Origin of the sequence: Petrotoga sp. 8T1HF07.NaAc.6.1 (assembly GCF_016772115.1) — a bacterium.
Classification (GTDB): Bacteria; Thermotogota; Thermotogae; order Petrotogales; family Petrotogaceae; genus Petrotoga; species Petrotoga mobilis.
In genome coordinates, this window is record NZ_AUPG01000013.1 from 1 (window position 1) to 41,284 (window position 41,284).

Genomic DNA, 41,284 nt, shown 5'->3' on the forward strand with positions numbered 1-41,284 from the left:
TAATATCAATATTATATACGCTGTTAAAAAAAGAATATGAGAAACCTAAGTCTCCATACCAATAGTCGCTTGAAAGCAATATTGTTAACGAAAAAACTAAATCTCAACCAAAGGAAACATATGAAAGTTTAAACATGGTAAAATTGAAAGAAGAAACACCCCAGAGGGGTTCAAGGAAATAAACATCCTTCAGAGGAGGAAGCCTGTCCTCGTGGATAAATTATACAACATTCAACTAACAAAAAGCAAATCAATTTCAAAGACATAAATACTATCTAACCATTACACTATTTCAATGACAATTAATTATGATCTAACACGACTTTACCTATGAACTTAGTACCGGTCCTGTGGAAACAATGAAGATTGAATGTTTGTATATGGGAATAAATCTCACCTCCAAAACTCTTAGTACTATCTAAACCATTACCTCTTGAAAATTACAGCCCTATCATTTTCAATATAGTTCTCATTTCTGGTTCTACTGGATTGACCTTTGGTATCACACTGATTGCAGTATCGGGATCTTTTAAACCATGTCCCGTGAGTACCGCAACAATTTTACTTCCTTTTTTTATCTTATCCAATTTGATCATCTTTTTAACACCAGCTACCGAAGCTGCAGAAGCTGGTTCTGCAAACACACCTTCAAGTGATGCCAATTCTTTATACGTGTTCAATATCTCCTCGTCGGTAACAAAATTTATAAACCCTCCGGATTCTTTTGCCGCTTCTACGGCCTTCTCCCAATTGACCGGATTACCTATTCTTATGGCGGTTGCTACAGTCTCTGGATTTTTTATAACCTGATTTTTTACGATAGCAGCTGATCCTTCCGCTTCAAAACCAATCATCTTAGGTAACTTATCTGTTTTGTGGTCTTTAAAGTATTCTTTGAACCCTTTCCAGTAAGCTGTGATGTTTCCCGCATTCCCCACTGGAATTGCCAATATGTCAGGAGATTTACCACCCAATTGATCACATACCTCAAAAGCTGCACTTTTTTGACCTTCTATCCTGTATGGATTAAGTGAGTTAACCAGAGTTATAGGATAGTTGTCAGCGATCTTTCTTGTAATCTCTAAGGCAACGTCAAAATTACCTTTTATCGGTATAACTATAGCCCCATGCATTAAGGCCTGAGATAATTTCCCCAAGGCGATCTTCCCTTCAGGGATTATGACCGCTGTTTTTAATCCTGCTCTACTTCCATAAGCCGCAGCAGAGGCGGATGTGTTACCCGTTGAAGCACAGATTATGGCTTTATCACCGTTCTGAACCGCTTTGGTTACGGCTAACGTCATCCCTCTGTCTTTAAAAGACCCCGTAGGATTAGCACCATCATATTTCAAATAAAGTTCAATATCCAAAATATTACTCATTTTTTCTGCGAATATCAAAGGAGTGTTCCCTTCTTGTAACGTTATTATCTCTGTTTTCTCATCAACGGGCATGTACTCTTTATAAGCATTTATTATACCGGGCCAAAAACTAAAATTTCTCATCGAAATCCTCCACCCTTATTATATTTTTTATTTCTATCACATCATCTATTTCTTTCAATGAAGCAATGGCTCTTTTCAAGTTTTTCTCTTTGATTGGATGCGTCTGTAAAAATATTGGTACAACAGGATTAAGTCTTTGTTTTTGAATTACAGAAGCGATGCTAACTTCGTTATCTCCAAAAGCTTTAGCTATTTTTGCAAAAACACCGGGTTTGTCATTCACTCTCAATCTTATATAGAAAGAGTTTTCAATTTCATCTATCACAATTAACTTCAAGCCGTTTAACCTTCCGATACTGTATTCGTTTTCAATATGGTATTTAATACTCTTGGCGGCTTCCATAATATCTGCAACAACCGCACTCGCAGTTGGCATTTCCCCGGCACCTTGTCCGTAAATCATTATATCTCCAACGGCGTCTCCGTGAATCTGTACGACGTTGTATACACCGTTGATTTTTGAAAGAGGGCTATTTTTAGAAATAAAAGTCGGATGTACCCTTATATCCAATATCTTGTCTTCATACCTTTTCCCAATAGCCAACAATTTGATAGTATATCCTAATTCCTCAGCTATTTCTATGTCTTCCCTTTCTATTCTATCAATCCCTTCTACATAGATTGAATTAACATCTATAAAACTTCCAAACGCTAATGAAGACAAAATACTTATTTTATATGTACTATCCAAACCACTTACATCAAAATATGGATCGCTCTCCGCATAACCTAGACTTTGCGCTTCTTTTAAAGCCTCTTCAAAATTAATAGATTTTTCTGTCATTTGAGTCAAAATGTAATTTGTGGTCCCGTTTAGAATTCCATAAATTCTTTCAATTTTATTTGCAATCATGGACTCTTTCAGAGTTTTAATTATAGGGATTCCTCCACCTACGCTTCCTTCATAATACACTTTGGCATTATTGTTCTTTGCTAGTTGAAATATTTCTCTACCATACTTGGCTAATATTAACTTATTGGCTGTTACAACATTTTTATGACGGTTGATAGCTTCTTTAATGTAATCTAATGTCGGTGTTTCTCCACCAATTAACTCCACCACGATCTGAATTTCAGGATCTTCTACGATCTCTTTATAGTCTTCAGTAAGCAACGAATCATCTACATCGTACTTCCTTTTTTTGTTCTTTTCTTTTACCAAGATCTTTTTGATTTGAATTTCCTCACCTAGTTTTCTTTCTATATCTTCCTTTTTAGTTGTGAGTATATTGTACACCCCTCCTCCAACTGTACCGTACCCAAGAAGTCCGACTTTAATCATCGTAACTCCCTCCCTTTTCATTAACGATCACTAACCCCGGATGTTGATAGTTGAAAAAGTTATGAACTATTTTCTTGAGTTATAAAAGTGACTGTTTAAAACGTTTTTAATGGAATGAATTCAATAATAATTTGGTTTTTCAACAATTTTATCGACAAACTTTTCAACTTTCAATGTTCAAAAGTATTTTTACACTAAGTTCGTCGATATCTCAGTCGAAAACAACGTCGATAATTAAAGTTATCAACAAAACATTCGATAAAATCATTTAAAAATCTTTTTGAACATTTAAGTTGATAACGAGGTTCAAAATTTTTGGCACTTTTGAACTTACACAAAATCTCATTAACAAAGAAAAACAGGACTTTTGAACTATCAACATTACACTATCTTCACTACTATCACATAATTAAATATAAAAACAACTAAAAACAACTTTATAAAAATTCAAATTGACTAACTTCAGATAAACTTGGCATAGCATTCGCGGCTCCTTGTTTCGTAGCAACAATAGCAGCACATTTATTGGCAAAGTCTGCATATTCAACAAGTTTTTCTAAAGAAATCTTAAGAAAATCATTCTTAGATAAATTCTTCAATTTATACAAAATACCTGCCATAAAAGAATCTCCACAACCTACAGTTTCAGCAACCTTTACTTTATAACCAGGAACTCTTCTAATAATAGTATCTTTATAAACTAAAGAACCTTCACTTCCTAAAGTCACAAACAAAATAGAACCTTCTTTGATGGAAAGTGTGTTAATAGCTTCTTCAACATCTTTTTTTCCAGTTATATAAAACAAATCATCATCGCTCATCTTCAATATATCAACCTTTTTAATTATATTCTTTATAAGACTGTTGTAACTTTCCCTATTTTTCAACAAAGACTTTCTAATGTTAGGATCAAAAGAAGTTACCAAATCACCAGAAACAAAATTGTCAAACAATCTAATCAAAGTACTCGATGTAGGTTCATCTATAAGAGCTATAGAACCAAAGTGAAAGATATTAAATTTTTCATAATCCAAATTCTCTACATCTTTTAATCCTAACTGTGTATCCGCTGCATTATCTCGATAAAACTCATACTCAGCCTTTCCTTGGGCATCAACCGCTGCAAAAGCCAAACAAGTTTTCAACCCTTCAACCGTAAAAGAACAATCCGTGTTCACTCCATTTTCTTTTAAGTACTCAAATAGAAATTTACCAAATTCATCTTGAGCTATCTTCGTTAAAAAAGAAACATCTGCACCCAACTTTGCAAGTCCTACAGCTACATTAAAAGGAGATCCTCCTGGTCGTTTCTCAAAAAGCTCACTTTCTCCAAGACCTTTGTTTGGAGATTTCGATATAAAATCAAAGAGAATTTCACCAGCACAGAGAATAGCCATATATTGCCTCCTATTCACCAACTATTTTTTCGATCTTTAGATAAATATCTTCGCTAAGCTCCCAACTTCCCGCTTCAATATTTTCCAAAACATGTTTTTCATCTTTTGAACCAGCGATAACTGTCGATACTTGTTTGTGATGTGATAACCAATTTATAGCCATTTGAGACAAGGGCCTTCCAATTTTATTGGCTAAAATCTTTAATTCCTCAACTTTTTCTACACTTTTGACAAAAAGCTCCCTATTTTTAAATATTTCATCCATAGCTCTAGGATCGTTCTTCGGTGGTTCATAATCCTTGGAGATCTTTCCTGTCAACAACCCTTTAGCAAGAGGACTGTATGGAATTACCGTTAAATCGTATTTATTAACAACTGGAAAAAGCTCTTTTTCAACATCTCTAACCAATAAGTTGTAATAATTTTGTGTGGAAACAATATCCACATACTTTATCAACGTTTCTATTTGTTGTGCACTAAAGTTAGACACACCGATGTACTTAGCTTTTTTGCTATCTAAAATCTGTTGTAACGCCTCTGCAGTTTCTTCTAAGGGAGTATTGGGATCAGGCCAATGAATTTGATATAGATCAACATAATCACATTTAAGTCTTTGCAGAGAATCATCTATTTCTTTCAATACCCTTTCTTTCTTTAAATTATTCCTAATTCTTCCCCTTTGGTCCCATTCTAAACCACATTTAGTAGCAATGTAAAGATCTTCTCTCTTTTTTCCTTTCAAAAATTCACCAACTATTTCTTCAGACTGACCTCGACCATATGCCGGTGCAGTATCAAAAAAGTTAACGCCATTGTCGTAAGCTAAGTTCAATATCTTAACACCGTTTTCCTTTTCAATAGGTCCCCAATTTCCACCTAATTCCCAAGCTCCGTATCCTACAACAGATACGTTCATATCTGTCTTTCCAAACTTTTTGAATATCACAAAAACCACTCCTTTTATAATTTGATTCTTAACTTCAAATACTTCCGATAACCCTTGTTATTATTATACCATATCGAAAAATTCCTTAGTTTTTTCAAATAGATTCACAAATATGATAAAATTATGTATAAACAAAAAAATTAAAGGGAGTTCACCTATTTTGAAACCTAAAAGTGTTATTATAACTATAATTTTTACTACTATCACAATTTTTGCTTTTTCGGAAAAACTTAATATCATTTTAGGCGAATATTACCCAGATGTGTACATAGATAATGGTAAATTAGAAGGCTTTGTGATTGATATTCTGAACGAAATAGAAAAAAACTCAGATTTAACCTTTGAAATAACGGTAAAAAATTGGACAGATGCATACGATACCTTTTTAAATGACGAAAATTACGACTTAATAGGACTAATAGCACCAACTCCAGAAAGAAAAGATACTTTAAAATTTTATAAAACCGTTATTTTTGTTGACTCATTCATAATGACGAGGTACGATAACGATTATACCTACGAAGAACTAAAAAATTATCCAGTCGGGGTTTTAGATGGTAGCTTTTTAATAGATGTTCTAAAAAACGAAGGATTTAAAGATATTAGAGTGTACCAAACAAATGAAAGTGTCATATCAGATCTGCTGAACGAAAAATTATCTTCTGCTGCTATAGAAGATGAAAGAATAGTTTCACACTATATCATAGCAAACAATTTAAAACCTGACATTCGATATGTGAAAGTATTTGATTCGACACCTCTAACCTTTGCCTCCAAAAAGAACAGTGAAAAAGAAGAAACCTTGCAGATATTTGAAAGTACCCTCAATAATGTTCTAAAAAGCGAAGGTTTTGATCTAATTAAAAATTTATGGGTTGGAATAAGTACATCTTTAAGTGTTGAACGTCAAAAAAGCATCAATAGAATGCTTATTACTTTTATAATAATTTTGATTGGTTTTGTTGTTACCTTGGTTTTCTTTTACTTTAGAAATAGAAAAATGGTTAACACCATACACAAGGCAAATATGAGACTAAGAAATTCTTATAAGGAAATTAGTGATCTTAGCCATAAAAATAAAGAATTGAGCGAAAAGCTTGTAAAGATGTATCAAATATTTTATTCTTTCATTGAAAGCGAAGATACAAAGACGATTTTGAATAATGCTATAGAAGGTTTAGTTAAATTGATACCAGAAGCCGAAGCAGGAAGCATAGGACTCATCACCGATCACCAATGGAAAATTTACGCCGCATATGGATTCAACAAAGAAATATACAATTTCACCATTCCTGTTGATAAAGTCATAAAAGTTGGGAAACATGTTCAAGAAGTTCATAATTTGGATTCATTTAATGAAGATCTTTCAATGGAAAATACCAATATATTAACCAAATCTGGTGCGACTAATTTGGCAAGTAGCTTAATTATGGACTTATACAGCAAAGAAAGATTTATAGGTAACATCTCGGTAAATTCAAAGGCAAATATGAAATTTTCTGATACCTCAAAAGAAGTAATGGAAATATTCGGAAGATTGATTGAAATTTATATGGATCTTAAATTTGAGGAAAGAGAGGCTATTGAGGCCTATAACTACTCTTTAAAAAAACTTAGTGATGTGGCAGAACGTTTTGATATGGAAACTTCTGAACATATGAACAGAATAGGCCAAATAAGTTACGAAATAGCTAAGAATTTAGGTTTAGATGAAAATTTTGCTCAAGAGATAAAAACATACGCATACTATCATGATATTGGAAAGATACTTATACCCATTGAGATTTTAAGAAAGAAAGGTTCTTTAAATGATTCAGAATGGGAAGTGATGAAAAAACATACCGAATATGGGGCAGATATAATTGGAAATGCAGAAATTTTTAAAGTTGCAAGAAACATCGCACTCTACCATCAAGAAAGATACGATGGAACGGGATACCCCTTTGGCTTGAAAGGCAAAGATATTCCGATTGAAGCCAGGATAGTCGCTGTGGCAGATGTGTACGATGCACTCAGAACTGAAAGATCATATAAGAAAGCTTATTCTCATGAAGAAAGTATGAAAATATTATTAGAAGGAGATAACAAAACTTCTCCAGAACAGTTTGATCCTGAAGTATTAAAAGTATTTGTCAAAATAGCGGATAAATTTAAAAATACGTATTAATAAGATTACAAAAAAGTTAAACTACCAGAAAAAACGAGCAATTTGGAGGAAAACCGAGAAAAAACGAGATTTAGCCTTCTAATCGAAAATAATCGCTTTTAATCGACTATAATCGTCCATAATTGGATTTTTTGAATCTTGATACTTTTATTTATATGTGTTATGATACATATGAAACTTAGCACTCTTAATATTTGATTGCTAAAAAACAAAAATAAAAAATTGAAATAAAATAATTAAAATAAAAAAGGGGGTATCATCACATGACAGTGAAACCATTAGGAAACAGGCTACTCATTAAACCCATTACCGAAGAAAGAAAGACTGAAGGTGGTATAGTACTACCAGATTCAGCAAAAGAAAAACCTCAAAAGGCAGAAGTTAAAGAAGTTGGGAAACTAGATGAAGATTATGATTTAAAAGCGGGAGACAAGGTAATCTTTTCTAAATATGCAGGAACTGAAATCAAGATAGATGATGAGGATTATATCATCATTGATGTGGAAGACGTACTAGCAAAAGTAGAAGACTAAAAACAGGAGGTGTTGAGATAAGATGGCAAAAATGTTGAAATTTAATGAAGATGCAAGAAGAGCTTTAGAAAGAGGCGTTAATACAGTTGCAGATGCTGTTAAAATAACTTTGGGACCTAAAGGAAGAAACGTAGTTTTAGAAAAGAGTTGGGGATCTCCAACTATCACAAATGATGGTGTTTCCATTGCTAAAGAAATTGAATTGAAAGATAAATTTGAAGCACTTGGAGCAGAATTAGTTAAAGAAGTAGCTTCCAAAACAAATGACGTTGCGGGAGATGGAACAACTACCGCTACAGTTTTAGCCCAGGCTATGATTCAAGAGGGATTGAAAAATGTTGCAGCCGGTGCTAATCCAATATTGATGAGAAACGGTATCGCTAAGGCTACAGACAAAGCTGTAGAACAGATAAGGAATGCCAGCAGAAAGTTATCGAGCAAAGAAGACATTGCCCACGTTGCTTCTATATCTGCCAATAACGAAGAAATTGGAAATATTATTGCAGAAGCTATGGACAAAGTCGGAGAGGATGGAGTTATAACTGTCGAAGACTCTAAAACTCTTGAAACTTATGTAGAATTCACAGAAGGAATGCAATTCGATAGAGGATACATCTCTCCATATTTTGTAACAAATACAGAAAAAATGGAAGCAGAAATGAAAGAACCTTATATATTAATTACAGATAGAAAGATTTCAGCTGTAAAATCAATAGTTCCAATTTTAGAAAAAGTTGCTCAAGCTGGGAAACCGTTGGTAATAATTGCTGAAGATGTTGAGGGAGAAGCTCTTTCTACATTGGTTCTCAATAAGCTAAGAGGAACATTGGAATCAGTAGCTGTTAAAGCTCCTGGTTTTGGAGACAGAAGGAAAGAAATGCTAAGAGATATTGCAATTTTAACCGGTGGTACTGTAATATCCGAAGAAATTGGTCTCACCTTAGAAGATATTTCCATTAATGATCTTGGTCAAGCTGATTTGGTAAGAGTCGCAAAAGAAGATACTATCATTGTTGGAGGAAAAGGTGAACCTACAGCAATAAAAGAAAGAATAGCACAGATAAAAGCTCAAATTGAAAATACAAGTTCTGATTACGAGAAAGAGACATTACAAGAGAGATTAGCAAAATTATCTGGTGGAGTTGCAGTAATTAAAGCTGGAGCGGCTACAGAAACTGAGTTGAAGGAAAAGAAGCATAGAATAGAAGATGCTTTATCTGCAACAAGAGCAGCTGTAGAAGAAGGGATCGTTGCAGGTGGAGGAGTAACGTTACTCAGAGCAAAGAAAGCTGTTGAGGAATTCGCAAACACATTATCAGGAGACGAAAAAATAGGTGCTCAATTAGTAGCAAAATCTTTAGACGCTCCTGTAAAACAGATAATCAGAAATGCCGGTTTAGAACCTGCTATAATTATTGAAAAAATAATTGAAAAAGATGATTCAAAATATGGATATGATGTTTTGAAAGAAAGATATGTAAATATGTTTGAATCTGGAATAATTGATCCAACTAAGGTTACAAGAAGTGCACTTCAAAATGCTGCATCGATTGCTTCCATGCTTCTAACAACGGAAGTTTGGTAGCGGAAGAACCAAAAGAAGAAAAAGGTCCAGAAATGCCAGCAACACCAGATATGTACTAAACTTAGACAGTAGTAAAAAAACGCCCTGAAAGGGGTTCAAGGATATAGGCGTGCCATTGAATATGGCACGTTTTTTTATGGTATAATAAAATAGTAAGTTTCACTAACAAAAAACGAGGTGAAAGATTTGGCAGTAGTTTCCATATTATCAGGTTTGATTAGTATGGTGATATCTATAAAATTGATAAAAAAAGTCCATTGGGCTATTCTTGTTGCAACAATTGTAACTGCACTAGTCTCTTTGAATTTGAATTATATTGGTAGTAGCTTCCTAGAAACCATTACACAAAGCGATTTTTATGAAGTGATTATTGTTATCTTTGGAATATATCTTCTATCGGATACTATGAAGGCAAGTGGAAACTCACAAAAATTCGCCAAAAACATAAGAACGTTATTCAATTCAAGACAGGCTGTCGGATTAATGCCTATGTTACTGGGGTTACTACCCATGCCAGGAGGGGCAATGTTCACTGCACCAATGGTTAAAGATATAGCAGATGAAAGCAACATTAATAGGGTTGAAGCTACGGCAATGAACTATTGGTTCAGGCACACTATGGAGTTCTTTTGGATACTGTATCCCGCATTAATTTTAGAAAGCGCTCTCACGGGGATCAGTTTAACAAAATTGTTATTAATACAACTTCCGATAGGACTATTTGCAATTGTTGGGGGATGGATCTACTTCAAAAACGGTAGAATAAGTTTAAAAAAAGATAAAGAGTTATGGAAAGAACTTTTTAAATCTATACTCCCCGTCATAATCATAATCGTTGGAGTAATTGCTTCTTTACCTGGTTGGCTTGTTGTTTTAGCGGTATCTTTAATATATACTTTTTATCATAAAAACTACAAAGATCTTCTAAATATAAGATGGGAAACGGTGTTGTTGCTATTGTTCGTTTTTTGGTACAAAAATTTTGTAACTGTGTCAAATTTATCCAACGATTTTGTAGAAAATCTAACTACTTGGGGAGTAAGTCCATGGTGGATAATAATGATCTCTCCGATTATTATAGGATTGATAACTGGAATAACTCAAGCAGGTTTTGCGGTTACAATGCCGATAGCTTTGTCGTTCGTTGAAGCGGGAGTTATTTCTTTGGTACCGGTTGCAATTACCACATATTTTTTCTCTGTATTGGGGGTTCTTCTATCACCTGTACATCTCTGTCTTTTACTTACATCAAAATATTTTGAAGTCGATATGTTTAGTGTTATAAAAAAAATAATAATTCCCATTTTTTGTGCTATAATGGGTTATATTGTAGTAATGCTATTTTTCATCTTCTAATCAAAGGGTGGAGGAATTCACATGAGAAAACGTTTTATACTTTTCTTAATAGTGATTCTTGTTTTTTCAAGCATAATTACCGCTGAAGATACTGTAACTAATCAGAGTACCCCCACGTCTAAGTTCACTCTCAATTTAGATGATTTAAGCAGAAACCTAGTCCAGCATAATACTAATTCTTATTTAGATATAATTTCCAACTTCTTAACTACATATGATTATTACTTTCTTGTTGGAACACCAGTGGTGGGATACACAGTTGGTTATCTTACAAAAGATTACAGGCTAAAAAAGGTATCTGAAGATGCTATTATATCTTCCGTTATTAGTGGAGGAATAACCTTGCTAACAAAAATTGTTGTTGGCAGAGAAAGGCCATATGCTGAAGATGGTTCATTTTCATTCAAGCCATTCGCTCCCCTCACTCAAGGGGCGACTTATACTTCTTTTCCTTCAGGACATTCCGCCATTGCCTGGTCTGTATACACCCCATATGCGAAAGAGTACACTTGGTGGATTTATATTATACCAACAAGTATATCGCTTTCTCGCATCTATGAAGATGTGCATTGGCTCTCAGACGTAGTAGCTGGTTCTTTCCTGGGGTATTATACGGCATCTTACGTCTATTATTTTTAAATTAATTATTTTTGCTTTTTAGATAATCCTGATACTTCTTCCAATCATTCAAAAATCTTTCAAGACCTATATCCGTCATGGGATGTTTGAACATTTTCTCAAGCACTTCAAAGGGCATAGTAACAACATCTGCTCCAATCAAACCTGCTTCTAAAACATGCTGAGGATGTCTAACACTAGCCACGATAATTTTAGTTTCATATCCGTAATTGCTGAAGATAACTTCAATTTCTTCTACTATATCCATTCCAGTGTTTCCTATGTCATCCATTCTACCGATGAAAGGACTCACGTATGTAGCTCCTGCCTTGGCTGCAAGAAGAGCTTGTAAAGGGCTAAAAACTAAAGTCGCGTTGGTCTTTATACCTTCTTTGGATAAAGTTTTTATCGCTTTTATTCCATCGGGAATCAAAGGTATTTTAACAACCACAAATTCACTTAAATTTGCTATTTCTCTGGCTTCTTTTACCATTCCTTCGTAATCTGTGGATACCACTTCGGCACTTACTGGCCCTTCTACGGTTTCACAAATTTCCTTGATTCTTTCTTCAAATACTGCATTCTCTTTTGAAACCAACGTTGGATTCGTTGTCACACCGTCAACTATTCCCCAATCTACACCTTTTCTAATTTCCTCTATATTTGCGGTGTCTAAAAAAATCTCCATTTCTAAATTTCCCTCCCTGCTCTGATTTTTGTCATAACAATTATAGCATAATCAAGTCTTCAATTTCCTTAAGATTATTGTATTCCCACTTTTAACGAATAAGCCTTCTTTTTGCATCTGCGAAAATGCCCTCGATAAAGAAGGCCTTGTTACACCGAATAAATTGGCTAACTCTTCTAAAGTTAGAGGTATAGTTAACTCGTTGGATTTATTTTGCTGATTGTAAAGGTTTAAAAGATACATTGTGATTTTTTCTCTTATTGTATGAAAAGAGTTTACCCGTAATTTTGCAGTTACGAACTGAAACTTTTCCCCTATATCTTCAAGAAATGAAAGTAAAAGACCATTGTTACTTTGAAATAATCTTATTAAATCTTCTTTTTCAATATAAAGTATAGCAACATCTTTAACCGCTAAAACATCGACAGGTAGGAAATTATCTTTTGAAAATAACAAGGCAGAAGCTAAAATATCCGGAGATTTCATCCTTTCTACTTCTAAAATTTTCCCATTAAAATCAACCATTTCTGTGATAACTTCTCCTTCGATTAAGATTATTAATTTTTCAACTTTTTCCCCAGAAGTATAGATAAGGGAACCTTTTGAAAATTTTTTAATTGAATATCGAACATTACCAAAAATTTTCATCAATTCAGCTTTTGAAAAATTTTTAAATATCTTTAATTTACCTATCTTATCAATGTAGCTATCCATGATTCAATCACCTCAAAATTTAAAAAACAAAGTGCGTAACATTTGTTACTGACAAAATTACTCCGATTTAATTATACTTAAAATGAAAGGAAATTCAAAGTTTCTTCAATAAAGAAAGGTTTCAGTGGTAAAAAAATAAAATTTCAGATAGGAGGAAAGAAAAGATGGAGATGTTTTGTTATCAATGTCAGGAAACTTTAAGAAATGAGGCTTGTGTTGCTCAAGGTGTATGTGGAAAAAGTCCGGAAACTGCAAACTTGCAGGATCTATTGATTTACGTACTAAAAGGGATTTCCTATTGGGCTAATAAAGCAAGGGAATTGAACGTAGAAGATGAAAGTGTTGACCTTTTTGTTGCAGAAGGCTTGTTTGTAACAATAACGAATGTTAACTTTGATGAAGGAAGAATAGTTGAATACATAGATGAAGCACTAGATAAAAGAAGAATCATAGAAAATAAATTCAAAGAAGTTTATGAAAGAAAATACAACGAAAAATTTCAGGAAAAAGTACCTGATGCCGCAGTATGGAATCCGAAAGATAACAATGAAGACGAATACTTAAATAAAGCCGTTGAAGTAGGTGTTTTATCGGAATCAGACGAAGATATAAGATCGCTTAAGAATTTTCTTGTAATAGGTTTAAAGGGAGTGGCTGCCTACACCGATCATGCCTATATCTTAAAACACTCCAACGACGATATACTTGCATTCATCGAAAAGGCTTTGGCAGAAACCTTACGTGAAGATATCACCGTTGATGAATTAACGAATTTAGTGCTGAAAGTAGGCGAATATGGGGTAAACGCTATGGCTTTACTAGATGAGGCGAATACTTCTACCTTTGGAAATCCTGAAATAACCCAAGTTTACACAGGAACATACGAAACACCCGCTATTCTCGTCAGTGGCCATGATCTTTTAGATCTGTATGAAATTTTAGAACAAACTAAAGGTAAAGGAATCAAAGTATATACACATGGAGAAATGCTACCAGCAAACGCCTATCCAGGATTAAAAAAGTACGAACATTTAGCAGGAAATTTTGGAGGTTCTTGGTGGAAACAACAACAAGAGTTTGAAGATTTTGGTGGAGCTGTAGTAATGACAACGAATTGTATTCAAAAGCCAAGAAATTCCTACAAAGACAGAATTTTCACAACCGGACTTGTGGGATGGCCAGATGTTCAACATATACCAAATAGAAAAAAGGACGGTCAAAAGGATTTTACTCCCGTAATACAAAAAGCACTCGAAATTGGCCCCATCAAAAAAAGAGAGGGAAAAGCTATAACTATTGGATTTGCTCATGAACAGACAGCTCAAGTTGCTGATAAAATTGTCGAGGCAGTAAAATCTGGTAAAATAACCAAATTTTACGTCATGGGTGGTTGTGATGGAAGAAACAAAGATCGTGAATATTACACTAATTTTGCCAAAGATCTCCCAAAAAGTGCCGTTATTTTAACCGCAGGTTGTGCCAAGTACAGGTACAATATGCTAGATTTGGGGGATATTGATGGAATACCAAGGGTTATAGATGCAGGGCAATGTAATGATTCTTATTCATTAGTTTTAACCGCTTTAAAATTGAAAGAAGCATTCGATTTAAAGGATATAAACGAACTACCTATCGAATACAATATAGCTTGGTACGAACAGAAAGCTGTAACTGTTTTATTATCATTGTTGTATATGGGAGTAAAGGGAATAAGATTAGGTCCAACACTGCCTGCCTTTCTATCACCAAACGTTTTGGAGACGGTCGCAAAAACTTTTGATATAAAAACTATATAAATAATTTTATACGTATAAAAGGCGTCCAATCTTTGGCGCCTTTCTTTTTTTTAGTGGTTACAATTATAATTACTGATACAAATACAAGTTCCAAGAGGAATAAATATGATATAATATGAAAGGAAGGATTGCTAACTTTTTATAGGAGGGATAGAAGTGAATTTAAGTAATGCTCAATACTTAGAGATTTTAAACCATTCTCTTTCATCGGGGGGAGAGTATTCAGAAATCTTCTATGAAGATTTTTATGGTACCTCGATTGTTTACGATAACGGTAAAATTGAAAAAATAAATTTTTCAAGTACAAAAGGTGCAAGTATAAGGGTTGTATCAGCTGAAGAAACGATTTTTGCTCATACTAACGATCCCACATACGAGAATCTTATGAGTCTTGCCGAGACTTTGAGAAAGAACGCAAGTGAAAGGTTTGGCTCTAATAATATCGTAAAGGTTGAAGAATTGAAAGAGGCAGAAAAGAGGGATTTTGCCCCCTTTGAAATACCTTTTGACAATGTATCTGTAGAACAAAAAGTAGAAAAGGTTCTTAAAGGTGTAGAATTACTTAAGAATGCCGATAAACGCATCAAACAGATCACCGTTTCCTATGCAGATAGTAGTAGAAAGGTAAAAATAGTGAATTCAGAAGGGAAAATAGTTGAGGATATTAGAAATTATCCACGTTATGCTGCTATAATATTTGCACAGGACGAAGAAGGGAATTTGTTCAGAGGTTATTCCTCCGATGGAGCAAACATGGGATTTGAATTTTTTACAGATGAGATGATAGAAAAAGTAGCAAAAGACGCCGTCAGACAAGTAGTTTCACAAATAGAAGGAGTGGATGCTCCTGCAGGCGAATTCACGGTTGTTTTGTCTTCTGAAGCTGGAGGAACCATGATACATGAAGCATGTGGGCACGGTATGGAAGCAGACTTGGTACTTTCCGGTTCTGTGTACAGAGAAAAAGTTGGAAAGAAAATCGCTTCGGAAAAAATTACCGTTGTAGACGATGGAACAGATAAAAACAAAAGAGGGACCCTTAATTATGATGACGAGGGAACTCCTACCCAGAGGACCGTTTTAATTGAAAAAGGCGTGTTAAAAGGATACATGCACTCGAAAATAACTGCCAAAAAATTTGGTGTTGAACCCACAGGTAACGGTAGAAGGGAATCTTATATGGTGCTACCCATCGTTAGGATGAGAAACACGATGATCTTACCAGGAGAAGATGATCCACAAGATATAATTAAATCTGTAAAATACGGTATATTTGTTAGAAAGATGGGTGGAGGACAAGTTGATGTAATAAGTGGTGATTTTCAGTTTGGAGTTGATGAAGGTTATATTATAGAAAATGGTGAAATAAAGCAATCGATCCGTGGAGCGAGCTTAGTTGGCAACGGATTAAAAGTCTTAGAAAGCATAGATATGGTTGGTAATGATTTGGGATATGGTGTTGGAACCTGTGGTAAAGACGGTCAAGGGGCTCCAGTTTCCGATGCCCAGCCTACCATAAGAATACCGAAGTTAATTGTTGGTGGAATAGTAAAAGGGGGTAACAATTAATGACTAATATAAAATCAATTATAGAAAAATCCATGAAAGAGATAAAAAGTAAAGGGCTTAAAGGACAGATAAATGTGATTTCCACTGAAAGTAAGAATGCCTCTTTCAGTAATGGAAAGTTAGAACAGTTAACCGAAGGAGAAAAGGGAGCAGCAGGTATCAAAGTTATTTCTCCCGATGGAAGAACAGCCACATCGTCATCTAATATTTTAACAGAAGAAGGAATAATGCAAGCTGTTGAAAAAGCAATTGAAATGACTAAATATACAGAAAAAGACGAAGCAAACGACATATCAAATGACGAACAGTTTACATACATAGATTGGGCTTTCGATGCAGACACAAAGGATATGAATTTAGACGAGGTTATGAAATTAGCTCAAGAACTAGAAAAAAAGGCTAAGAGTGAAGATGAAAGGATAAAATTTGTTCGTGGTGCTGAGTATGAAGTTGCATTAACCAGGATTCATTTTGGCAATACGAATGGTCTTTACAAAAACGCTTTGTTTACAAACGCTGCCAGTTCGATTAGTTTAGCAGCAATTGAAGGAGAAGATTCCTCATTTGGTTTTGATTATCAATTATCTCAAAGCTACAGGCTTATAGACATAGACCGCATAGTGAAAAATTCTGTAGAAATGGCGGTATCAGGTTTAAAATCAGAGGTTTTAAGTTCTGGTAGATACGATATTGTCATGAGTCCTTTCGCTTCTAGTATGTTCCTAGGGACATTGATAACTCCTTTGTCGGGAGAAAATGTTTACAAGGGTAAATCTTTTTTGAAAGATGAATTAGGTGAGAAAGTAGCCAATTCAACGGTTACCCTCATACATGATCCTATGAATGGTTCTGCACCAATCATAGCCTCCTTTGACAATGAAGGAACCAATACCTCAAGATTCAACGTTATAGAAAATGGTGTCCTAAAAGGGTTCTTACATAATATATATTCTGCAAAAAAGTTGGGTGCAAAACCAACCGGCAACAGTTTTGCATCGGTGGAATCTCCAAATCCTTCCATTGGAACGATAAACCTTCATTTTATCGCTAACAAGACGAGAAAAGATATTTTGAATGTTCCAAAAGCTCTTTATGTCACCAACATAATGGGTATGCATACCGCCGATCCGGTTTCTGGAAGATTCTCTGTGCAAATAAGTGGAAGATTAATTGAAAACGGAGAGTTTGTAAGAAGTTTTAGAGGGATGACCTTAGCTGGAACGCTGGAAGAGTTGTTGAATAATTTAGAATATATAGGTTCTGATTTCAAGTATTTAGGTCCAGTAGCCGGTTCTACTATGTTGATAAGGGATTTAAGCGTGGGCGGTAAATAGAAGAAGAAGTCTAAAAAAGGAGTATAAGGCGTTTAATCGCTTTTAAAAGCGTTTAAACGCCTTTTTTTCGTCTTAATTGGGAATTATCTAGTTTGAGAAAGAAGGTATAATGTTGTAAGATATAATTGATAATGAAAAAAATTTCACACATTGTAGCAAATACACTGCAAGGAGGTTTTTAAATTGTACAAAGTAGGTATTTGGGGTTTTGGAGCAATGGGGAGTGGTATAGCAAAAAATATATTAAGTAAGAAAAATCTAAAATTAGTTGGTGTTCACGATTTCAGGGAAGAATATATCGAAAAAGATGTTGGAGAGTTGTTGGGTTTAGGAAAAATTGGAATAAAAGTTTACCCTGATCCTATAACAATGGTTAAGCAAACGGATCCAGATCTTGTTGTAATCGCTACTAACTCTTTTATCTCAGTGGTGAAGGATCAGATTATTTCTATATTAAAAGAAAACAAAAACGTAATTACCATTGCTGAAGAAATGGCCTTTCCTTTTTCAAAAGATCCAAAAGCTGCAAATGAAATTGACACCGTTGCGAAGGATCATAATGTATCGGTTTTAGGGACTGGCGTAAATCCAGGGTTTGTCCTTGATACACTAATTATAACGTTGACAGGAATATGTTTGAATGTGCAGAGAATTAAGGCTGCCAGAATTAATGATCTTTCGCCTTTTGGACCAACGGTTATGGAAACACAAGGTGTTGGAACAACACCAGAAGAGTTTAAACAAGGAATAAAAAGCGGAAAGATAGTAGGTCATATAGGGTTTGAACAGTCAATACACATGATAGCCAAGGCTTTGGGATGGGAAATTGATCGCATCGAACAAAAAAGAGAACCTATTATTTCTAATGTCATGAGGGAAACAAAGTATGTTAAGGTTCAACCAGGGATGGTAGCAGGGTGTAATCATACCGCAAAGGCATTTTACAAAAATGAACTGTTGATAGAACTTGAGCATCCTCAGCAGGTACTTCCCCATTTAGAAAACGTTCAAACAGGAGATTATATAACAATTCAGGGGGATCCTGATATTTCAATGGGTATAAATCCTGAAATACCAGGTGGCAAAGGTACCATTGCCATAGCTACCAATATGATTCCCTCTGTAGTTGAAGCTCGGCCTGGTCTGTTAACCATGGTGGATTTGCCAATACCAAGGGCTTTACTTGCAGAGGTTCACTGAAGGAGGTCAGATTTATGAAGATAAAAAAGGGTGACTGGGTTCAAATTCATTACATTGTTTTAAATCCTGAAGAAAGGGCTTCACATTTGCCGGAAGACACCAAAAAAGTACCTTTTGAAGTTAGAATAAAAGGTTTTTTGGAAGATGAAAAGGCTGAAATAGGCGATATCGTCACCATTAAAACCCCTATTGGAAGAATAGTTAAAGGAAAATTGGAAAAAGTTAATCCTAAATACGAGCATAACTTTGGGGAACCTATTCCCGAATTGTTAAAAGTTAACAAGGATAAACTGCCTCTGTCTGAAGACAGAGGCGAAAAGCCACCAGCCTAAATTCGAAATTTTGGAATGCTGGAGCCAGTTCCTTGACTCCGATGGGTGAGTATTGAATATCTTGATCAAATATCTTGAAAGGAGGAAGAAAAATTACTGCATTTCTTTTCCTACTAGGGTAATAAGCCTACTGCAGTAATTTTTTGAAAGAAATGGATAAATCTTACAAAGCGGTGATGGAAAGACAGGTAGAGATCATCAAAAAATCTGTAGGACTTGATTACAATAAATATGAAATAGAAGGAATCGCCTTTGATTATGAAAAGATGATGAATGAATCGGGTTTTTCAATCGAAGAAGTTGTAAGAATCCAAAAAGAAACAGGTGTTGGAAACACTCCCCTTGTTGAACTAAAAAATATAAACAAATTGATTAAAAAATTGTCTGATAAAGGGAAAGGTGCAAGGATCTTCGTTAAGGATGAACAAACTAACCCATCCGGTTCTTTCAAAGATAGAAGGGCTTCTATAAGTGTATATATGGCAAAAAAATTAGGGTATGAAGGCGTTATAGCAGCTACAAGTGGTAATTATGGTGCCGCTGTAGCTTCTCAAGCAGCTAAAAGAGGTTTAAAATCTATTATAATTCAAGAATGTTTCGATTCTCGAGGTGTTGGTCAACCTGAGATCTTAGAAAAAGAAAGGTCGTGTGCAGCTTATGGAAGTGAAGTTGTTCAAGTAAGTGTAGGACCAGAATTATTTTATTATACCCTTCTTCTTCTTGAAGAAACAGGATTTTTTAATGCATCGCTTTACTCACCTTACGGCATTACCGGAATAGAAACGTTGGGGGTGGAGATAGCTAATCAAACCAAAGAATTGACAGGGAAATTCCCAGATCTTGTTGTAAGTACCCATGCAGGAGGAGGTTTGACCACTGGAACTGCAAGAGGATTAAAAAAAGCTGGGGCAGATTCAACCAAGATTGTTGGGGCAAGCGTTGATTTAAGAGGCTTGCATATGGCTTCTGATAAAGATTTCAATAGAAAATCTTTTACTACAGGACACACAGGATTTGGGATCCCGTTTGCGGTCTTTCCTGACAGATCCGATGTTCCAAGGAATGCGGCAAGGGTGTTGAGGTATATGGACAGATATGTTCTTGTAACTCAAGGAGAAGTATTCTATATGACTGAATTACTCGCAAAACTCGAAGGGCTACAAAGAGGACCTGCTGGTAATACCTCGCTGGTGGCAGCTTTTGCTTTGGCAAGGGAAATGAATGAGGATGAAATAATAGTTGTAAACGAAACAGAATACACAGGAGCAGGGAAGTTACCAAGTGCCCAACTCACTTTTGCCAAAGAAAATGGGATTCAAGTAATATCAGGCGATCCAATAAAAGATGATAAACCAGGGGAAAGAATCGTGATACCTGAAGATCCTTCACAAATAGGCTACATTGAAATTCCAATGTCTCAATTGAAAGAATCGTATGTAAACCAGCTTATAAAAAGACTTGGAAAAACTGATTTCACTCAAAAAGAAATTCAATTCATATCAGAGGAAATAAGGGAAGATGAAGATTCGGTAATAAACTTGATTAAAAAGGCAAAGGAGGAGTCTTTGTGAAAGAAAGAGCCGATGACTTTCAGGAAAGGTCAAAGAAACTTCAAAACTTGACTGATGAGGAATTAGACAATTATTTTTGGAATTTAGTTGGAAAGGTAGTAGATCCCTTAGTAAATTTGGCAGAAACACATACCTCTCCTTCTATAGAAAGATCTGTCTTGCTGAGAATGGGGTTTAATTCCCTTCAGGCAAAGGCGTTGGTTGATAAGATTGTACAAGAAAATTTATTATCAAAAGGAGCAGGGAATGTGGTCTACAAAATCGCAAAACAAAAAAATATAGGAATAATGGAAGCGGGAGAGGCACTATTAAACGGTCGTTTTTGGGATGATGTTGAGAATATCTTTAGAGGTGGTGATACAAGTGAAACTTCAACCAAATGAAAAGATCAACATAGAAGAGATTTTAAACGATTTGGAACATTACACACCAAGAAGAAAAGGATGGACTTGGAGAAAAAAATTACCTGAAGGAACCAAAAAAAGCGATTTTAATTACTATGAGATAAGTGAGGATTTGAAAAACTCGATTCCTCTTCCTGCGGCCCATTACTTTGATAACCTAGACCCACAACCAGACACGGTGATAACATCGGAAATCGCTTCAGGAAGATTTGAGGAAGATGTTAGAAGAATGCGCATGGCTGCCTGGCACGGAGCAGATCATATTATGGTCATAAGAACACTTGGGCAAAGCCATATAGACGGTCTTATGGAAGGGACCCCTGAAGGTATTGGTGGGATACCGATAACGAGAAAACAGTTGAGGGCAACTAGAAAAGCGCTTGATCTAATTGAAGACGAAGTAGGTAGACCCATAAACTTTCACAGTTATGTTTCAGGTGTAGCAGGCCCTGAAATAGCTGTAATGTTTGCCGAAGAGGGGGTTAATGGAGCTCACCAAGATCCACAGTACAATATTTTGTACAGAGGTATCAATCCTATAAGATCTTTTGTGGATGCCGCTGTTGCAAAAAAAGTGATGGCTTGGGCGAATATACTCCAAATAGATGGTGCCCATAACGCTAACGCATCTGCTAAAAAAGCTAGAAACGTGATGCCGGAGCTTTTGGTCCAACATGCTATAAACTCGCTATTTTCATTAAAAGTAGGCATGAAAAAAGAAAATATCGCTTTATCAACCGTTCCCCCTGTAGTTTCCCCTTCTCCTGAGTTCAGAATCAACTTGGTCTATGCCGTTACATTGAGAGAACTGTTTAAAGGCTACAAGTTCAGAGCTCAAATGAACACAAGGTACATCGAATCTGATTTATTCGATGCCACAAGGATTCACGTTTTAAATACCCTCATTTCTCGGTTAACCTCTGCAGACATTCAATCAACTATTACTCCCGACGAAGGTAGAAATGTTCCATGGCACGTTAATTCTATTAGAGGTGTCGAAACGGCTAAACATACATTGATATCAGCGGATAATATTAAACAATACCTCAAAATCGATGAAGAACAAGTTAGAAAAGAAGTAAGAGAATTGAAGATGAGAGCTATATTGATGCTCGAAGAAATCATAGAAATGGGAGGATATTTTGAAGCATTGGAAAATGGCATGTTCGTAGATAACGGGTACTATCCTGAAAGAGCAGGAGACGGAATAGTCAGAAAAAAGAACGGAGAAATTGCGGCAGGCTCTGTTGTACCAAGGGATAAAGATTATATGGCACCCGTTTGTGAACATTTTGGGTACAACGCCTTACCTGAAGGATTAGATAAACCTTGTGATTTAATCGGTGGTTGTACCTTACATAATAGAGAAAAGATTCAATTTATTGACGAGTTAGATGAGAGTGATAATGTCGAAAAAAGATTGCAAGAAATAAAAGAATACAAAGAAAATAATCTTATAAAACCAGAAGTTGAATGGAGTTATGATGGTTGGATACAATTGGACATGACCATCCCTGAATCTGAAGAATACGCCAAAGCAGCGGCGGTTGAAATATGTAAAAAAATGGGACTCGAAGATATTCATGTTATTCATTCTGCCATTTTACATCCATCAGAAGGAACGTATCTCGAATTGAAGGCAAAGGTACCTTTCTTTGTTAAAAAGGATGAATTAGAGCTTCCCCAAAAGAACGAAGTGATGAGTGATGACGAGCTTTTTGAATTTTTTGGTAAACACAAGGTCAAAGTAGTAGCCGGAACGATAGGTAATGATGAGCACAACATTGGTATCAGAGAAATTCTGGATATAAAACATGGAGGTATAGAAAAATATGGAATAAGCTACGTTTACCTTGGTACTTCTGTGCCCCCAGAAAAAATCATAGATAGTGCGATAGAAGTTGGAGCCCAGGCGGTTTTAGCTTCTATGATTATTACTCATAACGAAGTTCATGTGGAAAATATGAAAAAATTACATGAAATTGCTGTAGAAAAAGGAGTTAGAGATAAATTATTACTTATCGTTGGAGGAACTCAGATAACCAATGATTTAGCGATCAATAATTACATGGACGCTGGCTTTGGAAGAGGTACCAAAGGGAATCACGTTGCCACATTTTTGGCTAAGAAACTAAAAGAAAGAGAGCAAAACGAATAATTTTTAATTAATTTATTCTTGCTTTAAATTTTTTTTTAGTGTAAAATTGAGATAGTGAAACCCTAATTCTTCCAAAGGGAGGAAAACTTGATGTCTTTTGAAATAGATACAAGGGTTTTAAAAAATGCTGTTCAATTAACCAGTAATGCTGTTTCAAGAAAAACAGCTAACCCTATTTTGAAAGGAATAAAATTGGCTGTAGAAGACGATGAGTTACACATTTATGCTACAGATTTGCAGACCGGTTTTCACAAATGGCTGAAGGTTAAAGATAGTGATGAAAACTTTTCTACAGTGGTGGAACAGACGATATTCTTGGAAATTCTATCAAATCTCACTTCTGAGACAATTACGATCACTTTGGATGGAGTTTTGAAGATTTCAGGTGGAAATTCTGTATTTCGATTACCTACCATGGATCCTGATGAGTTTCCTTCTCTTGCTTTTGACGTTACAGGGAGCTCAATTTCGCTAGATAGAACAGTTATTACTAATATGATTGATAAGGTAATTTTTTGTGCTTTAAAGGATTCTTCTTCCCTTTCACGCAATTTAAACGCCGTTTACTGGGACTTTAGGCAAGGAGGGTTTTTGAATTTAGTCGCCACGGATTCATATAGATTAGCCCTATCTGAAAGTAAGCTGGAAGATGACAATGTTCTTTCACCATTTCTTTTATCCTTAAAAAGTATGGATGAATTAAAAACGATACTTTCAGCAGCAAAGACAGAGAAGATAAAAGTAGTTCAAAGTGGTTCGCAAGTTCTCTTTGATTTTGAAGAAGATAATAACCAGCTGATTTTTAACGTTATAGATGCCGAGTTTCCTAATTATTTGGGTATAATTCCCCAGAGTTTTATAACAAAGATCAAGGCTAAAACCTCAGAATTTTTGGCTATTATGAAAAGGATGTCTATCACAGCTGGAAGTGAGGAATATACTTTATTAAATATTGAAGATGGAAGAATACAGTTTTATGCAAGTTCTCCCGATGTTGGCGAAGCAAAAGAAGAGATTGATGTTGAGCAAGAGGGAAGAAATCTTGAGATCGCTTATTCACCGAGATATTTCAGAGAAGCGTTAGAAAGAATAGAAACTGTGGAGTTTGAGTTCGATATATCCGATGAGGAAAAACCTACCATTTTAAAACCTATAGAAGACAACAGTTACATGTTTATAATAATGCCAAAAAGGAAAAGTTGAAGCATGTTAAAAATTGGTTTTGGTTATGATGTGCATCCTTTCGTTGAAAATAGAAGATTAATATTGGGTGGAGTTGTAATTAATCATCCAAAAGGTTATGGATTATTGGGCCATTCGGATGGAGACGTTTTTTTTTCATGCGATAATTGATAGTTTATTAGGGATGTGCGGTTTGGGGTCGATAGGGGAGTACTTTCCTGAAAGTAAAGAATTTGAAAATATTAATAGCTCTATACTTTTAGAAAAGACTATGGATTTGATAAGTAAAAGGTATGTTGTTAAGATAAATAATATAGATGCGCTAATCATATCTAATAGTGTGAAAATTAGTCCTATATCTGATCAAATAAAAAATAATACCTCACGCATCTTAAATTTAGAAGTGAGCCGAATAAACTTAAAAGGCAAGAGTGGCAATGGTCTAGGAATAGGCGGAAAAGACGAAGGTATAGAAGTTTATTGTACAACGTTAGGTGAGGTAGATGAAATATAAGCTCGTTCATAGCTTCGATATGACTCCCAAAGATATGATCAAAATTCAGAGACAGTTGGCTAAAGAGGTTAAATTAAGTTATTTCTCTGATGTACCAAACTTAGTAAGCGGTGTTGATCTTTCCTTTCAACAAGACGAAGGATTAGCTGTAATTGTAACGATGGATTTTAAGAAATTATCGGTGATCGATGTAACATATGCCGTGGATAAGATTACCTTACCATATATACCAGGCCTTCTTGCTTTTAGAGAGCTTCCTATCTTTTTAAAGGCTTGGGAAAAACTTCAAATTGAACCTGATATTGTTTTTTTTGATGGTCAAGGCTATGCCCATCCTAGAAGGATGGGCATAGCTACACATGCGTCTTTTTTTTATTGAAAAGCCTACTATAGGAATTGCTAAATCTAAGTTAATTGGTGAATACGAAGAACCCGGAAAGAAAAAAGGTGAATTCACATTTCTGTACCATAAAGATGAGAAAATAGGAATAGTGTTGAGAACAAGAGACAATGTGAAACCTGTATTTGTATCTCCTGGCAACTTGGTTGATTTCAAAAACGCTTTGGATTTTACTTATCATTTTGCCACAAAGTATAAAATTCCTGAGATAACTCGAAAGGCACACTTATACACTCAAAGTTTAAAGCAGAGGTGACGTTGTTGACCGAAAAGAACACGCGAAATTTTATATACATATCAATGATTCTATTTTCGATGGTCATGAATACTCTTGCTCCTCTTATGACTTCCATTCAAGAAAGATTTTCTGTTTCAATAACTATTTCTTCTTCATTACCGTTTATAAGTACCTTCGGTACCATGATATCCAACTTTATAGGCAGCTTTTTTATCGCCCAGATAGGCTATAAAAATTTCTTGATAGGTGCTTTAATTGTTCTAATTATGGGTTTGTTTTTATTTGTAACTGCATTTAGTTTCCCCATGGTAGTATTATCAGTTTTCTTGTTTGGAGTAGCCACAGGAGCCGCTTTTATGACTTTAACTTCCGCTTTTTCACATCTTGATAGAAAAATCCAAAATTTTGGATTTTTAAACGCGAGTTTTGGAATTGGGGGAATAATAGCACCCCTTTTGGTTAGCTTATTTTTAGTTATGAATTTAGATTTTAGATTTGTGTATTTTATACACTTAATCTTAATTTCGTTACTTTTTATTTTTGTTTTAATTTATAAACCCATTCAAAACATAAAGTATGAAGCGATTAAATTTAAAGAAGCCACAGGTATAATAAGGAAAAAATTTGTTTATTTGTCATTGTTGATATTCTTATTCTATTCGGGAAGTGAAATAGGCATAATAACTTGGAGTGCAAACCTTTTCCATGATGTTTTTAATTATTCTAAGGAATTTTCATCTATAATTATAAGTTTATTTTGGGTTGTTTTTACCTTTGGTAGGGCAATTACGGAATTTTTAAACAGAAAATTAACAGAATTGGGTACCATTTTGTACTTCTCTATTTCTCTTATAATAAGTCTTGCGTTGTTACTGATATTTCAACACTTTATTTTCTTTCTTTTCGTTGGTTTTAGTTTATCTGCCATTTTTCCAAGTATTCAAAAATACTCCAACCAAAATCTCCCAAAGAGAATCTTAGGGATGTACAATGGGTTGGCTTTTGGTTCCACTGGGATTGGAGCTATGATAATCGCAACTTCCATGGGGGTAATTGGTGATATTAATTTTAATATCTCCTACGCCATTCCTTTTTTTACTTTTGCCATCATCATTTTTATCACCCAAAAATTGGGTAAGGAGAAATTAGATAATGGCAATTGAAATTAAAAAGCGTACCCAAAGGGGGGAAGATGAAATATTCTAAGATAAAAACTGGCTGCATAGACGGTTTTAAAGTAGAAAATATCTTAGTAGAAATCGATGTAAACTCTCGTTCTACCCAACAGACATTCAAAATAGTAGGAATGCCTTCCACATCTGTTTTAGAAAGTGAGAAACGAGTTACCAGTGCCATTAGAAATACTGGGTTTACTATTCCTAACGGATCGATAGTTGCAAATCTTTCACCCACCTCTATGAGAAAAGACGGTTCACATTTTGACTTACCAATTGCTGTATCCTTGTTGGAAGCGTCTGGTCAGATAAAAGAATTAAGTGATGATTACTATATATTTGGTGAACTCGGTTTGAATGGAGAAGTTAGACCTGTTTCTGGGATATCTCTTTTTTTGATGTACATAAAAGAAAGAAATCAACAAGCAAAATTCATAATTCCACGCGGAAATCAGGGGGAAAGTAAATTTGTAGAAAAAAACGAAGTTATCGTTATAGATAATTTGAAAGATATCGAAAATATATCGCTGGGTATTTTGGATGAATACTCTCCAAAGTATGAGGATATTGTACAACCGTCTTACAACTTGGATTTTCGTGAAATCAAAGGTCAAATCTTTGCCAAAAGGGGTATAGAGATAGCAGCCAGTGGATTTCACAACGTCTTAATGAGAGGATCTCCCGGTTCGGGAAAAACAATGATAGCTAAAAGGGTTCCAACAATATTACCAGATATGACGAGGGAAGAAATCATCGAATCAACTATGATCTATTCAGTTGCTGGATATATGAACACGATAATCGATAAAAGGCCCTTCAGATCTCCTCACCACACAGCTTCAACGGCCTCAATAATAGGGGGAGGGGCCGTTCCGAAACCTGGTGAAATAAGCTTGGCTCACAATGGAGTATTATTCATGGATGAATTTCCCGAGTACCGTACGGATGTAATAGAGTCCCTAAGACAGCCTTTAGAAGACGGAGAAGTGACGGTAACAAGAGCAAAATCCGTTGCTAATTTTCCTGCAAGGTTCATGCTTATAGCCTCTCAAAATCCGTGTCCATGCGGATATTATGGAGATAAGGAGATTGAATGTACGTGTAGTTTGAACCAGATCTTAAATTACAACAGAAAAATATCAGGTCCTATATTGGATAGAATAGATATAAGAATAGATGTACCAAGGGTAAAAATTGACGAGCTCATGTCCAAGGAAGATGGAGAAAGCTCAGAAAAGATTAAAGAAAGAGTTTCAAAGGCTTCCCAAATACAGATAAAAAGGCAAAATAAATTGAATGGGAAACTTAGCAATAAAGAGCTGAAGAAATTTGCTGCTCTTACTGAAAAAGCGGAAGACTTTCTAAAACAAGCAGCTATCAATTTAAAATTAACTGCAAGATCGGTAAACAGGGTAGTTAGAATTTCGCGAACTATAGCTGACACTTTTGATTCAAGGAATGTGGAAATAAGTCATGTTTCGGAAGCCCTGAATTACAGAGGGAGAAAAATCATATGAGAAAAATATCTTCATTTTTTCTGTTACTTTTATTGGTATTAAGCGTAGTTTATGCTAATTCGCAAGAATTAATAACAATACCAGATATAGAAAACCTCGAAAAAGCAAAAGTTTCTTCTATATTCGATGGAGACACGATTAACACTTACCAGTACGCTGAAAGTATAAGATTGATTGGAATAGACACACCAGAGATCAAAGCTGGGAGTAAGCCCATTAGCGAGTATGGCTATAAGTCGTATCAATTTGTGAAAGATAGACTAATAAATGTTGCAAACAGGAACGTATATTTAGAGTTTGATGAGGATAAGTTTGACGATTATGGCAGAGTTTTGGCGTATGTTTATTATGAAGATGAAGAAGGTAACTTAGTATTATTAAACGAAGAAATATTAAAAAATGGATTAGCCCGACCGTTGTTTTATGAAGATACTTCAAAAAAGCAAGAAATATTTGTTAAAGCTTATATCCAAGCATATGAAGATAGAAAAGGCATCTTTGAAAAATATGATGATGAAAGTCTTGTCGTGGAATCTGATGCCTTAACCCAAAAGGATTTAGGTAGAATGCGGTGGGTGAAGGCCAAAGTAAAGGATGTTATAAAAGAAGGCGAAAATTATTACAAAATTATCTCTGAAGGCGAAGATTTTTACTATGGAATAAGAAAACAGGAGTTTGATGCCTTTTTTGACGGATACGATATCTATGATTTAGTTGGGGAAGAAGTTATGTTCTGGGGAGAAATATGGTTAGATCAAAGAACTGGGCAATACGAAATACTGGGAAGGGCTCCTTTTGAGATAAAAAGACTTTCGAATTAGCTGTAGTGGGAAGAGGGAGTTTATTTTAAAGATCGTATAACAGAATAATAGGGGGAAGGACATTATGGGTAAATATTTTAAAAAAATAGTAGGAGAAAAATGCTTTTTGTCACCAGTTAATCCTGATGATTTTGAAAAATACACGGAATGGTTAAATGACCCAGAAATATCAGAAAACATGATGGTAGAGGATAATATCATTTCTTTGCTAAAAGAAAAAGATATCTTGGAAAAAATGGCAAAAGGTAACGATGTATTTTTTGCCATCGTGGATTTAGAAACAGAAGAGCTGATAGGTAATTGTGGGTTGCATGACATTAATAGAATTAATCAATCGGGTGTCTTGGGGATTTTTATTGGCAATAGAGAATATCTGTCTAAAGGATATGGTACCGAAGCCATTAAATTGTTGTTGAATTATGGATTCAACGTTTTAAACTTAAATAACATTATGTTAGAGGTTTTTGAATACAACAAAAGAGCCATAAGATCTTACCAAAAAGCAGGATTTAAAGAAATAGGCAGGCGAAGACAAGCAAAGTTTTTTAAAAACAATAGATACGATATAATATTTATGGACATTTTGAGAGAAGAATTTCTTGAAATGAAAGATGCGAAAGGAGTAATAGGGTGAAGGATTTAGATAATATCGAAAAATTTACCACGGGTGAAGAAATAGCTAATGCCGTTATACACGGTATAGGAGCATTGTTGAGTATAGCTGCTTTGGTGTTATTGGTAGTTTTTTCAGCGATTAACGGACAACCTTGGAGTATTTTCAGTTCGGTTATATATGGTTCGTCCTTGATTATTCTTTATACATCTTCAACACTATATCACAGCTTTCAACGTCAAAAAATAAAAGATCTCTTTGAAATATTCGATCATTCGGCAATTTATATTTTAATAGCGGGTACTTACACACCTTTTGCACTAATTACGTTGAATGGAAGGTTAGGTTGGATTATATTTTCTGTAGTATGGGGTTTGGCAGCTATAGGCATTATTTTTAAAATATTTTTTGTTAAAAGGTTTAGGATTCTTTCAACTATTTTATACATAGCCATGGGATGGTTGGTTGTATTTGCTATGGAGCCTTTAGTTACAAACTTGGATTTCTGGGGAGTAGTTTGGTTGGTTATAGGAGGCATTCTTTACACAGTCGGGACCATATTTTACGTATGGAGAAAAATCCCATATCATCATGCTATATGGCATTTGATAGTGCTTGCAGGAAGTATATGCCACTTTTTCTCAGTGTTTTTTTATGTTATATGAGAAATCTCAAGAGTTTAAAACTCCGAGTGCCAAAGCGGCTAATTTCGATTGATCGTTATCGGCTCTTGATACTAATACCACGGGAGCCTTCGCTCCCACTACAATACCTGCCACGTTTCCCCCTGAGAAATATACCGCAGATTTTCCTAACAAGTTCCCGGAATGGATATCTGGAACAATTAAAATATCTGCTTTACCTGCAACTTCACTGTTTATATTTTTAATCTTGGCAGCTTGTTCGCTTATAGCGTTATCAAGGGCAAGGGGACCATCGACAATACAGCCTTTTATTTGGCCTCTTTTGTTCATTTGGGTCAATATGGCGGCATCTATTGTTTCGGGCATATCGGGATTAACTACTTCAACTGCCGCTAATAGAGCTACTTTAGGAGTTTTTATTTCAAGATTTTTGGCTACTTCAATGGCGTTGTATATAATTTGAACCTTTTGCGTTAAATCTGGATGGATTATCATTCCACCATCGCTTATTAGAAGTAATCTATCCAAATAAGGTGTTTCCACTACCGCAACATGAGAAAGCAAATTTCCCGTTTTTAATCCCCAATCGTTGTTTAAAACAGCTTTTAACAATTCAGAGGTTTTTATCTTACCTTTCATGAGCAGATCAGCAGCCCCACTTGAAACGAGACGAACACCTTTTTCTGCTGCTTCCTGTGGATTTTCTGCCTCTATAATATCAAATTCCTTTCCAACAATTTCCAAATTTTTTTTAATTTCTTCTTTATTTCCAACCAAGACAGGGTTTGCAAAACCTTCTTCACTTGCTTTTGATAAAGCCTTCAAAGCTTCCAAATCTTCTGCACAGACAAGAACAACGTTCTTTGTTGGTTTGGACTTTGCTCTATTCAGCAGTTCGTCAAAGTTTTTCATGAAAACTTCCCCCTTTGTTGACTATATTAAGCATTTCTTTGTGAAGCTTCTTCAATTACAGGTCTTTTCCAGTTACCAAAAATTAGAAAACCTAAGGCTAATAAAAGGGCAGAGAAATTACTTATTATCATCGCTATGAAAACACCTATGTAACCGTGAGTCTCCGCAAAGAAAAAAACCAAGGGTACCCTTATTCCCCACAATCGAGTGATATCGATAATGGTCGACTGAATCGTATGCCCTGTACCTCTTAAAGTACCAAGAAAAACAGAAACTAAAGAGAAGAATGGAAGTGAGAAAGAAACATATCTAAAAAATTCCTCTCCTACTTTAATTACTTCAGGGTCATTTATGAAAAATTTTGTTATATTGTGTCCAAATAAAAACATAACCATTGAAGCACTTCCAACGATCAGTAAAGTTGCCAAAGAAGCTTTTTTAACGGTTTCTTCAGCCTTTTCAGGTTGATTAGCACCCACGTATTGACCTGTCATCGTAGCCGTTGCCAAGGATATTCCCATTGCGAACATCGTTATTAAATTGTTCATTCTATTTCCAATTCCATATCCACTAATAACAATAGGTCCAAATTGCGCTATAACTCCCATAATTATAGCAAATCCAATAGCTGTAAAAGATTCACCAATAGAAGAAGGTAAGCCAACCACTAACACTTTTTTTATAAGTTTAGGATCAGGAACAAAATCCTTGGCGTGTAATTTAAAACCTTCTCTACCTCTGAATAATACAATTAGGAATACAACGGACATTATAACTTGAGATAACATAGTTGCTAAAGCAGCACCAAAAACGCCTAAATTGAATTGAAAAATGAAAAGAGGATCAAGGGCCACATTCAACAATATTGATATACCGTTGTATTTCAAGGCTATAAATGAATTTCCCCATCCCCTAAATATACCTGCCACAGTTTGCATTAAAAAGCTGAAAGGCAAACTAAATGCCATTATTTTTAGATAGGTGTGACTGAGTTCAAATATATTTTCGTCTAATCGTAGAAGAGATAATAGTTGTTTGCTAAAGATCAAAACTATTGCCATAATGGATAACGCCACAAAAGTCATTACCAAAATGGTTTGCGCTGCCGATTTTTCAGCTCTTCTTTGATCACCGTATCCTGTATATTGGGCTATCAAAGAGGTTCCGGCGTAGGAAAATCCTGTGGCAAATGATATAAAAACAAAGATCAGCGGCCAAATTACAGTAGGAACAGACAATTCCAAAGGACCCAATTTTCCCAAAAAGTAAGCATCGGTTATATTATATATCGCTTGCATCATATTTGTCAAAATGATTGGCCAGGCTAAAGTAAACAAAGCTTTCCAAATGGATGTTTTTAAAACGTCAACTTTTCCTGTATCTTTGATTTTCATTTGCTATCACCTTTAATGTTAAAATTAATTCGTTATCCTTATCAATATTTTATCAGATTATTTGGGGTTTAGGTTAAAAATAAAGGTATATATTTTGAATTTAGTAGTGAAATATTATTAAGAAATAAATAAAAAAGCGTCCATAAAAAAGGACGCTCAAAATCTCAAAATAAAGATAAAGTTTTTATTTTTTTATGTTTACTAGTCTTAAACCAATTCTTCTTCTTGTTTTATCAATGTTTATTATTTCCACTTCCACGATATCGTTTATTTGTACAATATCCGTAGGATGAGCAACAAATTTTTCAGCAAGGTTTGACTTATGAATCAAGCCGTTTTCTTTTATTCCCAAATCCACAAAAGCACCAAAATCAGTAATATTTGTTATTTTACCTGATAATCTCATACTTTCTTTAAGATCTTCAAATTTTAGAATATCATCCATAAGTTGAGGTTGAGGCATTTCATCCCTTGGGTCTCTGCCAGGCTTTTGAAGTTCTTTAAGTATATCAATCAGTGTATATTCCCCAATTTCCAATTTTTCGGATATTGATTTAAGATTTTCTTTTTCGTTTAAAAGTTGCGAAACTTTTAATTTCAAGGGGTCCAATTTTTCTTTGATTTTTAAATCATCCAAGGTGTAGCCAAGTATATTTATTAATTTTTCTGCTGCTTCATAACTTTCTGGGTGTATTCCCGTCATTTCTAACGGGTTTTCCCCATCTATTATTCTCAAAAATCCTGCACTTTGTTCAAAGGCTTTTTCTCCAAAGCCTTTTACGTTGAAGAGATCAACTCTTTTTTGGAATGAGCCATTCTTTTGGCGGTATTGGACAATTTTCTTTGCAAGGCTACTTGTTATTCCCGAAACGTATTCTAATAAAGAATATGAGGCTGTGTTTAAATTAACACCAACGAGGTTAACCACGCTTTCCACAGTTGCATCGAGCTTTTCTTTCAACTTTTTTTGGTTGACATCGTGTTGATACTGCCCAACACCTATAGATTTCGGGTCAATTTTTACAAATTCTGCAAGAGGGTCCTGGATCCTTCTCCCTAAACTTATAGCTCCTCGAACGGTAACATCGTATTCTGGAAACTCTTCTTTTGCCAACTTAGAAGCAGAATAAACAGAAGCTCCAGATTCATCAACGAATATATACTTAAGATTTAACTTATTTTTCTTTATTAAGTCAACAACGAATTGTTGAGTTTCTCGTGAGGCGGTCCCGTTGCCTATAGCTATTAGATTTATATTATACTTTTGAATTAAATTCATCATAATTTTCTCTGAGTTTTCTACATCGTTTTGTGGAGGAACGGGGTATATCGTATTGTTAGCCAGAAAATTTCCCAATTCATCTAATGCCACGACTTTACATCCCGTTCTGAAACCAGGATCAATTGCTAAGATCCTTTTATTTTTTAAAGGAGGAGTTAGTAATAATTGCCTGAGGTTTTTGGCAAAGAGATCTATCGCCCCTTCTTCTGCTTTTTCTGTTAGATTTTGTCTTATTTCTCTTTCTATTGATGGGTTTAACATATTTGTGAATCCATAGTTCAAACCTTTGGATATTATTTCATCACAGATCTCATTTCCTGTTTTGTATTTAGATTTTTCTCTATCAAGCCACTCATCATCAATAATTAATTTTACATTTAAAACTTTTTCTTTTTCGCCCCTGTTTAAAGCTAGAACCCTGTAATTTGGGATTTTTGAAATTTCTTGAGTGAATTCATGATACATATCGTATTTGGTGGCTTCTTCGACAAACTCTTTCTTTTTTTCAGAGTGAATTTTGCCGAATTTTTCATAATACTTTCTTAGACTTTCCCGATTGTCTTTGTCATGGGCAAAGGTTTGACCTATTATGTAGGAAATACCTTCTACCACTTTGTCAATATTGTCGTATTCTTCAGATACAAATTCTTCTAATTCATCTAAAGATTTGATATTACCTAACAACACTTTGTTTGCTGCAGGTTCAAGACCAGCTTCTATAGCTTTGTCTGCATTGGTTTTCTTCCTTTTTTTGTAAGGAAGATACAGATCTTCCAATTCAGTCATTTTTTTGGTGTTGATGATCTTTTCTTTTAGTTCATCTGTTAATTTACCTTGCTCTTCGATGCTTTTTAAGACAGTTTTTTTGTAGTCTTCTAAGTTCTGATAATATTTAAATAATTCTTCTATTTGCCTAATCTTTTCTTCATCTAAATTACCTGTTCTTTCTTTTCGATACCTGCTGATAAAAGGTACAGTGTTTCCCTCATTTAATAATTCTATAGTGTTTTCAGTTTGAAATAGTTTTATGTTCAGATCTTCTGTTATTGTTTTGATTATATCCAATACTTTTACCTCCATGAAACAATTTATTTTACTAGCTTTAGAAAACCTAAATTTTCTCTAATTCACGATAGAAAATTTGTAAATTGTTGTTGAAGAATACACTTCTGAGGGTCTTAAAATTGTAGAAGGAAAGTTTTTCTGGTTTGGAGAGTTTGGAAAATGCTGTGTTTCCAAGGCTATTCCAGAATATTTTCCGTAGTGTTTTCCTTCTTTTCCATAAGTATCAACAAAATTACCTGTATAAACTTGAATTCCAGGCTCTGTTGTGTATATCTTCATCACTCTTCCACTTGTGGGTTCAACCAACCTTGCGGCTAAGGATATTTTGCTATTTTCTTTGTTTAATACGAAATTATGATCTATTCCTTCTAACGGAGAATCTTTCAAATCTTTGAGTACCTCTCCAAGAATTTTTGGGACTGTGAAATCAAAAGGCGTGTCTTTGACACTTTTTATTTCTCCTGTGGGTATTAGCGTTTCATCTACAGGTGTATAATGATTAGCAAAAAGTTCTAACTGGTGATCAAAAATATTTCCTCTGCCTTCTCCTGCTAAATTAAAATAACTGTGATTTGTCAAATTTATAATAGTGGTTTTATCAGTAGTTGCGGTATAAGAAATCTTTAATTCATCATCGTTGGTTAAGGTGTAAGTAACGCTTACAAGTAAGTTTCCTGGATAACCTTCTTCCCCATCATGGCTTAAACGCTTGAAACGAACAGAAGGTCCTTCAACGGTTGTAAAAGCTATGGCTTGAAATATCTGTTTTTGAAACCCCTTTATTCCCCCATGAAGATGGTTTGAATTATTGTTTTGAGCCAAGGTGTAATTTTTACCTTCAAGTGAGAATTGCCCGTTTTTTATTCTGTTTGCATGTCGTCCTATTGTAGCACCGAAAAAGGGATTCTGTGGAGTGGGTTTTTCATAATCTGAAACGGTATCGAATCCTAAAATTATGTCTTCGAGTTCTCCTTTTTTGTCAGGTAAGTACAAAGAAACCAAAGTAGCACCATAATTTGTTACTTGTACCGTAATCCCGTTCTCGTTTCTTAATGTGAATAAAGTTACTGGAATGCCTTCTGTTGTATATCCCCATTGATTTTTTTCAATATGCTCTAAAATTGACACTCAATATCCCCCTTTTATTTTTTGAAAATTTCTTCTACCATCTGCTCTTTTGTGATTTTTAAGTATTCTGAAACATCTCTTAATATGCTATTTAACGTTCCTATTTTAAGAAATTTATGATCAGGTATGGTTATGTTATGCGAATACCCCATATAGTCAGAATTCAATCTTAAATGGCTTCCTGTCTTTCTTAAAATTTTATAATTATATTTTCCGAGTAGATCTGCTAATTCTTTCCCTGAGATATTTCTTGGAACTTTAGACATATGTGAATGTCTCTTCTTTTACAATATGCAACCTTATAATATTGGGAATATCTTCTTCTTTATCAAAGTGACATTTTATAGCATCTTTAATATTTTCTTTCAACTCATCTAAGGTCGATCCTTCTGTAAATATTGATTCTCCCAAAGCCCTAGCGTTATATCCGCTTTCCGGGTCTTCTTCTACTAAAAATATAATTTCTTTGACTTTCATTAGATTCATCCCCTTTATTTTCTGGTTTCTAGTAATATTATATCATACGGGAATAAATTGTCAGAAAGCCATCCATTCTTTCTTTTTATGTTTTTGAAGGGGAGAAAGAGAAGAGTTTATCAAAATTAGCAGTAATTTTTAATTGAAAAACGCCCACAAGTGGTTCTTAGGAAATTTGGAAATTTGAGGGGCATGGTAGTAAAATAGATATAAATATAAATTCTTAAAAGAGGTGATTTTTGTGAAATCTTACCCTCCAGAGTTAAAGGCCAACGTTGTTAAAGAGCATGTCGAAAAAGGCGTTTCTTGTTCTCAACTTAGCAAAACTCACAACATCCCTGTCAGAAATATCCAAAAATGGGTTAAGAAGTTTAGAGATTCTGGTGAGAATTATTCTTGCTTTTTCAATGGTCCTTTTAACAAAAATTCCATCGTTTCTCGTGGTTCTAAGATTCCTCCTGTGGTTTACGAGAATTCCGGTGTCGATTTGGATGAGATTTCTCGGCTTTGTATGGAATACCCCGAACTCGCTCAGACTCTTCAGAGTTTGAAAGATTTGGTGATCGAAAAGGATATTGAAAACAGAGTTCTTAGAGAACAAGTTGAGTTTGTAAAAAAAAATTTGAATCAGAGAAAATGATGGAAAATAGACATGCTGATTTCAAATCTACACCCATTTTGGATATCCTATATATCAATAGACTACATAGAGAGTATGGCGTTTCTCTTTCTTATCTTTTTGAAGCTTTCAACGTAAACTCCAGCACTTATCATTATAAAACGAGGTTCTTCTTGGATACCAGTTCTTTGTCAAAGAAAAAGCATTCTAATTCTAAAACTCGAGGTTTTTGCTATACTGTGAATGGTGATAAGGTTCCAGATGAATTTGTAATTTCAGAATTAAAGCAAATCAAGGAACATCTCAATATGTATGTCTCAAAGCCTTATTTGAAAACTCTTGGTTCTACTAAGCTGTGTGAGTATTTTAAGGAAAAATATGGAATAATAATCAATCATAAAAAGATGAGACGTTTGAAACACGAAGTTGGTTTGGTTGGAAAATATACAAAACATTGAAAGTTTCATACATTAATATCTTTATTTTTGAATAGGTAATAAGAAAAATAATATATTCCAAAAGATATTAGTAAAATTATTAATGAATTTACCCAAAAGATTTTTTCTTCTAAAACGGTTTCCATCAAAGGAATATAATTAAATATGCTGAAGTATTTTATCCAACTTGTTGCCTCTATAGTCTTTGCCATAGTATCTCCAAAATACATGAAAATTAGTATACTAAGCGAGATACCCAAGTTTGAAGAATTGTTTTGGGTGAGTATGCTTATTATTACAGAAATTGAAGAGAAAAATATTTGTACTGTGAGCGAATATATTCCAAAAGCCAACAATATTTCTGGATTATATTCATATTCCATAAAAATAGCGTACATAGAAACAACTGAAAGGGTAAAAATAATGTTTAAAAATAATATATTTATCATTATATTCGTGAATTTAGTTATGTATAAAGTTGATCTACTTATTGGTTTTACGCTCAAATATTCTATGGTTCCTTTTTCATATTCATCTGCAAAAACTTTTCCCACAAGCATCGCTGAAAAAACAGCTCCCAATAAATAAACAAAGCTCATACCTTCTGACCCGAATATGCCTTCTGGTTTAGTAAATATTTGTTCGCTAAAGTTGAAAGATTCGAGTAAAAATTTGGGCATATTATTAATTAGTTCTAATACATTATTAGACTGGGAAAGGATTTGATTACTCATAGGTATATACATACCGGTAAATAAAACAAACAACAATGACCATAATATTGTATTTTTATATGTGAATTTAAGCTCTTTTTTTAATAAATTGAAGTTCATTCTTCATCACTCCTGTAATAATCGATAAATATTTCTTCGAGAGACGGTCTTTTAATTTCAATGTCTTCATATGAACATTTAGATAAAATTTCAAAAAAACTATTTAAATCATCATTTTTTACTAGATAAGTTATAAAAGAATCCGTCTGTTCTTCTATTTCAAAATCATTGAATTTATTTCTTTCTTTGAGTTTATAGATCGTAATTGTTTTTTTAGATACTTTAGATATCTCTTCAATATCACTTTCTTTTATTATTTTTCCTTTTTTTACTATACCTACTTTATCACAAATTTTTTCAACTTCCGATAAAATATGTGATGAAAAAAGAATTGTAGCACCTCTTTCTTTTTCTTTTTCTAAAATATTGTATAATTTATGCTGCAAAAGAGGGTCTAAACCGTTGGTAGGTTCATCAAAAATTATGTACTCGGGTCTGTGTACAATGGCTTGTATTATTCCAACTTTTTTCTTGTTTCCCATTGAAAGTTCTTTGAACTTTTTGTTTGTTTCAAGTTCTAGTAGATCTATTAGCTCGTTTTCATATTTCTTATCAATATTTTTATAAAATCTATCGTTAAAATCAAAAAAATCTTTTACTCTCATATTTTCATAAAAATTGACTTCTCCAGGAAGATAACCAATTTTATTTTTTATATGCTTCAAGTCGTGTGGGATGTTTTTATCCCCAATTGTAATTCGCCCTTCATCAATTGAAATCATACCCATCATAGCTCTTATAGTGGTTGTTTTCCCAGCACCATTAGGGCCTATAAGGCCGTATATTTCTCCTTTTTTTATTTTAAAGCTAATGTCCTCTACTCCGAGGTATTTTCCATAGTATTTTTTGATATTCTCTACTTTGATCAAATCTGGGGCCTCCTACCTTGAATTAATTTTATATAATTAATGCAAATTTTAACAAAATTATGTTGCCAGAATATAGAGAATTATGTTTCCAGAATATAAAAATAGAGAAGGCAACATTCCTTTGAAGATAATGATTTTATATTGAACTTACTAATCGAAAAGGCTAGTTAATCAACCATTGGAAGGCGTTTGGTAAAAAGAAATAAGTGTAAAAAGAAAAGATTCAATTAAATTACTGTGCAAACCTTCATAAACAAAAGAAAAGAAAGACATGTAGTGACACTTTTGAAAAACAGAGAAAGCGAAAAACACTTTTTTGTATTTATTCATGCCTGTTTTATAATTCTTACATTTATGTAACTGTCAAACTCAGGAAAGAGAAAAGTTTATTAAAGCTAGTAAAAAATTTTTAATTGAAAAACGCCCATGATTGTCATAACTATCTCACCCCTTCCAGGCATTATTTCTTTTTGTACTTTTAATATCTCCTCTATCGTTACATCTTCCCTTGTATAAATAAAATGCTTTAATAGGTTAAATAAATGGTGATTTTGTTGGACTTGTGTTTTTTAATTACCCGGTTCCAAACCCAAGTTTATCTTCCGATCCTTTTTTAGTTCTCTTACGAAAATAATGGTACTTGGTTTATCCTTTATGATTCTGGCTTTATAAAATTGTCCACTTAATAGGTTAAGAATATGGAATTTATAAAATATTATCTTTGCTATCTAGGCTGGCTTTGTTATATTCAATATCTGTTCGAGGAATTTCTGTTGTTCTTTCTTATCTGGTATATTTGATGTTCTTACTAAATGATACCAGATTATTTAATTATTTGTTCATATTTTATTTTTCTTAGTATCTATTCCCTTCCATCTTCCTCAGAGGAAATATGTGATACATATATATACTATACATTAATATATCAAAAAAACTCATGCCCCGTCAAGAGGCATGAGTGTGTTTCCTTATTGAATAAGGTTAAATACTTCATTTGTCGTTGTTTCAACGATTTCTGCTTCGTCTACTTGTGCGGTTGTTGGTACTAATACACCTATCAGACTTTGCATTATTGGTTCTATTTCTGCTTGCGTTAGTGTTTCTAATACTCCGTCTACTGATAGAGTTTTGCTTTTTCCTTCTGCTGAGTCATAGAATTTCATTCTTAATCTTCTCATTCGCTATTTCCTCCTTTTTAGATTATTTCGTAGCTTTCGTCAAAATAATAGACCGCGTTGGTGTTTTCACAGAGTGAGACTAATCCTTGTAAGGCGGTTTTTATGTCTGCTTCTACGTCTGTGAATAAGTCGTAGGTTTTATACTTTTTTTGTTCTTTTCCGTCTACTATGCTTATCCAGACGATCTTTGCCTTTCTTGATTCTAAGTTCATTGCCATGTGTTACCACCTCCTGTGTGTTTTTGTTATTCTTTGGTTTGTGTTGCCTTGCTTCCCCGGGGAGAAATCATTTTATGCTTTTTCTGGTTCTTTTGGTTTTGGAAATAGTAATGCTACTACTCCGTCGATGAGTATGGAGATTATTAGATCCATGATCGGAGAGTATTTACCTATGGATTTTAGAAATTCTCTTACCGCGTTTAGAACGATTTCTTTTTTCTTTTTGCCGTTACCAGGTACTTCCACCATTTTTACAAGATCAGGGATTAATCCAACTATTTCTTTCATTTTCTCACCTCCACTAATAGTATCCGTAAGAATACTTAAATTGTGGTAAATAATTGTTTACTATTTATCTATTCCCGCCCGCCACCCTTTGTGGAAGGGACTACGTCCCTTATGATCCCTTATTTAAAGGCTTGGCCTTTTAGATTCCCGTTGTTTATAAAGCTTATTTGATTATCTGTTCCCACCCTCCTCCCTCAGAGGATAAATTTTTTGGGACAAGGTGGGTTAAAAATTGGGACAGTTTTGGGTCAAATTTTGACCCAGTTGTGGGTCAATTTTTGAGACACCCTATAAGGTTTTATGTTATTAATATAAATATATAAAA

Annotated in this window: 41 protein-coding genes and 1 pseudogene; 25 read left to right on the forward strand and 17 right to left on the reverse strand. The window is 34.4% G+C overall.

The genetic code is table 11. The annotated features are described in order from the left end of the window. Positions 1-440: 440 nt before the first annotated feature. From thrC to NAAC61_RS08645, 4 genes are all read right to left on the reverse strand, one after another. On the reverse strand, positions 441-1,505 hold the full coding sequence (thrC, locus tag NAAC61_RS08630) for a threonine synthase (RefSeq protein WP_121514737.1): 1,065 nt from the start codon (positions 1,503-1,505) through the stop codon (positions 441-443). Continuing rightward, entirely contained in the window at positions 1,492-2,787 is a 1,296-nt protein-coding gene (locus tag NAAC61_RS08635; RefSeq protein ID WP_202695784.1) for a homoserine dehydrogenase, read from the reverse strand. Before NAAC61_RS08635 ends, thrC begins: the two co-directional genes overlap by 14 nt. Before the next feature lie 437 nt (positions 2,788-3,224). Next, positions 3,225-4,184 carry a carbohydrate kinase family protein gene (locus tag NAAC61_RS08640; protein WP_202695786.1) on the reverse strand — a complete coding sequence of 320 codons (960 nt, stop codon included), beginning with the start codon at positions 4,182-4,184 and terminating at the stop codon, positions 3,225-3,227. 10 nt (positions 4,185-4,194) lie between these two features. Next, complete coding sequence (locus NAAC61_RS08645) at positions 4,195-5,130, reverse strand: aldo/keto reductase (protein ID WP_202695787.1); 936 nt, start codon at positions 5,128-5,130, stop codon at positions 4,195-4,197. A 160-nt stretch (positions 5,131-5,290) separates the two neighbouring features. On the opposite strand from NAAC61_RS08645, the gene NAAC61_RS08650 reads away from it, so the two are divergent. The 5 genes and pseudogenes from NAAC61_RS08650 (at position 5,291) to NAAC61_RS08670 (ending at position 11,410) form a co-directional block, all read left to right on the forward strand. Beyond that, complete coding sequence (locus NAAC61_RS08650) at positions 5,291-7,297, forward strand: HD domain-containing phosphohydrolase (protein WP_202695788.1); 2,007 nt, start codon at positions 5,291-5,293, stop codon at positions 7,295-7,297. A gap of 263 nt (positions 7,298-7,560) precedes the next feature. Next, on the forward strand, positions 7,561-7,830 hold the full coding sequence (gene groES / locus NAAC61_RS08655; RefSeq protein WP_121567532.1) for a co-chaperone GroES: 270 nt from the start codon (positions 7,561-7,563) through the stop codon (positions 7,828-7,830). Between the two features lie 22 nt (positions 7,831-7,852). Further along, positions 7,853-9,474: pseudogene (gene groL / locus NAAC61_RS08660) on the forward strand (chaperonin GroEL). 118 nt (positions 9,475-9,592) lie between these two features. Continuing rightward, positions 9,593-10,771 carry a DUF401 family protein gene (locus NAAC61_RS08665; RefSeq protein ID WP_337920007.1) on the forward strand — a complete coding sequence of 393 codons (1,179 nt, stop codon included), beginning with the start codon at positions 9,593-9,595 and terminating at the stop codon, positions 10,769-10,771. Between the two features lie 21 nt (positions 10,772-10,792). Beyond that, positions 10,793-11,410, forward strand: coding sequence for a phosphatase PAP2 family protein (locus NAAC61_RS08670; RefSeq protein ID WP_202695791.1), 618 nt, complete (start codon positions 10,793-10,795; stop codon positions 11,408-11,410). A 1-nt stretch (position 11,411) separates the two neighbouring features. On the opposite strand, the gene fsa is transcribed toward NAAC61_RS08670, so the two are convergent. Both fsa and NAAC61_RS08680 read right to left on the reverse strand, forming a co-directional pair. Then, positions 11,412-12,077, reverse strand: a complete 666-nt coding sequence (gene fsa / locus NAAC61_RS08675) for a fructose-6-phosphate aldolase (RefSeq protein WP_121567529.1) — start codon at positions 12,075-12,077, stop codon at positions 11,412-11,414. A gap of 51 nt (positions 12,078-12,128) precedes the next feature. Beyond that, positions 12,129-12,791 (reverse strand): Crp/Fnr family transcriptional regulator, encoded by a 663-nt coding sequence (locus NAAC61_RS08680; protein ID WP_121567528.1) that lies wholly within the window; start codon positions 12,789-12,791, stop codon positions 12,129-12,131. A gap of 164 nt (positions 12,792-12,955) precedes the next feature. Here NAAC61_RS08680 and hcp point away from each other — a divergent pair, with 164 nt between their 5' ends. The 18 genes from hcp to trhA all read left to right on the forward strand — a co-directional run bounded on the left by hcp (position 12,956) and on the right by trhA (position 30,280). Then, positions 12,956-14,587, forward strand: a complete 1,632-nt coding sequence (gene hcp, locus NAAC61_RS08685) for a hydroxylamine reductase (protein WP_199676880.1) — start codon at positions 12,956-12,958, stop codon at positions 14,585-14,587. 156 nt (positions 14,588-14,743) lie between these two features. Continuing rightward, positions 14,744-16,156, forward strand: coding sequence for a metallopeptidase TldD-related protein (locus NAAC61_RS11095; protein ID WP_202695792.1), 1,413 nt, complete (start codon positions 14,744-14,746; stop codon positions 16,154-16,156). Continuing rightward, on the forward strand, positions 16,156-17,490 hold the full coding sequence (locus tag NAAC61_RS08695; RefSeq protein ID WP_012208984.1) for a TldD/PmbA family protein: 1,335 nt from the start codon (positions 16,156-16,158) through the stop codon (positions 17,488-17,490). The genes NAAC61_RS11095 and NAAC61_RS08695 overlap by 1 nt, the downstream gene beginning before the upstream one ends. A gap of 183 nt (positions 17,491-17,673) precedes the next feature. Beyond that, entirely contained in the window at positions 17,674-18,690 is a 1,017-nt protein-coding gene (gene ord, locus NAAC61_RS08700; RefSeq protein WP_012208985.1) for a 2,4-diaminopentanoate dehydrogenase, read from the forward strand. A gap of 14 nt (positions 18,691-18,704) precedes the next feature. Continuing rightward, on the forward strand, positions 18,705-19,022 hold the full coding sequence (ortA, locus tag NAAC61_RS08705; protein ID WP_202695793.1) for a 2-amino-4-oxopentanoate thiolase subunit OrtA: 318 nt from the start codon (positions 18,705-18,707) through the stop codon (positions 19,020-19,022). Between the two features lie 152 nt (positions 19,023-19,174). Continuing rightward, a complete protein-coding gene (gene ortB, locus NAAC61_RS08710) occupies positions 19,175-20,593 on the forward strand; it encodes a 2-amino-4-oxopentanoate thiolase subunit OrtB (protein ID WP_012208987.1) in 1,419 nt (472 codons plus the stop codon). After that, positions 20,590-20,976, forward strand: a complete 387-nt coding sequence (locus NAAC61_RS08715) for an ornithine aminomutase subunit alpha (protein ID WP_012208988.1) — start codon at positions 20,590-20,592, stop codon at positions 20,974-20,976. The genes ortB and NAAC61_RS08715 overlap by 4 nt, the downstream gene beginning before the upstream one ends. Then, positions 20,957-23,155, forward strand: coding sequence for a D-ornithine 4,5-aminomutase subunit OraE (gene oraE / locus NAAC61_RS08720; RefSeq protein WP_012208989.1), 2,199 nt, complete (start codon positions 20,957-20,959; stop codon positions 23,153-23,155). Before NAAC61_RS08715 ends, oraE begins: the two co-directional genes overlap by 20 nt. Before the next feature lie 90 nt (positions 23,156-23,245). Continuing rightward, entirely contained in the window at positions 23,246-24,358 is a 1,113-nt protein-coding gene (gene dnaN / locus NAAC61_RS08725; protein WP_103065031.1) for a DNA polymerase III subunit beta, read from the forward strand. 3 nt (positions 24,359-24,361) lie between these two features. Continuing rightward, positions 24,362-24,508 (forward strand): 2-C-methyl-D-erythritol 2,4-cyclodiphosphate synthase, encoded by a 147-nt coding sequence (locus NAAC61_RS11100; protein ID WP_255416414.1) that lies wholly within the window; start codon positions 24,362-24,364, stop codon positions 24,506-24,508. 22 nt (positions 24,509-24,530) lie between these two features. After that, on the forward strand, positions 24,531-24,851 hold the full coding sequence (locus NAAC61_RS08730) for a 2-C-methyl-D-erythritol 2,4-cyclodiphosphate synthase (RefSeq protein ID WP_273542587.1): 321 nt from the start codon (positions 24,531-24,533) through the stop codon (positions 24,849-24,851). Further along, positions 24,841-25,230: an endonuclease V gene (locus tag NAAC61_RS11105; RefSeq protein ID WP_273542588.1), complete on the forward strand. Its 390-nt coding sequence runs from the start codon at positions 24,841-24,843 to the stop codon at positions 25,228-25,230. Before NAAC61_RS08730 ends, NAAC61_RS11105 begins: the two co-directional genes overlap by 11 nt. Next, positions 25,211-25,507 carry an endonuclease V gene (locus NAAC61_RS11110; RefSeq protein ID WP_273542589.1) on the forward strand — a complete coding sequence of 99 codons (297 nt, stop codon included), beginning with the start codon at positions 25,211-25,213 and terminating at the stop codon, positions 25,505-25,507. Before NAAC61_RS11105 ends, NAAC61_RS11110 begins: the two co-directional genes overlap by 20 nt. A gap of 5 nt (positions 25,508-25,512) precedes the next feature. Continuing rightward, the gene (locus NAAC61_RS08740; RefSeq protein WP_202695794.1) at positions 25,513-26,652 is read left to right on the forward strand and encodes an MFS transporter; all 1,140 of its coding nucleotides are present in this window, start codon (positions 25,513-25,515) and stop codon (positions 26,650-26,652) included. A gap of 29 nt (positions 26,653-26,681) precedes the next feature. Beyond that, positions 26,682-28,181, forward strand: a complete 1,500-nt coding sequence (locus NAAC61_RS08745) for a YifB family Mg chelatase-like AAA ATPase (protein WP_103065035.1) — start codon at positions 26,682-26,684, stop codon at positions 28,179-28,181. Next, positions 28,178-29,002, forward strand: a complete 825-nt coding sequence (locus NAAC61_RS08750) for a thermonuclease family protein (protein ID WP_103065036.1) — start codon at positions 28,178-28,180, stop codon at positions 29,000-29,002. The genes NAAC61_RS08745 and NAAC61_RS08750 overlap by 4 nt, the downstream gene beginning before the upstream one ends. Before the next feature lie 64 nt (positions 29,003-29,066). Continuing rightward, a complete protein-coding gene (locus tag NAAC61_RS08755) occupies positions 29,067-29,636 on the forward strand; it encodes a GNAT family N-acetyltransferase (protein ID WP_103065037.1) in 570 nt (189 codons plus the stop codon). Further along, complete coding sequence (trhA, locus tag NAAC61_RS08760; protein WP_103065038.1) at positions 29,633-30,280, forward strand: PAQR family membrane homeostasis protein TrhA; 648 nt, start codon at positions 29,633-29,635, stop codon at positions 30,278-30,280. Before NAAC61_RS08755 ends, trhA begins: the two co-directional genes overlap by 4 nt. Before the next feature lie 6 nt (positions 30,281-30,286). Here trhA and NAAC61_RS08765 read toward each other — a convergent pair whose 3' ends face one another. The 6 genes from NAAC61_RS08765 to NAAC61_RS08790 all read right to left on the reverse strand — a co-directional run bounded on the left by NAAC61_RS08765 (position 30,287) and on the right by NAAC61_RS08790 (position 36,517). Next, positions 30,287-31,171 (reverse strand): bifunctional enoyl-CoA hydratase/phosphate acetyltransferase, encoded by an 885-nt coding sequence (locus NAAC61_RS08765; protein WP_121567520.1) that lies wholly within the window; start codon positions 31,169-31,171, stop codon positions 30,287-30,289. Positions 31,172-31,197: 26 nt separating this feature from the next. After that, positions 31,198-32,565: an MATE family efflux transporter gene (locus NAAC61_RS08770; RefSeq protein WP_202695795.1), complete on the reverse strand. Its 1,368-nt coding sequence runs from the start codon at positions 32,563-32,565 to the stop codon at positions 31,198-31,200. A gap of 184 nt (positions 32,566-32,749) precedes the next feature. After that, on the reverse strand, positions 32,750-34,912 hold the full coding sequence (locus NAAC61_RS08775) for a Tex family protein (protein ID WP_103065041.1): 2,163 nt from the start codon (positions 34,910-34,912) through the stop codon (positions 32,750-32,752). 57 nt (positions 34,913-34,969) lie between these two features. Further along, a complete protein-coding gene (locus NAAC61_RS08780) occupies positions 34,970-36,040 on the reverse strand; it encodes a galactose-1-epimerase (RefSeq protein WP_202695796.1) in 1,071 nt (356 codons plus the stop codon). A 14-nt stretch (positions 36,041-36,054) separates the two neighbouring features. Beyond that, a complete protein-coding gene (locus tag NAAC61_RS08785; RefSeq protein ID WP_103065043.1) occupies positions 36,055-36,306 on the reverse strand; it encodes a type II toxin-antitoxin system HicA family toxin in 252 nt (83 codons plus the stop codon). Further along, positions 36,299-36,517: a 2-oxoisovalerate dehydrogenase gene (locus tag NAAC61_RS08790; RefSeq protein WP_103065044.1), complete on the reverse strand. Its 219-nt coding sequence runs from the start codon at positions 36,515-36,517 to the stop codon at positions 36,299-36,301. The genes NAAC61_RS08785 and NAAC61_RS08790 overlap by 8 nt, the downstream gene beginning before the upstream one ends. A gap of 241 nt (positions 36,518-36,758) precedes the next feature. Between NAAC61_RS08790 and NAAC61_RS08795 the strand changes: the two genes are divergently transcribed. After that, positions 36,759-37,157 carry a transposase gene (locus NAAC61_RS08795; protein ID WP_202695797.1) on the forward strand — a complete coding sequence of 133 codons (399 nt, stop codon included), beginning with the start codon at positions 36,759-36,761 and terminating at the stop codon, positions 37,155-37,157. After that, a complete protein-coding gene (locus NAAC61_RS08800) occupies positions 37,157-37,594 on the forward strand; it encodes an IS3 family transposase (RefSeq protein ID WP_202695798.1) in 438 nt (145 codons plus the stop codon). The genes NAAC61_RS08795 and NAAC61_RS08800 overlap by 1 nt, the downstream gene beginning before the upstream one ends. Positions 37,595-37,599: 5 nt before the next feature. On the opposite strand, the gene NAAC61_RS08805 is transcribed toward NAAC61_RS08800, so the two are convergent. From NAAC61_RS08805 to NAAC61_RS08825, 5 genes are all read right to left on the reverse strand, one after another. Further along, entirely contained in the window at positions 37,600-38,406 is an 807-nt protein-coding gene (locus NAAC61_RS08805) for an ABC transporter permease subunit (RefSeq protein WP_103065047.1), read from the reverse strand. After that, positions 38,403-39,275 (reverse strand): ABC transporter ATP-binding protein, encoded by an 873-nt coding sequence (locus NAAC61_RS08810; protein ID WP_202695799.1) that lies wholly within the window; start codon positions 39,273-39,275, stop codon positions 38,403-38,405. Before NAAC61_RS08810 ends, NAAC61_RS08805 begins: the two co-directional genes overlap by 4 nt. A 968-nt stretch (positions 39,276-40,243) precedes the next feature. Beyond that, positions 40,244-40,453 (reverse strand): DUF2922 domain-containing protein, encoded by a 210-nt coding sequence (locus tag NAAC61_RS08815; protein ID WP_012209090.1) that lies wholly within the window; start codon positions 40,451-40,453, stop codon positions 40,244-40,246. Positions 40,454-40,470: 17 nt separating this feature from the next. Next, positions 40,471-40,671, reverse strand: coding sequence for a hypothetical protein (locus tag NAAC61_RS08820; protein WP_202695800.1), 201 nt, complete (start codon positions 40,669-40,671; stop codon positions 40,471-40,473). Between the two features lie 72 nt (positions 40,672-40,743). Then, positions 40,744-40,959, reverse strand: coding sequence for a hypothetical protein (locus NAAC61_RS08825; protein ID WP_202695801.1), 216 nt, complete (start codon positions 40,957-40,959; stop codon positions 40,744-40,746). Positions 40,960-41,284 lie beyond the last annotated feature (325 nt).

Excerpts from the sequence above, each read along its gene's own strand:
- NAAC61_RS08680 (WP_121567528.1), bottom strand. The coding sequence starts at position 12,791 with ATGGATAGCTACATTGATAAGATAGGTAAATTAAAGATATTTAAAAAT.
- NAAC61_RS08765 (WP_121567520.1), bottom strand. The coding sequence starts at position 31,171 with ATGAAAAACTTTGACGAACTGCTGAATAGAGCAAAGTCCAAACCAACA.
- NAAC61_RS08770 (WP_202695795.1), bottom strand. The coding sequence starts at position 32,565 with ATGAAAATCAAAGATACAGGAAAAGTTGACGTTTTAAAAACATCCATT.
- NAAC61_RS11110 (WP_273542589.1), top strand. The coding sequence starts at position 25,211 with ATGCGTCTTTTTTTTATTGAAAAGCCTACTATAGGAATTGCTAAATCT.
- NAAC61_RS08800 (WP_202695798.1), top strand. The coding sequence starts at position 37,157 with ATGGAAAATAGACATGCTGATTTCAAATCTACACCCATTTTGGATATC.
- NAAC61_RS11100 (WP_255416414.1), top strand. The coding sequence starts at position 24,362 with ATGTTAAAAATTGGTTTTGGTTATGATGTGCATCCTTTCGTTGAAAAT.
- NAAC61_RS08670 (WP_202695791.1), top strand. The coding sequence starts at position 10,793 with ATGAGAAAACGTTTTATACTTTTCTTAATAGTGATTCTTGTTTTTTCA.
- ortB (WP_012208987.1), top strand. The coding sequence starts at position 19,175 with ATGGATAAATCTTACAAAGCGGTGATGGAAAGACAGGTAGAGATCATC.
- NAAC61_RS08635 (WP_202695784.1), bottom strand. The coding sequence starts at position 2,787 with ATGATTAAAGTCGGACTTCTTGGGTACGGTACAGTTGGAGGAGGGGTG.
- NAAC61_RS08745 (WP_103065035.1), top strand. The coding sequence starts at position 26,682 with ATGAAATATTCTAAGATAAAAACTGGCTGCATAGACGGTTTTAAAGTA.
- dnaN (WP_103065031.1), top strand. The coding sequence starts at position 23,246 with ATGTCTTTTGAAATAGATACAAGGGTTTTAAAAAATGCTGTTCAATTA.
- NAAC61_RS08820 (WP_202695800.1), bottom strand. The coding sequence starts at position 40,671 with ATGGCAATGAACTTAGAATCAAGAAAGGCAAAGATCGTCTGGATAAGC.
- NAAC61_RS08750 (WP_103065036.1), top strand. The coding sequence starts at position 28,178 with ATGAGAAAAATATCTTCATTTTTTCTGTTACTTTTATTGGTATTAAGC.
- NAAC61_RS08785 (WP_103065043.1), bottom strand. The coding sequence starts at position 36,306 with ATGTCTAAAGTTCCAAGAAATATCTCAGGGAAAGAATTAGCAGATCTA.
- hcp (WP_199676880.1), top strand. The coding sequence starts at position 12,956 with ATGGAGATGTTTTGTTATCAATGTCAGGAAACTTTAAGAAATGAGGCT.
- NAAC61_RS08695 (WP_012208984.1), top strand. The coding sequence starts at position 16,156 with ATGACTAATATAAAATCAATTATAGAAAAATCCATGAAAGAGATAAAA.
- fsa (WP_121567529.1), bottom strand. The coding sequence starts at position 12,077 with ATGGAGATTTTTTTAGACACCGCAAATATAGAGGAAATTAGAAAAGGT.
- NAAC61_RS08815 (WP_012209090.1), bottom strand. The coding sequence starts at position 40,453 with ATGAGAAGATTAAGAATGAAATTCTATGACTCAGCAGAAGGAAAAAGC.
- NAAC61_RS08755 (WP_103065037.1), top strand. The coding sequence starts at position 29,067 with ATGGGTAAATATTTTAAAAAAATAGTAGGAGAAAAATGCTTTTTGTCA.
- NAAC61_RS11105 (WP_273542588.1), top strand. The coding sequence starts at position 24,841 with ATGAAATATAAGCTCGTTCATAGCTTCGATATGACTCCCAAAGATATG.
- groES (WP_121567532.1), top strand. The coding sequence starts at position 7,561 with ATGACAGTGAAACCATTAGGAAACAGGCTACTCATTAAACCCATTACC.
- NAAC61_RS08790 (WP_103065044.1), bottom strand. The coding sequence starts at position 36,517 with ATGAAAGTCAAAGAAATTATATTTTTAGTAGAAGAAGACCCGGAAAGC.
- NAAC61_RS08805 (WP_103065047.1), bottom strand. The coding sequence starts at position 38,406 with ATGAACTTCAATTTATTAAAAAAAGAGCTTAAATTCACATATAAAAAT.
- NAAC61_RS08825 (WP_202695801.1), bottom strand. The coding sequence starts at position 40,959 with ATGAAAGAAATAGTTGGATTAATCCCTGATCTTGTAAAAATGGTGGAA.
- ortA (WP_202695793.1), top strand. The coding sequence starts at position 18,705 with ATGAAGATAAAAAAGGGTGACTGGGTTCAAATTCATTACATTGTTTTA.
- thrC (WP_121514737.1), bottom strand. The coding sequence starts at position 1,505 with ATGAGAAATTTTAGTTTTTGGCCCGGTATAATAAATGCTTATAAAGAG.
- NAAC61_RS08640 (WP_202695786.1), bottom strand. The coding sequence starts at position 4,184 with ATGGCTATTCTCTGTGCTGGTGAAATTCTCTTTGATTTTATATCGAAA.